Annotated in this window: 44 protein-coding genes and 1 riboswitch; of the genes, 20 read left to right on the forward strand and 24 right to left on the reverse strand. The window is 64.9% G+C overall.

Annotated elements, in window-relative coordinates; all coding sequences use genetic code 11:
• Window positions 1–273 precede the first annotated feature (273 nt).
• A complete protein-coding gene (locus ACIPUB_RS15905; protein WP_407608259.1) occupies window positions 274–894 on the forward strand; it encodes a class I SAM-dependent methyltransferase in 621 nt (206 codons plus the stop codon).
• Window positions 895–911: 17 nt separating this feature from the next.
• Here ACIPUB_RS15905 and ACIPUB_RS15910 read toward each other — a convergent pair whose 3' ends face one another.
• From ACIPUB_RS15910 to rraA, 3 genes are all read right to left on the reverse strand, one after another.
• Window positions 912–2,465, reverse strand: a complete 1,554-nt coding sequence (locus ACIPUB_RS15910) for a long-chain-fatty-acid--CoA ligase (protein ID WP_407608260.1) — start codon at window positions 2,463–2,465, stop codon at window positions 912–914.
• A gap of 114 nt (window positions 2,466–2,579) precedes the next feature.
• Complete coding sequence (locus ACIPUB_RS15915) at window positions 2,580–3,236, reverse strand: SDR family oxidoreductase (protein ID WP_407608297.1); 657 nt, start codon at window positions 3,234–3,236, stop codon at window positions 2,580–2,582.
• Window positions 3,237–3,385: 149 nt separating this feature from the next.
• Entirely contained in the window at window positions 3,386–3,850 is a 465-nt protein-coding gene (rraA, locus tag ACIPUB_RS15920; protein WP_407608261.1) for a ribonuclease E activity regulator RraA, read from the reverse strand.
• A gap of 133 nt (window positions 3,851–3,983) precedes the next feature.
• On the opposite strand from rraA, the gene ACIPUB_RS15925 reads away from it, so the two are divergent.
• Window positions 3,984–4,352, forward strand: a complete 369-nt coding sequence (locus ACIPUB_RS15925; RefSeq protein ID WP_407608262.1) for a DUF488 domain-containing protein — start codon at window positions 3,984–3,986, stop codon at window positions 4,350–4,352.
• Between the two features lie 66 nt (window positions 4,353–4,418).
• On the opposite strand, the gene ACIPUB_RS15930 is transcribed toward ACIPUB_RS15925, so the two are convergent.
• The 4 genes from ACIPUB_RS15930 to ACIPUB_RS15945 all read right to left on the reverse strand — a co-directional run bounded on the left by ACIPUB_RS15930 (window position 4,419) and on the right by ACIPUB_RS15945 (window position 8,911).
• Window positions 4,419–5,264 (reverse strand): fumarylacetoacetate hydrolase family protein, encoded by an 846-nt coding sequence (locus ACIPUB_RS15930; protein ID WP_407608263.1) that lies wholly within the window; start codon window positions 5,262–5,264, stop codon window positions 4,419–4,421.
• A 73-nt stretch (window positions 5,265–5,337) separates the two neighbouring features.
• Window positions 5,338–5,973, reverse strand: coding sequence for a bifunctional 4-hydroxy-2-oxoglutarate aldolase/2-dehydro-3-deoxy-phosphogluconate aldolase (locus ACIPUB_RS15935; protein WP_264269492.1), 636 nt, complete (start codon window positions 5,971–5,973; stop codon window positions 5,338–5,340).
• Window positions 5,970–7,550 (reverse strand): amidohydrolase family protein, encoded by a 1,581-nt coding sequence (locus ACIPUB_RS15940; RefSeq protein ID WP_407608264.1) that lies wholly within the window; start codon window positions 7,548–7,550, stop codon window positions 5,970–5,972. The genes ACIPUB_RS15935 and ACIPUB_RS15940 overlap by 4 nt, the downstream gene beginning before the upstream one ends.
• A complete protein-coding gene (locus ACIPUB_RS15945; RefSeq protein ID WP_407608265.1) occupies window positions 7,550–8,911 on the reverse strand; it encodes an amino acid deaminase in 1,362 nt (453 codons plus the stop codon). The genes ACIPUB_RS15940 and ACIPUB_RS15945 overlap by 1 nt, the downstream gene beginning before the upstream one ends.
• Window positions 8,912–10,051: 1,140 nt before the next feature.
• Between ACIPUB_RS15945 and ACIPUB_RS15950 the strand changes: the two genes are divergently transcribed.
• The 5 genes from ACIPUB_RS15950 (at window position 10,052) to ACIPUB_RS15970 (ending at window position 14,475) form a co-directional block, all read left to right on the forward strand.
• Window positions 10,052–10,693, forward strand: coding sequence for an ABC transporter permease (locus ACIPUB_RS15950; protein WP_264269488.1), 642 nt, complete (start codon window positions 10,052–10,054; stop codon window positions 10,691–10,693).
• Entirely contained in the window at window positions 10,686–11,936 is a 1,251-nt protein-coding gene (locus tag ACIPUB_RS15955; protein WP_407608266.1) for an ABC transporter ATP-binding protein, read from the forward strand. Before ACIPUB_RS15950 ends, ACIPUB_RS15955 begins: the two co-directional genes overlap by 8 nt.
• On the forward strand, window positions 11,933–12,715 hold the full coding sequence (locus tag ACIPUB_RS15960) for an ABC transporter permease (protein ID WP_407608267.1): 783 nt from the start codon (window positions 11,933–11,935) through the stop codon (window positions 12,713–12,715). The genes ACIPUB_RS15955 and ACIPUB_RS15960 overlap by 4 nt, the downstream gene beginning before the upstream one ends.
• Before the next feature lie 2 nt (window positions 12,716–12,717).
• Window positions 12,718–13,713: a glycine betaine ABC transporter substrate-binding protein gene (locus tag ACIPUB_RS15965; protein WP_407608268.1), complete on the forward strand. Its 996-nt coding sequence runs from the start codon at window positions 12,718–12,720 to the stop codon at window positions 13,711–13,713.
• Between the two features lie 141 nt (window positions 13,714–13,854).
• On the forward strand, window positions 13,855–14,475 hold the full coding sequence (locus ACIPUB_RS15970; protein WP_407608269.1) for an NTP transferase domain-containing protein: 621 nt from the start codon (window positions 13,855–13,857) through the stop codon (window positions 14,473–14,475).
• Here the strand turns inward: ACIPUB_RS15970 and ACIPUB_RS15975 are convergent.
• From ACIPUB_RS15975 to ACIPUB_RS15995, 5 genes are all read right to left on the reverse strand, one after another.
• On the reverse strand, window positions 14,389–14,883 hold the full coding sequence (locus ACIPUB_RS15975) for a hypothetical protein (protein WP_407608270.1): 495 nt from the start codon (window positions 14,881–14,883) through the stop codon (window positions 14,389–14,391). The genes ACIPUB_RS15970 and ACIPUB_RS15975 overlap by 87 nt on opposite strands.
• Complete coding sequence (locus ACIPUB_RS15980) at window positions 14,874–16,085, reverse strand: XdhC family protein (protein ID WP_407608271.1); 1,212 nt, start codon at window positions 16,083–16,085, stop codon at window positions 14,874–14,876. Before ACIPUB_RS15980 ends, ACIPUB_RS15975 begins: the two co-directional genes overlap by 10 nt.
• Before the next feature lie 223 nt (window positions 16,086–16,308).
• Entirely contained in the window at window positions 16,309–16,800 is a 492-nt protein-coding gene (locus tag ACIPUB_RS15985) for a nucleoside deaminase (RefSeq protein WP_264269482.1), read from the reverse strand.
• A gap of 203 nt (window positions 16,801–17,003) precedes the next feature.
• Complete coding sequence (locus ACIPUB_RS15990; protein ID WP_407608272.1) at window positions 17,004–17,819, reverse strand: DUF4184 family protein; 816 nt, start codon at window positions 17,817–17,819, stop codon at window positions 17,004–17,006.
• A 170-nt stretch (window positions 17,820–17,989) separates the two neighbouring features.
• A complete protein-coding gene (locus ACIPUB_RS15995; protein ID WP_407608273.1) occupies window positions 17,990–18,937 on the reverse strand; it encodes a LysR family transcriptional regulator in 948 nt (315 codons plus the stop codon).
• Between the two features lie 123 nt (window positions 18,938–19,060).
• On the opposite strand from ACIPUB_RS15995, the gene ACIPUB_RS16000 reads away from it, so the two are divergent.
• On the forward strand, window positions 19,061–20,755 hold the full coding sequence (locus ACIPUB_RS16000; RefSeq protein ID WP_407608298.1) for an L-aspartate oxidase: 1,695 nt from the start codon (window positions 19,061–19,063) through the stop codon (window positions 20,753–20,755).
• A gap of 82 nt (window positions 20,756–20,837) precedes the next feature.
• Here ACIPUB_RS16000 and ACIPUB_RS16005 read toward each other — a convergent pair whose 3' ends face one another.
• A complete protein-coding gene (locus tag ACIPUB_RS16005; RefSeq protein WP_264269473.1) occupies window positions 20,838–22,136 on the reverse strand; it encodes an aromatic acid/H+ symport family MFS transporter in 1,299 nt (432 codons plus the stop codon).
• A 48-nt stretch (window positions 22,137–22,184) separates the two neighbouring features.
• Here ACIPUB_RS16005 and ACIPUB_RS16010 point away from each other — a divergent pair, with 48 nt between their 5' ends.
• The 3 genes from ACIPUB_RS16010 to ACIPUB_RS16020 all read left to right on the forward strand — a co-directional run bounded on the left by ACIPUB_RS16010 (window position 22,185) and on the right by ACIPUB_RS16020 (window position 24,882).
• The gene (locus ACIPUB_RS16010; RefSeq protein ID WP_407608274.1) at window positions 22,185–23,009 is read left to right on the forward strand and encodes an IclR family transcriptional regulator; all 825 of its coding nucleotides are present in this window, start codon (window positions 22,185–22,187) and stop codon (window positions 23,007–23,009) included.
• A 113-nt stretch (window positions 23,010–23,122) separates the two neighbouring features.
• Window positions 23,123–24,070 carry an ABC transporter ATP-binding protein gene (locus tag ACIPUB_RS16015; protein ID WP_407608275.1) on the forward strand — a complete coding sequence of 316 codons (948 nt, stop codon included), beginning with the start codon at window positions 23,123–23,125 and terminating at the stop codon, window positions 24,068–24,070.
• Window positions 24,067–24,882: an ABC transporter permease subunit gene (locus tag ACIPUB_RS16020; protein WP_407608276.1), complete on the forward strand. Its 816-nt coding sequence runs from the start codon at window positions 24,067–24,069 to the stop codon at window positions 24,880–24,882. The genes ACIPUB_RS16015 and ACIPUB_RS16020 overlap by 4 nt, the downstream gene beginning before the upstream one ends.
• Before the next feature lie 187 nt (window positions 24,883–25,069).
• Here the strand turns inward: ACIPUB_RS16020 and ACIPUB_RS16025 are convergent, their stop codons facing one another.
• The 3 genes from ACIPUB_RS16025 to ACIPUB_RS16035 are packed head-to-tail and all read right to left on the reverse strand — an operon-like array spanning window position 25,070 to window position 28,016.
• Window positions 25,070–25,708 (reverse strand): lactate utilization protein C, encoded by a 639-nt coding sequence (locus tag ACIPUB_RS16025; protein WP_407608277.1) that lies wholly within the window; start codon window positions 25,706–25,708, stop codon window positions 25,070–25,072.
• The gene (locus ACIPUB_RS16030; RefSeq protein WP_407608278.1) at window positions 25,705–27,219 is read right to left on the reverse strand and encodes a LutB/LldF family L-lactate oxidation iron-sulfur protein; all 1,515 of its coding nucleotides are present in this window, start codon (window positions 27,217–27,219) and stop codon (window positions 25,705–25,707) included. Before ACIPUB_RS16030 ends, ACIPUB_RS16025 begins: the two co-directional genes overlap by 4 nt.
• A complete protein-coding gene (locus ACIPUB_RS16035) occupies window positions 27,216–28,016 on the reverse strand; it encodes a (Fe-S)-binding protein (protein WP_407608279.1) in 801 nt (266 codons plus the stop codon). Before ACIPUB_RS16035 ends, ACIPUB_RS16030 begins: the two co-directional genes overlap by 4 nt.
• 242 nt (window positions 28,017–28,258) lie before the next feature.
• Here ACIPUB_RS16035 and ACIPUB_RS16040 point away from each other — a divergent pair, with 242 nt between their 5' ends.
• Window positions 28,259–29,998 (forward strand): L-lactate permease, encoded by a 1,740-nt coding sequence (locus tag ACIPUB_RS16040; protein WP_407608280.1) that lies wholly within the window; start codon window positions 28,259–28,261, stop codon window positions 29,996–29,998.
• Window positions 29,999–30,167: 169 nt separating this feature from the next.
• Complete coding sequence (locus ACIPUB_RS16045) at window positions 30,168–30,902, forward strand: FadR/GntR family transcriptional regulator (protein WP_407608281.1); 735 nt, start codon at window positions 30,168–30,170, stop codon at window positions 30,900–30,902.
• A 16-nt stretch (window positions 30,903–30,918) separates the two neighbouring features.
• Here ACIPUB_RS16045 and ACIPUB_RS16050 read toward each other — a convergent pair whose 3' ends face one another.
• Window positions 30,919–31,929: an NADP-dependent oxidoreductase gene (locus ACIPUB_RS16050; protein WP_407608282.1), complete on the reverse strand. Its 1,011-nt coding sequence runs from the start codon at window positions 31,927–31,929 to the stop codon at window positions 30,919–30,921.
• A gap of 41 nt (window positions 31,930–31,970) precedes the next feature.
• The gene (locus ACIPUB_RS16055; protein WP_407608283.1) at window positions 31,971–32,360 is read right to left on the reverse strand and encodes a DUF1304 domain-containing protein; all 390 of its coding nucleotides are present in this window, start codon (window positions 32,358–32,360) and stop codon (window positions 31,971–31,973) included.
• A 93-nt stretch (window positions 32,361–32,453) separates the two neighbouring features.
• Here ACIPUB_RS16055 and ACIPUB_RS16060 point away from each other — a divergent pair, with 93 nt between their 5' ends.
• Window positions 32,454–33,059 carry a TetR/AcrR family transcriptional regulator gene (locus tag ACIPUB_RS16060; protein ID WP_407608284.1) on the forward strand — a complete coding sequence of 202 codons (606 nt, stop codon included), beginning with the start codon at window positions 32,454–32,456 and terminating at the stop codon, window positions 33,057–33,059.
• A gap of 225 nt (window positions 33,060–33,284) precedes the next feature.
• On the forward strand, window positions 33,285–34,481 hold the full coding sequence (locus ACIPUB_RS16065; RefSeq protein WP_407608285.1) for an MFS transporter: 1,197 nt from the start codon (window positions 33,285–33,287) through the stop codon (window positions 34,479–34,481).
• Between the two features lie 25 nt (window positions 34,482–34,506).
• Here the strand turns inward: ACIPUB_RS16065 and ACIPUB_RS16070 are convergent, their stop codons facing one another.
• Window positions 34,507–36,057, reverse strand: coding sequence for an amino acid permease (locus tag ACIPUB_RS16070; protein ID WP_407608286.1), 1,551 nt, complete (start codon window positions 36,055–36,057; stop codon window positions 34,507–34,509).
• Between the two features lie 643 nt (window positions 36,058–36,700).
• The gene (locus tag ACIPUB_RS16075; RefSeq protein ID WP_407608287.1) at window positions 36,701–38,446 is read right to left on the reverse strand and encodes a bifunctional metallophosphatase/5'-nucleotidase; all 1,746 of its coding nucleotides are present in this window, start codon (window positions 38,444–38,446) and stop codon (window positions 36,701–36,703) included.
• A gap of 179 nt (window positions 38,447–38,625) precedes the next feature.
• Here ACIPUB_RS16075 and ACIPUB_RS16080 point away from each other — a divergent pair, with 179 nt between their 5' ends.
• Entirely contained in the window at window positions 38,626–38,868 is a 243-nt protein-coding gene (locus ACIPUB_RS16080; RefSeq protein ID WP_407608288.1) for a hypothetical protein, read from the forward strand.
• Between the two features lie 96 nt (window positions 38,869–38,964).
• On the opposite strand, the gene ACIPUB_RS16085 is transcribed toward ACIPUB_RS16080, so the two are convergent.
• A complete protein-coding gene (locus ACIPUB_RS16085; RefSeq protein ID WP_407608289.1) occupies window positions 38,965–39,510 on the reverse strand; it encodes an OsmC family protein in 546 nt (181 codons plus the stop codon).
• Window positions 39,511–39,549: 39 nt separating this feature from the next.
• Window positions 39,550–39,668, reverse strand: a riboswitch (SAM riboswitch).
• A 361-nt stretch (window positions 39,669–40,029) separates the two neighbouring features.
• Window positions 40,030–40,533 (reverse strand): MarR family winged helix-turn-helix transcriptional regulator, encoded by a 504-nt coding sequence (locus ACIPUB_RS16090; protein ID WP_407608290.1) that lies wholly within the window; start codon window positions 40,531–40,533, stop codon window positions 40,030–40,032.
• 279 nt (window positions 40,534–40,812) lie between these two features.
• On the opposite strand from ACIPUB_RS16090, the gene ACIPUB_RS16095 reads away from it, so the two are divergent.
• From ACIPUB_RS16095 to ACIPUB_RS16105, 3 genes are all read left to right on the forward strand, one after another.
• The gene (locus tag ACIPUB_RS16095) at window positions 40,813–41,244 is read left to right on the forward strand and encodes a VOC family protein (protein WP_407608291.1); all 432 of its coding nucleotides are present in this window, start codon (window positions 40,813–40,815) and stop codon (window positions 41,242–41,244) included.
• A gap of 185 nt (window positions 41,245–41,429) precedes the next feature.
• Window positions 41,430–42,800, forward strand: coding sequence for an FAD-dependent oxidoreductase (locus ACIPUB_RS16100; RefSeq protein WP_407608292.1), 1,371 nt, complete (start codon window positions 41,430–41,432; stop codon window positions 42,798–42,800).
• 65 nt (window positions 42,801–42,865) lie between these two features.
• The gene (locus tag ACIPUB_RS16105) at window positions 42,866–43,258 is read left to right on the forward strand and encodes a hypothetical protein (protein ID WP_407608293.1); all 393 of its coding nucleotides are present in this window, start codon (window positions 42,866–42,868) and stop codon (window positions 43,256–43,258) included.
• On the opposite strand, the gene ACIPUB_RS16110 is transcribed toward ACIPUB_RS16105, so the two are convergent.
• Both ACIPUB_RS16110 and ACIPUB_RS16115 read right to left on the reverse strand, forming a co-directional pair.
• Window positions 43,255–44,385, reverse strand: coding sequence for a PQQ-dependent sugar dehydrogenase (locus tag ACIPUB_RS16110; protein WP_407608294.1), 1,131 nt, complete (start codon window positions 44,383–44,385; stop codon window positions 43,255–43,257). The genes ACIPUB_RS16105 and ACIPUB_RS16110 overlap by 4 nt on opposite strands.
• A gap of 138 nt (window positions 44,386–44,523) precedes the next feature.
• On the reverse strand, window positions 44,524–44,862 hold the full coding sequence (locus tag ACIPUB_RS16115) for a glycine betaine ABC transporter substrate-binding protein (protein WP_407608295.1): 339 nt from the start codon (window positions 44,860–44,862) through the stop codon (window positions 44,524–44,526).
• A 68-nt stretch (window positions 44,863–44,930) separates the two neighbouring features.
• Here ACIPUB_RS16115 and ACIPUB_RS16120 point away from each other — a divergent pair, with 68 nt between their 5' ends.
• The gene (locus ACIPUB_RS16120; protein WP_407608296.1) at window positions 44,931–45,269 is read left to right on the forward strand and encodes a bifunctional 3-phenylpropionate/cinnamic acid dioxygenase ferredoxin subunit; all 339 of its coding nucleotides are present in this window, start codon (window positions 44,931–44,933) and stop codon (window positions 45,267–45,269) included.
• The last annotated feature ends 29 nt before the right edge of the window (window positions 45,270–45,298 follow it).

Here is a 45,298-nt window from a genome sequence, read left to right on the forward strand (position 1 = left end):
ATGTGCTTCCCCGCACCCGTCCGGACCTGTCCGGGTGCCGAGACCCGGCCGCGGTTATCCCCAGCAGGTGCCCCGCCCCGCCCCCGGGCGCCCGCCCAGGGACAGCCGCGAATCGGGGGCCCCCCCCCCCCCCCCCGCCCGGGCCTTTCCATTTGTGCCATGCCTTGTGCCGATCGCCATTGCCCCCTTGCCCCCCCTTGCAAGCAGGGCCGTCCGCACAGAGACTGTTGGCATAGGCGATGAAGGATCCGGCCGGTCGGAGGTTTTGGCCTGATGACCAATCTCTATAAGAAACACGTGCTGCCTCGCCTCGTCGCGCTCTCCTGCGGCACCAGGTCCCTGGACCCGATGCGAACGCGGGCATGCTCCGGGCTTGCCGGTAGGGTGCTGGAACTGGGTTTCGGCTCGGGAAGCAACGTGGGTCACTACCCGGAGGGAATGACCGAGGTGGTGGCCATTGAGCCCTCCGACACCGCTTGGCGGCTATCGGCCGGCGCGCGGGCGGCATCGGCAATCCGGATCCTGCGCGGATCGGTTGACGGCCAACAGCTGGGGGAGCCCGACGGGTACTTCGATGCCGCACTGAGCACCTTCACGCTGTGCACCATTCCGGATGCCGCCGCTGCCCTGGCTGAGGTCCACCGCGTGCTCAAGCCCGGCGGGACGCTGCATTTCCTGGAACATGGGCTGGCCCCCGATGAAAAGGTCCAACGCTTCCAGCGCCGGGTCGAACCCCTTCAGAAGGCCCTGGCCGGGGGCTGCCACCTCACCCGTTCCGTCGTTGAGATGCTTCACGATGCAGGGTTTCAGACCACCGAGTTGGATACTTTCTACCTGCCCGGAGCGCCGCGCTTCGAGGGTGCGATCAGCCTGGGTGTGGCGACCCGATCCTGAACTCCCGCCCCTGCCGCCTACTCGTGCGAGTACCGGGCGACCAGCTCGCGCTTGAGCACCTTCCCGCTGGGGCCCAGCGGGAAATCCGCCACGATTTCGACAAGCCGCGGATACTTGTAGGCCGCCAGCTGTTCCCTGGCGTAGTCGCCAATGGCGTCTGCACCCAAGAGGCTCCCTGCCGCAAGGGTCACCGCGGCCACGATTTCCTGGCCGTGCTTTTCATCCGGCACCCCGAAGACCGCGGCATTGGTGATCTCCGGGTGGGCGACCAGCACTTCCTCGACTTCGCGCGGGTACACGTTGTAGCCGTTGCGCAGGATCATGTCCTTCTTCCGGTCCACGATGCTGATGTAGCCGTCCTTGTCCTTGGTGCCCAGATCCCCGGTGCGGAACCAGCCATCCACCATGGCTTCGGCGGTTGCCTCGGGGCGGTTCAGGTATCCGGAAAAGAGATTGTGCCCGCGGATCACCAGCTCGCCCAACTCACCGGTTTCCAGCAACTCGATGGCATCGGAGACCTCTGGGCGGGCAACCTCGATCTCGACTCCCCAGACGGGCTGGCCCACGGTTCCTGGCCGCGGCTCGACGCCCACGTGGTTGAAGGAGGCCACCGGCGAGGTCTCGGTCAGCCCGTAACCCTCGTGGATTGTCGCGCCGAAGTGCCCGCTGAACCCCTGGAGGATGGCCAGCGGCAGGGCAGCGCCGCCGGAAACCGCGTAGCGCAGGGCCGGGGCAGGCTCCGGGCGCGCCTTGGCCGCGGCCAGCAACCCCACGTACATGGTGGGCACGCCGATGAAGATGTTCACGCCCTCGTCCAACACCATGTCCAAGGCGGCCTCGCCGGTGAACTTGGGCAGCAGCAGTATCTCGGCGCCGGCGCGCAACCCCGCGTTCAAGGCCACGGTCTGCCCGAAGGTGTGGAAGAGCGGCAGGCCGCCAAAGAGCTTGTCTCCCCGGCGCATGTCGAAGGTGTTCAGCAACAGCACGTTGACCTGCTCGACCAGGGCGAAGTGGGTGCCAAGCGCGCCCTTGGGCTTGCCGGTGGTGCCGGAGGTGTACAGGATCGTGGCGATGTCCAGCGGCCCGCGCGGGACGTAGGTGCCAATGGGTGTTGCGGCCCTGGCGAGGTCCTCAAGGCGGGGAAGATCCCCGGCCTCGGGAGACATCACGGTGAAGACCCGCGCCCCGGCCGCGAGCGCACCCGGTGCCCCCTCGCCCAGCAGCGGCGCGGCGCAAATGAGCGTCTGCGCCCCGGCGTCGCCCAACACGTATTCGATCTCGTGGCGCTTGAAGAGCGCATGCACGGGGACCGCCACGGCTCCCAGGGCCAGCACCGCATAGTAGACGCGGGCGAAGTCGGTGACGTTGGGGATCATGATGGCGACCTTGTCCCCGTCCGCCACCCCGGCCTCGCGTAGGGCCCCGGCGTAGGCGCGTGCCTGGTCCCACAGGTCCTTGTAGCTGGTGCTTGCCCCGCCCAGGGTGATGGCCGGCAGGTCGCCGTGGCGCTTGGCGCCCTCTGCCAGGATGGCTGCAACGGACAGGGTGGCGTTTGGAACTGGTGCGTTCACGGAGGTTTCTCCCAAGACGAAGGTGCGGGTGGGCTCTCGCCCATCGTGCTCGCCTCGCCCCCGCCTGTCAACGAACAGCGCCGCGAGGGGCCCGCCGTTCACCGAAGAACCGGGTCAGCTGCCAGCGGCCACGACCTGGGCGACCGGGACGTCCCCGTCGCTGAAGTTGATGGTCCGGCCGACGCTTGCCGGATCATCGAGCGCCGCCACGATGGCCAATGCCGTGTTGGCCCGGGAAGTCGAGGTGTCCGACGCGGGGTCGGGCGTCGGGTTCAGCAGACCGGTGGGTTCGGCAAGGGTCAGTGCCCCGGGGCCCAGGATGGTGTAGTCCAGGGTGCTGGCACGCAGGTGTTCGTCGGCGGCGATCTTGGCGGCCATGTAGGGGTAGAACGGGTCATCCAGTGCCACCAGGTGCTCGGTGTCGGCGGTGAGGAACGAGACCATGACATAGCGCTTTGCCCCGGTGATCTCCGCGGCGTTCATGGAACGGATGGCGGCATCGCGGTCGACGGCATAGGTGCGGTCCGGGTTTCCGCCGCCGGCCCCGGCTGACCAGACAATCGCTTCGGCACCCTGGAAGGCCTCGGCCATTTCTGCGGTCGTCGCGTTCTCCATATCCAGCACCAGTGGCGTGGCACCCGTGGCGGAGACATCCGCAGCGTGGTCGGGGTTGCGGATGACCGAGGTGACGGTGTCGCCTCGCTTGGCCAACTGGGCAGCTGCCAACAGCGCGACCTTGCCGTGGCCGCCAATGATCGTGACCTTCATGATGCTCCTTGAGTCGTGTTCAACGTGTGCCTGGATGTGCGGCGTCCGCGTCGAGCGGTCTCTCTTCCAACGAGGTGCCCGGTGTGCTGCATGCCGTCCCCTAGTCTTTCAGTTTTCGGGCGGGTGCGGGGCGAACCACCGGGCCGGGTCCCTTAGGCGGCGACGAGGATGCCGTCCTCGTCCGAGTACAGCATGGCGCCGGGGACGAAGGTGACACCGCCAAAGGACACGACCAGGTCCACCGCGCCGACCGAGTCCTTGGCGCTCTTGCGCGGGTTCGATCCCAGGGCCTTGATGCCCAGCGGGGTATCGGCCAGGGCCATGCGGTCACGGATCGCGCCGTTGATCACGACGCCGGCCCAGCCGTTCTCCACGGCAGCGGCGGCGATCATGTCGCCCATCAGTGCGGATTCCAGCGACCCGGCCCCGTCGACCACCAGCACCGCGCCATCGCCCGGGGAGTTGAGCAGGGACTTGACCAGGCCGTTGTCCCGGTAGCAGCGCACCGTGCGCACCGGCCCGCTGAAGCGGGGGTGGGCACCGAAATTCTCAAATTGCAGGGAAACCGATTGCAGGGTTTCATCGTTGTCGAAGAGATCGCAGGTGGTAAACGTCATGTTCCCCAGCCTACGATTCACGGCGCCGGAATCCGGCCGGTGTTACGCCGGATGCGGGGTGTCCGTTCGAGACGCCCGGCGGTGCCCAAGTTGTTGGCTGGGCCTCTGGGCGGTTTCGGCGTAGCATGCGGCCATGGGCAACGTTGTGATCAAGCGAGTCTACGAGGAGGCCGAAAGCGACGACGGCTACCGGGTCCTGGTGGACCGGATCTGGCCCCGGGGCATCAAGAAGGATGATGCGGAGCTGGACCTCTGGCTCAAGGAAGCGGGGCCGTCCGATGAACTTCGAAAGCAATTTGGCCACGTCGCCAAGAAATTTACGGCCTTCGCCAAGGCCTATCGCAAGGAACTGGACGGCTCGGAGGCCTTGGAGAAATTATTGTCCCTAGCTAGGGACAAGGATCGCCTGTGTCTCTTGTATGGGGCCAAGGACGAGGAACACAACCAGGCCGTGGTGCTGCGTTCGGTCATCGGGGAGCAGCTGGGCACGGGCGGGGCGTAACCGGTATCGCGGATCCGGGGCGTAGCGACGGATCCATCCGCCACTGCACCCCGGATCGGCAGGCGCCTAGATAAAGGTGTTGCTGCTGGTGCCCAGGGATTCGATGGAGGTTTCCAGCACGTCCCCTGCCTTCAGCCACGGGTGGCGTCCGGCCTCGTTGCGCCTGCCCAGGGCGACGCCGGCGGGGGTCCCGGTGAGGATCACGTCGCCGGGGCGCAACTCGTTGAACACCGACAGGTAGGCCACCAGCGCCGCGGGGGAGAAGACCAGGTCGGCGGTGGAATCTTCCTGGACGATCTCCCCGTTCACGCGCGTGGTGATTTTCGCACCCGTGGCGAAGTCCTCGGGGCTGACCAGCCATGGGCCCAATGGCGAAGCCGCGTCCCAGCACTTGCCCTGGGTCCATTCGGTGGTGCGGCCTTGGTAGCCGCGCATGGACACGTCGTTGGAGACCGCGTAACCGGCAATGTGCTTGGGGGCATCGACCTCGGAGATGCGGCGCCCGGGTTCGCCGATAATGACGGCGAGCTCGCCCTCCCAGTCGATGCGGTGGTCCTCGGCCGGGATCTCGATCTCGTCGTTGGCGCCGGCGAGCGAGGAGGCGAACTTTGTGAAGACAGTGGGGAATTCCGGTTCCTGCTTGCCGACCTCGGCAATGTGGTTGCGATAGTTCAGCCCGATGCAATACACCTTGGCCGGGTTGGTGATCAGCGGGGCGTAGTCGGCGTCGGCCAGCTCGGCGACGGCGCCGGTGGCGGCTACACCCAATGCCGCGGTGCGGGCCTCGGGGTCGGCGGCCAGGAAGGCACCCACATCGGCGAAGCCCTCGAGCTCGCTGAAGTTCTTCTCGGTGATCAGGGCGGCAAAGGTGCTTTCGGGCGCACCGGCCCGGCGCAATGTGGCAAGTTTCATGCCCTTATCCCATCACATGGGCACCGAAGCGCCGTAACCGGTGACGCATTTTTTCTTTTTCCCGCGGGTGCCGCTAGCGCAGGGCGGCAGTGAATTCGGCTGCAAGCATGGCAATGGCCTCGTGTTCGCCAGCGGCCACCAGGGCTCCGGGAACCACCGAGGAATCGACACAGACCGCCAGCGCCCCTGCCTCCAGGAACTCCTTGGCATTGGCCAGGGTGACCCCGCCGGTGGGCAGCAGGCGCACGCCGGGGTAGGGACCTTGCAACTCGGTGAGGTAGCGCGAACCCATGATTGCGGCGGGGAAGATCTTGACCATGGCACTGCCAAGGTCAAGGGCCATGGCCACCTCGGTCGGGCTCATGGCCCCCAGGCAAAATGGCACCCCGGCCTGTGCGGCGACCTCGGCCACCTCCGGGCGGATCCCCGGGGCAACGATGAACTGGGCCCCTGCATCGATGGCGGCGCGAGCCTGGTCGGCGTGCAGCACGGTGCCGGCGCCGACCACTGCTCCGTGGGTCTGCACGGTGTCGGCTGCGCGGGCCAGGTGGGTGAGCATCCCGGGGGTCGTGAAGGTCAGCTCCACCGCGTAGATGCCCCCGGAGACCAGGGCGCCGCACAATTCTGCGGCGTCGGTGATCGCCTCGGTGCGGACCACCGCCAGGGCCTTGTCGCGTTGGAGCATCTGGATCATTTCCGGCGTGTTCATGTGGATTGCGTTCTTCCTTTCGCGCTGCGTCGCAGCGCCCGGCCGGCGAGGGCCGAAGTGGGTAGGTGCTCGGAAACGGCGGCCACGCCGTTGACGAACACGTGCTTTATTCCTGCCGCCGGTTGCCGTGGATCGGCAAAGGTGGCCCTGTCAATAATGACATCCGGAGCGAAGACCAGCACATCGGCGGCGTTTCCCTCGGCCAGCACCCCGCGACCGGCCAGTCCCAGGCGGGCCGCTGGACGGCCGGTGAGCTGGTGGATCATCCCCGGCATGTCCATCGGTCCCGCGTCCCCGGCATACCGCGCCAAGAAGCGCGGAAAGGCACCCCAGGTACCTGGGTGGGCCGCGGCCACAGGGACTCCGGGACCGGACCCGCAGTGGCTGCGGTGCCCCACGATGGCCCGCAGGTTTTCCTCGTTCCCGGTGCGGTGCAGGATGCCGGTGGCCAGCTCATCGGCGCCCAGGATGCGCAGGAAGGTGGTGACCACGTCGGTTGACTGGATCGCGGCAATCCGGGTGATGTCCTGGCCCACCAACATGGACAGCTGCGCGGAACCCACCGAGGCGATGCTCACCGCTTTCCAGTCGATGTTCGGGTCGGCCTGGACCTCGGCACGGATTCGTGCCACGGCATCGGCATCGTCGAGGCGGGCCAGGATATCGGCGGCGTGCCCTTCCCGTGCCCAGGAAGGCAGCAGCGAGGAGAGGAGCCCGTGGCCCTCGAGGTAGGGGTGGGAACCGCAACCCAGATCGACTCCGGCATCCAGGGCCGCGTCAAGCATGGCCAGAAGCTCCGCAACCGTACCCATGGATGCCCCGGCATCCAAGCGCAGATGGGCCAGGTGCAGGGACGCCCCGGTCTTGGCGGCAACGGCGATGCTGCCGGCCACGGCTTCCAGCACAGTGCCGTGGTTCGGGTCGTGTTCCGTGGACCAATAACCGCCGCAGGCGGCAATGGCCGTGCCCAGGGCCTCGAGCTCCGCTGCCGTTGCGCGGGGCTCCGGGTCGTGTTCCGGGCCGGAGGACATTCCCACCGCGCCCTGCTCCAAGGCATCGGCGATGGCCCTGGCCTGGGCGGCAATCATCTCGGCCACGGACGCGTCCTCCACGCCTCGCATGGCAACCTCCCGCACGGTCCCCAGCGGCACCAGGCAGGCCACATTGGCGCCTGTTCCCTCGTCGATCCCGTCAAGGAATTGGCCCACGGACGGCCAGGAAAGTGGTGCAAGCGATTCCGGGGCTTCTCCGTGCGGGGCGAGGGAGAACCCGTCCTGCCCCAGGACCTGGGTGGTCACGCCCTGCGTGAGGGCTGCATGGTGGGCAGGATCGGTCGGCAGGGTCGGCTCGGAGCGCCCGTGCATGTCGATGAATCCCGGGCAGGTGACCAGACCAGACCCGTCGATGACCAGCGTGCCGCCGTCCTCGATGAAAGCCCCGGCCGGGAGAATGCGGGAAATGCGGCCGTCCTCGAGCACGACGTCGCCCGCGTATTCGGCGCCGCCGGAGCCGTCGATGATGCGGGTGCGGGTGATGGCTGTGCGCACCGGGAGCGGGCGCACAGCATCGATCCGCATTAGAAGAAGGTGTGAACTAGGGAGACGACTCGTTGGTCCTCCACTGCGTCCTCAAGGACCGGGATCAACGACCACTTGTCAAAGGCCGTGCAGGGGTGGGAGAGGCCCAGCCGGATCACGTCGCCGACCTTTACCGTGGTGGTGGCCGGATCGAAGCGCAGGAAAGAGTGCTGGTCGTATTGCGTCACGATGCTCGCACCGACCAATTCGGTCATTTCGCTGCCCAGGTCGGGGCCGATCATTTCTGGTTCGGGCAGACCCTCGTCGAAGGGGAAGTCGCGCTTGCCGCCGTCGAGCAGGGCCAGTCCCGCCTCGGGCTGGGAAACCACGCGGGCCCAGCCGTGCATGGCGGCGCGAAACGGGGCAATGCGCTGGCGGGCGAAGTGTGAAATGCCGCGGTGGAAACGGTCGTCGTGCACCAGGTAGTCCCCGGACCGGATCAAGACATCGATCCGACGGCCCCCGGCGCCGGTGCCGGCGTCAATGGCGGGTGACAGCATCGATGCAACGTCTTCGAAGCTGGCCCTGCCACCGGTGCTCAGGATCAAATTTTCCCCGGCGGTGTAGTGGCCGGACGCCAAAATGAGTTTGTGCGCCTTGAACATCTGCACCAGGTAATCGCGCACCGTTTGCAGGGCGGCCTCGTCGGCGCCGTGCTCCGGTGTACCCTCATAGCCGCCGATGCCCACAAGGATGAGGTGGGTGGACGCGGCAACGGCGCGGGAAATGTCCAGTACTTCATTGATGGAACGGGCGCCGGTGCGGCCGACGGAGCCGCCGAGCTCCACCATCACCCGCAGGGGAGTGGGCATGCTTTCCGTGCTTGCGGCCAGTTGCGCGAGCGTGGTTTCAAGCAGCTCCACGCTCTGCAACGAGTCGACCCATGAGACCACTTCGAAATCGTCTCCGGTCACCGAGGACACCCAGGCGATGGCCCTCGGATCGGAAAGCGTATTGGGGAGTAGCACCCTGGCTATGCCATGGGCGTGTGCCACACGCATTTGGGCGTAGTTGGCCAAAGTGATGCCCCACGCGCCGCGTTCCAACTGCTCGGCCCACAGCTGCGGGGCCATGGTGGTGGTGCCATGCGGGGACAACAATACCCCGCGCGCGCTGCCCCAGGCAGAGATCTGCTTGAGGTTGTGGGTCATGGCCGTGAGGTCCAGGGTCAACAGCGGCGTTTGTAGCTGGGAAAGCTCCACGTCCCTTGAGGTGAATTCGGCGGCGCTTTGCCCGTGGAAGGTGGCTGGTATGGCTTTGTGTCGCCAGTCAAGGGTGACGCGACCCAGGTTGGCGATCATGTCGACAGCATAGGCGGGGGAAGCCAGGGTCGTTCGTTCCGATTGTGCAAGATCATCCACGGCTAATTCCTTATTAATTCGGCCAGAGGCACTGTGTTGGATGGTCATGGGGAGTTACGGACACACAGGCTTAATGTCTAACACGGCCAGGAAAAATCCGCCAACACATCCCGAATCGCGAACAGGCCCCACCGGCGGTGGTGAAGCCGGGCTGCGGCACCATGACATTGTCCGGCCCGTCGGCGAAAACCGCGAGTCGCATCAATCAATGGAGTTAAGAAAATGCGGGAACCATCATCGAACGCAAGGAGCGTGTTGCCGCCTCGAAGGCACTACAACGGCCCGAATGAATGAAATGTGAATCGACGTTCAGCGCCCGGCCCCCGATGGCAGCAATGACATTCCCTGCATTCCACCGTTCGGTCTGGCAGGCTGCACAGACCGGAATGAATGGAATTGTTCGACGATTCACACGTTGGGATCGGCACCTTCTGAATGTGAAAAACGAATGGCGGCGAGATGCACCGAATGGGCCTCGAGTGTTGATTTCGACGTCGTTGATAAGAGCGACGAGGCGCGAATTCTGTCGTGGCACAAGGAGGGTCTTCACGGGTCCGTGGTGTGCCTTGTTCCGGAGCGGCCAAGGCTGGCGCCAACGGCCATGTGCACTCTGCCTGTCCCGCCGCCGGACAGGCCTTCTCCTGCGCTCAGCGGTGTCCAGCGCCTACGTGGTTGACGAACCATGCGGCAATTGCGGATCGGGACTGCCCGGGGTCGTTCGAGGGTTGGAAAATACATGCAATGAGTGGTGCTTCCCTGGATTGGAATCGGGCGTCCTGATGTGAGGGCCACTACTTTTTTGACTCAGTGTTTTGCTCTGCGGGACGCTCGGCGGGCTGTTGGGCCGGGGACACGCGGAGTAGGATCGGGAGACACTCACGTGAGGAGGCCAGATCCATTGTCAGCCCTATGTTTTCAAGGATTTTCCGACAGTTCGTGTTGATATCCCTCGACTCTTCAAATACTGCGTTGAACGGATAATTCCCGGATAAAGCCATCAATTCCCATTCAATCTCGATGGATTGCCCGGAGCACTCCCAAGTAGATATGAAGCCCCCTTTCACGTATGTTTGCACGGTATCTGAGGCCTTTCGGGCCGACGAGAGCAGGCTACGTAACCAAAGTGAAGCAGGTTTTGATGTGTTTGAATTCATTGGCGAAAGATTCCGCCAAATATTGTTCGCCTCGTGGCAACATTTCTCGCTAGTTGCGCAGTGTCTGATCCTCGCGACGATTATCGCCGTGGTGATCGCGGCGCTGGTTTACCGCAATAAGTCCTTGTCTTCCCTGGCCAACGGGGTCTCGGCCATTGGCCTGACCATCCCCTCGTTCGCTGCGATCGGCTTGTTGATCGCCCCATTCGGGTTCGGCGTCACCCCCGCCGTCATCGTGGTCACGTTCTTTGCCGCGCTGCCAATTGTCCGCAATGCCATCGTCGGCCTGGCCGGCATCTCCCCGTCAGTGGTTGAGTCTGCCCGCGGCATCGGCATGAGCCGCATGCGCACCCTGGCAACGGTTGAACTTCCCATGGCATGGCCCGTCATCCTGTCCGGCATCCGGGTATCGGCCCAGATGGTGATGGGCGTTGCCGCGATTGCCGCCTATGCCCTGGGCCCCGGCCTCGGCGGATTCATCTTCTCCGGCCTTTCCCGCCTGGGTGGAGCAAAGGCCTTTGACTCAGTGCTTGTCGGAGTCATTGGCGTGGTCATCCTGGCCTTCATTCTCGATCTCATTTTGCTCGGCATCGGCCGACTTACCACTCCGCGAGGTATCCGTGTCTGAATCCTCTGACGCCATCACTGGCGCATCAATCTTGCTTGACGAAGTCACCAAGCAGTACCCCGGCCAGGTCAAGCCTGCCGTCGGCGGACTCACCCTCGAGATCCCGGCGGGAAGCATAGTCATGCTCGTAGGCCCATCGGGCTGCGGCAAGACGACCACCCTGAAAATGATCAACCGCCTCATCGAGCCCACCGGTGGAAAGATCGTCATCAACGGCGAAGACGTCACCAAGATGGACGGCGACACGCTGCGCCGCCGCATTGGCTATGTCATCCAGGCCGGGGGACTCTTTCCGCACATGACCGTGGCAGCGAACATCGCCATCGTTCCCAAGATGCTGGGCTGGAAAAAGGACAAGATCGCTGCCCGCATCGATGAGTTGCTGGAGCTGGTCTCGCTGGATCCGGCCATCTACCGCGATCGCTATCCCAAGGAGCTCTCCGGCGGGCAGCAGCAGCGCGTTGGCGTTGCGCGGGCGTTGGCCGCCGATCCGCCCGTGCTGCTCATGGACGAGCCCTTTGGCGCAGTTGACCCGATCACCCGCCAGCGCCTGCAGGACGAACTGCTGAACATCCAGTCCGAGGTGCAGAAGACCATCGTGATGGTGACGCACGACTTCGATGAGGCGGTAAAGCTGGGCGACTGGATCGCCGTCTTCAACGAGGGTGCCCAGCTGGTCCAGTACGACTCCCCGGAGCGCGTCTTGGCCAACCCCGCCAACGAGTTCGTGGAGAACTTCATTGGCTCCGGTGCCGGCCTCAAGCAACTCACCCTGACCCGGGTGAACGAGGTAGCGCTCATGGATGCGATCACCGCGCTGCCAGGCGAGTTGGCCAGCGACGTGCTCTCCCGGCTCCAGGGCGAGGGAGCCTCGTATGCGGTGGTCCTGGACCAGCGCCGCCGGCCCATTCGACGCCTCACCCGTCGCCAGCTCTCCCGCCTGCAGCTGGTCGACGACACCATCGACGAGTCGATGCCGTCGGTCAGTGACCAGTCGACCCTGAACGACGCGTTGGACACCATGCTGGTTTCGAGTTCCGAGACCGCCGTCGTCACGGGCAGGCGCGACGTCTTCCGGGGCCTGATCAACGTGCAGACCATCATGGAGGCCATCTCCCAAGCCAACGCCGCGGCCGCGGACGCTTCCGAGGCACCCGTTGGATTGAACTCCGGCGCCATTCCGGCCCTCGCCGTGGAGAATGCCGTGGCGGCGGAGCCGCAAAGTACGGAGGAGCCGCGATGAGTACCCTTGCCGCTGGCTCCAATCTCGCCCAGATCACCGAGCCGAGCCGCCCCGTACAGCGTCCGTGGCTGGTGCTGGGGCTTCAGCTGCTGGGAATCCTCGCAGCACTGGCCGCCGTGGCGATCTGGCTGGCCAACTCGGACCTGAGCGAGACCGAGCGCACCACGCTGGCCCCGGCAACCCTCTGGGGCTACACCGTCGAGCACCTGAGCCTCACGGTGGTGGCCGCGCTCATCGTGTTGGTCATCGCCATCCCGCTGGGGATCGTGCTGACCCGACCCTCGATGCGCAGGCTCACCAACCCGGTGATGGCAGTGGCCAACATCGGTCAGGCGGCCCCGGCCATTGGCTTGGTCGTCATCCTGGCGTTCCTGGTGGGCTTCGGATATTGGGCTGCCGTTATCTCACTGGTGCTGTATGCGATCCTGCCGGTGTTGTCCAACACCATGGTCGGACTCAAGCAGGTTGACGAGCGCCTCGTTGAGGCGGGACGCGGCATGGGCATGAGCTCCATGGCCGTGCTGTTCAAGGTCGAGTTGCCGCTGGCTGTACCGGTCATGCTTTCGGGCATCCGCACCGCGCTGGTCTTGCTGGTCGGCACCGCCACCCTCGCCGCCTTCATCAACGGCGGCGGTCTGGGAATCCTGATCACCACCGGCGTGAACCTGAACCTCACGGTCGTGCTGATTGCAGGATCCCTGCTGGTGGCATTGCTGGCGCTGCTCATCGACTGGCTTGGCCGTGTCGTGGAGCAGCTCGCCCGGCCGAAAGGACTTTAGAGATGAATGCAGGAAAATGGATCAAGTCAACCGCACTCATGGCGGCGGCCGGCGTGCTGCTGACCGGATGCGGACTGTCCTCGGCGGGCTCGTATGTGCCGCCCGCCGGGCCGGGAAGCATTAGCCCGCTTCCCAACCTCCCGGGGAATCCCACCATGACGGTGACAAGCAAGTCGTTCACCGAACAGCTGATCCTGGGCAAGATTGCCGTGCTGGCCGGCCAGGCCGCCGGATTCAAGGTCAACGACCTGACGGGTGTTCCCGGCAGCCAACCGGCCCGTGAGCTGCTGTTGTCCGGCCAGGCCTCCGTGCTGTGGGAATACACGGGAACCGCCTGGCTGACCTACCTGGGACACGAAACAGGCATCGCCGACCAGTCCGAGCAGTGGCAGGTGGTGCACGACCAAGACCTCGAGGAGAACGGGATCCTCTGGGGCAAGCCCGCACCCATGAACAACACCTACGCCATGGCCGTGCGCAGTGAAGCGGTCCAGGACCTCGGCGGGATCAGCAAGCTTTCCGAGCTCAAGGACCTTGATCCCGAGGACCTGACGTTTTGCGTTGACGCGGAATTCAATTCCCGGGCGGACGGCCTGAATCCGATGCTTGAGCTCTATGGGCTGGAACGCGGCAACCCCAAGTCGGTGCCCGACACCAACGTGGGGCTCTACGACACCGGGGCGATCTACAGTGCCACCGATAGCGGTGCCTGCAACTTCGGTGAGGTCTTCACCACCGATGGACGCATCAAGGCCCTGGACCTGACGGTTCTGGAGGACGACCTGGGGTATTTCCCCGCCTACAACGTTTCTCCGGTCTTCTTCGGGGAATTTTCCGACAAATACCCGGGCATCGAGGACGTCTTTGCCAAGATCGCCCCGTTGCTCACCGACGAAGCACTCCAAGACATGAACCTGGAGGTCGACGTCAACGGCCGCGAGCCCGCGGACGTGGCCTTCGAATGGATGGTCGCGGAGGGCTTCATCACCGAGCCGTAACAGGTCCGAAGATCCCGTTGTCCAACGTTGAAGGGGGCGCTTCCAAAAAGGAAGCGCCCCCTTCACATGTCCGGTCGTATGCGCCCGCAGAGGCCCCGGCCTTGCGGGGCACTGGTCCGCGTTAGGACCTAGGATGGGCAGATGACCAGCCCGAATGAGAACCCTCCCGTGGTGGGCGTGCTGCTGGCCGCCGGCGCGGGATCGCGCCTGGGCCGCGGCCCCAAGGCGTTGTTGCGCAAGCCAAACGGCCAGAGCCTGCTGGGCTCCGCACTTGCCGCGCTCCGGGGCGGAGGTTGCACCCAGGTCGTGGTGGTTCTGGGGGCCGACGCCACACGGGTCACGGAGCAGGTCAACGAACCCGGTGCCACGGTGCTGGTGAACGAGCACTGGGCAACCGGCATGGGGTCGTCTTTTGCCATGGGCATGGGCGCGGTCCCCGACGGGGCGGCTGCGCTGGTGGCGCTGGTGGACCAACCCGGCATGAGTGCAGCTCTTGTCCGCCGGATAGCCTCTGAACACCGTGCAGGACGGATCACCGCTGCCGGCTACCGCCGGGACGACGCGTCGTTGCGGCGCGGACACCCGGTGATCTTCGCCCCCGAGAAAATTCCGGCGGCGGCAGCGGCAGCCTCCGGCGATGCCGGGGCGCGGGACTACCTGGCAGCGCATCGGGAACTAGTCGATCTCGTCGACTGCTCGGACCTGGACGCCGGAATGGACATCGACACTGTCGCCGACCTCGAGGCACTCGGCTGGAAGTAGCGGCGGCACCTTGCCCGCGGCCTCGAGGGCAAGATAGACATCGTCGCGGCGAAAGGGGGTCCGGGTTAAACCGATCCCGGTGGCATCCCGCAGGGCGTTGGCGAGGGCGGGAGCGACGGGATTGTCGGGGATCTCACTCATGGGCTTGGCCCCGAGCGGTCCCAGGGAGTCGGTGGTTTTCGCGAAGTAGATTTCACTGCGCGGTACATCGGCAAAGGCGGGGACGTGGTACTGCCGCAACACGTCGGTCGTGACCTTCACCGTGCCATCGATGAGCATCTCCTCAAAGAGCGTTGCGCCCAGCGCGCCAGCCGGGGCGTCCGTGGTTGCGGCCAGCCAGGCATCGCCGGCGCGGAATGCATCCGGATCGGCGGTCGGAACCACTGCCTCGACGGTGTTCAGGTCCATGCCGGGGCCCCCCGGTTGGCGGGCTGGCGGGATGCGGCGTTGGCCGAAGGGTTGCCGGGGACTCCGCCGTGGATGGGCCCGGACAGCGTGTTCAGTGCAGCACCCGTGGCCAGGGGCGACCTGCTGGCGATGATCTCCGCGGCAATCCCGATGGCAACTTCGCCGGGGGTGGCGGCTTGCAGGTCAAGACCGATGGGGGAGTGCAGAGTGGCCAGCGCTTTTTCGGGGACAGCGGCTGCCCGCAACTCGCGCATGCGGGATTCGTGGCTGGTCCGCGAGCCCATGGCACCGACATAGGCGAGAGGCTGGCCCAGCGCCAGGGACAGCAACGGGATGTCGAATTTCGGGTCGTGGGTCAGCACGCACAACACCGTGCGTTCATCGACGCGTCGGGCGGCAATTTCGCCGGCCAGGTAGTCATGCGGCCAGAGCGTGGAGATCTCGTCGGCAACCCCGAAGCGCGGCTGCAGGGTGAAGGCGGCGCGGGCGTCGCACAGCGTGGAGGAATAGCCGAGCGCAGGGGCCAGCTTCAGCAATTCCTCGGCATAGCTGTTGGCCCCGAAAACGATCATGCGTGGCGGGGCGAGCCGCGACTCGACAAACAGCTCAACGGCCCCGGCACTGCAGGAACCGGATTCCTGGTCTAGCTTAATGACTCCGGTGCGGCCGGCGGCAATGAGCGGAAAGCAGAGCCTGGCGGCCTGCGAACTGCCGTCTTCTCCCGCCAACGGGGCCACTAGCCCGGCCAGGCCGGAAACGGACAGGGTGGAGGGATCCGAAATCAATGTCGAATCGGAAGACCCTGCATCGATCCGGCGAACCAGGGCCACTGGATCCGCTGGCGGGAGCGAAGCATAGGTTTCCAGCAGCCGGTGCATGGATGAACCGGCGTCAAAGGGTGCGATGTGCACGTCCACTTCACCTCCGCACATCAGTCCGGTGGCGAAAGGATCGGTGGGTGAATAGCCGTAATGTTCCCGGCGCGAGGTCCCTTGCGCCATGGCCTCGAGCGCCGCGGTGTGCACCGCCGCATCGATGCAGCCGCCGGAAAGCGACCCGGTGATTCGGCCATTCCCATGAATCAGCATCGAGGTTCCACGGGGATGCGGGGTTGAACCCCGGGTGTCCACGATGGTGGCCACAGCGAAGGATTCGCCGACAGCTGTCATCGAGGTGTTCAACGCGGAATGGAGATTCAGCATGGCTCGAATCCTTGGGGACACCCAAGAGTAGCGAGATCGCATCGAGGGGAACGCAAAGGGGAGGACCTGCCGGTACAAGCCACATGAGTGACCGGAACCCGGAGCCGCGCTCGCCGACTTTGCAGTGGGGGTTCCGGCATCGAGATGCAGGTGCTCGGTGGTGGCATGCTGTCCCTGGCCCGCTGGTGGCTGCGGTCGGTGAATTTCAACTGACTCGCCGTGCCTAGTACTCGATGCGGGTGTCGAGGGCAGCCCACAACGCGAAAGGCTCGTGGCGATCGACCCGGGCGTCGTTGATGCGTTCGACGGGCATCAGGGTGGCTCGTTCCGCCTCGCTGCCCTCGAAGTATTCGTAGAATGCCGCGTCGTCGAATCCCGCCTCGGCCGCCTCGTGCCTGTCGGAGGCAAAGACTACACGAGACACGCGTGCCCAGAGGGCTGAAGCAAGACACATAGGGCAGGGCTCGCAACTCGAGTACAGCACGGCGCCGGTGAGGTCGAAGGTTCCGAGTTCTTGGCAGGCGGCGCGGATGGCCGTGACCTCGGCGTGGGCGGTGGGGTCGTTGTTCGCGGTGACCCTGTTGACGCCCTCGAAACGCGATCCGTCGGCGGCCACGATCAGGGCCCCGAAGGGACCGCCCGCATTGCGGACGTTGTCCGCGGCAATGGCGATGGCTGCCGCGAGGTTTTCTGCTGAATCGGTGGTGCCCGTCATGGTGGCGACTTCCTTACCCTTCAGGCGAAGCGCCGGAGGAAGCCTGCCTTGGCTTTGTTCTGTCCGAGGCAACACTCCGCAGCTTCGAAACGGCCGGTGGGTTGGCAGTCCACGGTGGATGCCTTCCCCTCCGCAGGGAAACCGGCGTCGGTAATCTTCAACATAGCAAGTGAAGATGGACAACGCCACCATTGGTGCAGGGGCTAGGCGCGGGCCCTGGACATGGCGCGGAGCTTCCGGATCAAGGCCACGATTTGCCACACGGCACCGTAGGCAGCCAAGGCAACAACGAACGCGGCCCCGCCGCGGGTGATGATGATCCAGAGGAACGACCCGGCGCTTGCCGAATCTTCCAGGATGGGTGTCGAACCCAGGCCAAGGACAGCTGCAGTCACGGCCGGAACCACCAGGAACAGGGCCAACAGGATGGTGCGGACCTTTTGGCCAGCGGGTTCGCTCGTTTTCACGTGGTGGCCCGATGCCCTTTGCCGTTTGAGGTACCAAAGGGCCAAGACCACCAAGCCGGCCAAGGTGCTGCCATGCTGCAGGAGACGGTAAACGGCAATTCCGGCAACGGGTTTGCTGGCCAGCAACGGCACCTGTTCAACGACCCAGCCGTAGGAGTGCGTGAACGAGTCCCAGGCCAGGTGCGTGAGAAGGCCAAGCATCAGCGAATAGAACGTCCACAGTGCAACCCGGGCGCTCGTGGGCGGGCGGCCCTTGAGCGCCGGCTTGTCCGGGATCCACGAGTCGGGAAGCGCCCACCGCAGCGGTTTGGCCACGAGCCACAGGAACCCGGCCAAGACCAGCGCCAGCGGCAAGCCAACGGTCAGGATCTGGGAAAGGTCATGCGAGTTGGCGCCATTGAGCATGGGTGCGTACCAGGCGTCACTCGTGGAAGACACCATGGCGAAGTACGGGATGTCCGGTGCCATGGCCCCGGCAACCGAGGCGATTGGAACGAAGGGTTGACGCAGGAATGGCAGGACGGCAGCCGGGTGGGCCAGTGTGAACGGCAAGGGAATCCTCGAAAAGTTGTTTCAGGGCCCACGGGGCACCTTGTATCCGGTGCGAATGGGCCTGCCTCAAGCCTAATCGTCCGTAGCCGCGTTCAGGGCTGAATCGAGTGTTGGCACCGCCACGTTGGCGGCGGCATGGATTCCTGCCCCTATTGCCCGCGGGGTGCGGCTCATTGCTGCGGCGCCCGGGTGATCAATCCGGTCGTGGCGCGGTTGGCCGAGGAGAGGATGTCCGCGGTGTCGATGATCATTTCTTGCATGGCCTGGGCTGCGCGTGTCAGGGTCACGTCGTTGCGGTGTGCGAGGCTGATGGAGCGAGAAAGGCTCGGTGCGGTGAGCCTGGCCGAGCGCAGCCCGGGCCGGTCCACCATGACCATTGCGGGAACGACCGCGACACCCAGCCCGCGTTCCACGCACCGCAGCACGGCGTCCATTTCGGCGCCCTCGAGCACGACCTTGGGGGTGAGGCCCGCGGCATGGAAAGCCTGCATGGTTGTTGCACGCAGGTCGTAGCTTTCATGAAAGGTGATTTGTTCGATGGCCGCCAGTTCTTCCAGGGTGAGGGACTGGCGGCCCTCCAGGATCGGACTCCGCATCGAGGAGATGACCACGAGTTCCTCCGTGAGGAGCGGGGTCCGCTGGAGACTGGTGGCAGGGGGTACGCCGTCCTCCGAGGTGGTGATGAGCGCGATGTCGAGGGCTCCTCCGGCCAACTCATCAAGCAGGCCGCGAGAGCCCTGCTCGGTCAGGTGGAGATCGATGCCGGGGTAAGCGACATGGAACGAGGTCAGCACGTCGGCAACCAGGCTGATGCACAGAGTCGGGGTGGCACCGAGACGGACCCTACCCTTCTTGAGGCCCGCCAGTTCCTGCATCTCGTAGCGGACCGTATCCGCATCGGCGAGCATGCGCCTGGCCAACGGAAGGAGCGATTCCCCGGCATCCGTCAGTGTGATGTTGCCCCGTGCCCGATGAAAAAGTTCGGAGCCGAGGTCCGACTCGAGGGTGGAAATCTGCCGGCTTAGCGAGGGCTGGGCTAGATGCAATTGGGCGGCGGCGCGCGTGAAATGACCGATGCGTGCGACTTCCACGAAGCTTTGGAGCTGTTCCAAGTTCATGTTCGATAGCTTATCCGCATTGAAACGAGTCAAACAATTCATTGGACGGATCAAGATCCCGTTCTTAGCGTTGAACACATGAGAACAACAAACGCGAATGAGCAACAGATTTCCACCACGGTCCTGGTCATCGGCACCGGAGGATCGGGCCTGCGGGCGGCCATCGAACTGGCGGAAATGGGGGTGGACGTACTCGCCCTGGGCAAGCGCCCGCGCAACGACGCCCACACATCGCTTGCCGCCGGCGGCATCAACGCGGCCCTGGGCACCATGGACAAGGACGACAGCTGGCAGCAGCATGCCGCTGACACCATCAAGGAAAGCTACTTCCTGGCCAACCCGCACACCGTGGAAATCGTGGCCCGCGGAGCCGCGCAAGGAATCCAGGACCTGGAACGCTACGGCATGGGATTCGCGCGGGAAGAGGACGGCCGCATCTCGCAGCGCTTCTTCGGCGCACACACCTTCCGCCGCACCGCCTTCGCCGGCGACTACACGGGCCTGGAAATCCAGCGCAGCCTGGTGAACCGGGCCGAGCAACTGCGGATCCCGATCCTGGACTCGGTGTACGTCACCCGGCTGCTGGTGAAAGACAACCAGGTCTTTGGCGCCTACGGCTTCGACGTCAACACCGGCAAGCGCTACCTCATCCATGCCGACTCGGTCATCCTTGCCGCCGGAGGCCACACCCGCATCTGGCGTCGCACCTCCTCCCGCCGCGACGAAAACACCGGGGACGCCTTCCGCCTGGCCGTCGACGCCGGCGCCCGGCTGCGCGATCCTGAGCTGGTGCAATTCCACCCCTCGGGCATCATCGAACCAGAGAATGCCGCCGGCACCCTGATCTCCGAGGCAGCCCGCGGGGAGGGCGGCATCCTTCGTAACGCGCTGGGGGAGCGGTTCATGGAACGGTACGACCCGGTGCGAAAGGAACTCTCCACCCGGGACCGCGTTGCGTTGGCTGCCTACACCGAGATCAAGGAAGGTCGCGGCACCAAGAACGGCGGGGTTTGGCTGGATATCTCGCACCTGCCCCGCGAAACCATCATGGAGCGCCTGCCGCGCGTCTACCAGACCATGATGGAGGTGCAGATGCTCGACATCACCGCCGAGCCCATCGAAATTGCCCCCACCGCGCACTACTCCATGGGCGGGGTCTGGGTGCGCCCGGAAGACCACAGCACCGACGTCGACGGACTCTATGCCATCGGAGAGGCCTCCAGCGGGCTGCACGGCGCCAACCGGCTGGGCGGCAATTCGCTGATCGAGCTGCTGGTCTTTGGCCGCATCGTGGCACGGGCCGCGGCGAAGTACTCGGCGTCGCTGGATTCCCAGCCCCGCTCACACGAGGCGCTGGCGACCGCGCGGGCCGAGATCGACGACCTGCTGGCGGCCGAGGGCCAGGAGAACGTGCGCGAGTTGCAGCGCGCCATCCGGAACATGATGACCGACCATGCGGGTGTGGTGCGGGACGAGGACGGCCTGTTGGCCGGCCTGGCGAAGCTGGACTCGATCGAAGAGCGCATGGAGGCCGTGGGGATCCACCCCGACATTGCCGGCTACCAGGATCTGGCCCACGCATTCGACCTGAAGGGATCCGCGCTGGCCGCCCGGGCCACCCTCGAGGCAGCACTTGAACGCCGGGAGACCCGTGGCTGCCACAACCGCAGTGACTATCCCCAGATGGACGATTCTCTTCGGGTCAACTTGGTGTGGTCGCCTTCCGCCGGAATCGTTCGCGAGGAAATCCCCGAGATCGCGGATGAAATCGCCCGGCTTGTCAAGGACGTTTCCCGCGTCGGAAAGCTCGTGGAGTAGCGGGCCGGCGGCGCTGCCTGCGGCCCGGGCGGCCATTCCCGACGGAGGGGAAGGCCGCCCGGGCCACGGCATTTTGCGGCGGCTAGTGCTGTTCGGCCGGGTCGGCCACGGGCTTGACGCGGAAGGTGATCACGGCGAACAGGACTGCGGCCAGGCCCGCTCCCAAGGCGAAGACGAGGAAGTTCGAGTTGACGCCGAGCCCCGAGGCCAACAACAGTCCGCCAACCTGCGGGGCTGCGACGGCGCCGATTCGGCCCATGCCCATTGCCCAGCCCAGCGCGGTGCCGCGCAGGCGCTCCGGGTAGTGGTTGGCGACGGCGGCGATCAGCAGCGCCGCGGTGCCGTGGGTGCCCACGCCGGCGAGGATCAACATCGCGTAGACGACCCCGACCGGGGGAGTGGTCATGATGACGGCCAGGCCGATCCCGGCCACCAGGGCTGCGGCGGCCGCGGCGGGGGCGGCGCCAAAGCGGTCCCCGGCCCAGGCCGTGACGACGGAGCCTGCCACTGCGCCCAGGTTCAGGGCCAGCGCGAAGGTCAGGGCCGAGCCCAGGTCGTACCCGGCCTGCTCCATCAGGCTGGGCAGCCAGGTGCCCAGGCCGTACCAGGCGAAGAGGATGGCCAGCGAGGCCACCGCGAAGAGCACCGAGGCACGGGCATAGGGGGCGCGGAGCAGCTGGCCGAAGCCGGAGCCGCGGCGCGCGCCAGGTCCGCTGCGGTGCTTGAAGGACAGGGTTTCGGGCAGGTAGCGGAAGCCCATCGGCACCACCACGACCAGCGCGATGACGGCAATCAGGAACATCGCTTCCCAGCCGAAGGCGGGGATGACCCAGATGCCGGTGACGGCTGCGATCGAACCGCCGATGGGCACACCCGACATCATCAACGTGGCCATGGTCGAGCGCCAGCGGTCCGGCACCAGCTCGGCCACCATGGCGTTGGCTGAGGGAACGAGGCCACCCAGGCCGATTCCGGCCAGCAGGCGGAGGGCACCGAAGACCAGGGGGTTCGGGGCGAAGGCGCACAAGATGGTGAGGGTGGAGAAGAGGATCGAGCAGGCCAGGATGGTCCGTCGCCGACCCAGCACGTCGGCCAGCCGTCCGGCCCCGAGCGCACCGATCATCATGCCCACGAAGGCCAGTGAGCCGATGGTGCCCATGGTCGTCGGGGTCAGGCCCCAGTCGTCGATCGCCAGCAGTGATGACTGCACGGTGCCGTACACAATGAGGTCGTACCCGTCGAAAACCACCAGCAGCCAACAGGTCACAATGGCCAGCACGGCCTTGCGGTTTGAAATGTTCCTGGGCTGTGACGGCTGTGCCGAATCGCCGGTGTTCTGTCCGGTGGGACCCGCAACGGCGCTCGTTGTGGAAAAAGTCATAGGTACAAGTGTTGCCGGTCTCAGTGTGACGGCGCATATAATTCTGATGTGCAGAAATTACGCGTAAGCCGCGAGATCCCCCGCTACCCCATCGACGCGGTCGACAACGCCCTGAAGCTCATCGAGCTGTTGCGCGACCATGGTTCCGTCCGGCTCAAGGACGCGGCCGTCGAGCTCGGCGTCGCGCCCTCCACCGTCCACCGCCTGCTGGCCATGCTCATTTATCGCGGCTTTGCCGAACGCGCGAGGGGCCGCGGTTACGTTCCCGGTCCCGCGCTCGGGGCCGGACCGGCCGGCCACGGCAGGATCAGCGAGCTGCGTGCCCTGGCCCAGCCGCTGCTGGAGGACCTGGCGGCCACGGTGCGGGAAACAGTGAACCTGATGGTGCGCGTGGGCGGGGAAGTCCGCTTCCTGTCCACCGTCGAGGGTTCCCGGCCGGTGCGCGTCGGCGACCGCCAGGGGACGGTGCTGCCGGCACACCGGGCCTCGGCCGGAAAGGCCATGCTGGCCCGGCTCGACCCGCACGAGCTCGAGCAGCTCTACCGGGGGGAAACGGCCACCGCGCGCAAACTCAATGAGGCTGACTATGCCGCCTTGGTGCGCGAACTCGGATTTGTCCGGGATCGCGGGTTCGCCGCCAACTTCGAAGGAACCGAGGAAGGCGTCAGCGCGCTGGGAATGGCCATAACAAACGCAGAGGGCGAGGTGGTCTGCGGCATCAGCGTGGCCATCCCGCAATCCCGTTTCCGGGAGGTGTTCGACGCGGGCCTGCTGGGGGAGACCGCGCGCACCGCCAAGTTGCTGGAAGAGCGGCTGAGCGAGGTCTCTGGTGGCTCAGGCCTGGACCGGGGCCAGCCGCCTTCGCCCCGGTAGCCGCGGGCAACCTCGGCCCTTGGCGTGCGGGCCTCTGGTCTTGATCGGGCGCAGGGACGAGAATGAGCCTGGGGGGGGAGCCCCGAATCGGGAACCCCGGGAAGGGAAGCTGCATGGAGAACGTCATCGAGGTGCAGGGCCTTGCCAAGCGCTTCGCCCACCGCGAGGCGGTGCGCGGCATTGACTTCGAGATCCCCCGCGGCAGCGTCTTCGGGGTGATCGGACCCAACGGTGCCGGCAAGACGACCGCCATGCGCTGCCTGCTGGACATCATCAGGCCCACGGCCGGGAAGGTGCGGGTGCTCGGCACCGATCCGCGCCGGGCGGGTCCCGAGATCCGCCGCCGCATCGGGTACCTGCCGGGCGAACTCGCCCTGGAGCGGAGGATCACCGGACGGAGGATGATGGACCACTTTGCCGCCATCAGCGGACCGGTGGCCCCCGGCCGGGTCGAGGAACTCGCCTCACGGCTGGGACTCGAGCTGGACCGGCAGTCGCGCAAGCTCTCCAAGGGCAACAAGCAGAAGCTCGGACTGGTCCAGGCGTTCATGCACGATCCGGAGCTGCTCATCCTCGACGAACCCACGTCCGGCCTGGACCCGCTGATGCAGCGGGAGTTCCTCGGGATGGTGGAGGACGCCCGCGGGCGCGGGCAGACGCTATTCCTCTCCTCCCACCTGATCGGGGAGATCGAACAGGCGGCGGACCGCGTGGCGATCCTGCGCGACGGATTGATCGTGCGCACCGCCACCGTCGAGGAGCTGCGGGCAGGTGCCCGTCGCCGGCTGCGCATCGTGGCCGCCACGGACCCGGAGGCGCTGGCCGCGGCACTGGAACCGCTCCCCGGCCTTCAGCTGCTGGACACCGAACGGCTCGGCGAAGGGGTCGGCGCACTCGAGGCGCGTTTCTCCGGCGAGGTCGGCGCGCTCTTGCACACCCTGGCCGGGATCGAGGTGCTCGACCTGGTACTTGAGGAACCGGACCTGGAGGAAGCGGTGCTCGAGCTCTACGGCTCACCTCCCGGCAACGGACGCCATCGCGCGGGGGAGCCGCGGCCATGACGCCCGCCGCCCGCCGCCCCTTCCTGCCGCTGATGAGCAAGGCGCTGCTGGACACCTGGCGTTCCACGCTCGTCTGGGCCCTGGTGCTCCTGTCCGTGCTGGCGCTCTACCTTCCGCTGTACCCGTCCATGGCCGGCCCGGACATGGCGAAACTGCTCGCCTCCCTGCCCGAGGAGCTGATCCGGGCGCTGAACTACGACCAGATCGCGACGGGCGCGGGCTACGCCCAGGCGACCTTCTTCGGCCTGCTGGGATTCATGCTCTCCTCGGCCGTGGCCATCGGCACCGGTGCGGCGGCCATCGGCGAGGACGAGGATGCTGGCCTGCTCGAACTCACGCTCGCCCACGGGGTGACGCGCACCCAGGTGGTCCTGGAACGGTCCCTGGCGCTGCTGCTGCGCATGGCCTTCCTGATGGTGGTGATCTACGCGGGGGTGCTGGCGCTGAACGGGCCCTCGGAGCTGGGACTTGATCCCGGGACGCTCTTCCAGGCAGTGGCGCAGTTCCTGCTGCTGGTCCTGCTCGGCGGCACCGCGGCGCTGCTGGGCGGGGCCGCGGGCGGGCACCGGACGCACGGAACCGCGGCCGGCGCCCTGGTGGCCGTCGGGGGCTACGTGCTCAACGCGCTGGGCAACCAGGGCGAGGACCTGCAATGGATGCACGCCTTCTCCCCGTACCACTGGGCACTCGGCGGGCAGCCCGTGGCCAACGGCGTGGACTGGAGCGCGTTTTGGGGACTGGCGGGCCTGAACGTGCTTTTCGTTGCGCTCGCCGTCTTCGCGCTGCGCCGCCGCGATGTCGGGGGAGCCTAACTGCGAGATCCGAACTCGCGATTGACACAACGTGCGCCCGGGTTGAAGTCGACGCGGCCACCAAGGCCATCGGGAAGGAAATGATCGGCGGGCCCCAGCTGCGCGAGACCGCCCCGAAACGGCCACGAGGTGGCTCCCGGTACAACCCGGGGGCCACCTCGTGGGATATGGGTAGAGAGGCCGGGGCCTAGAGCCCCTTGACGATGATGACGTCAAGCTGGCGCGGTCCGTGCACGCCCTCGACGCGCTCGAGCTCGATGTCGCTGGTCGCGCTGGGTCCGGAGATCCAGGTCAGCGGGCGGGTGATGTCCATGCGCGGCAGCGCCTCGGGCAACAGGCGCACGATGCTGGAGACCGGGACCACGCACACGTGGTGGTCTGGCACCAGGCTGATCGCCCGGCGACCTTGGTCCGGCGTGCCGTCAAGCACGATGGTGCCGGACTCGGCAATGGATACCGCCGAGGAGGTCAGCACCGCACTGGTGCCATCCAGCTCGGTCACGCTCAGCACGGCGCCGGGGGCATCGATGCGGCGGCGCGTATCGCCGGCCGGCGCGGCATCGGCCAACCAGGTCTCGTCGATGCCGTGCGGCACCACAAAGCTGGAGGCGTCCTTGAGACGCTCGGCAACCGTTGCCGAAAGTTCCCCGGAATCCACGACATTTACGTGTGCCTTGTAGTCCTCGAGCCGATCGACCAGCAGCTCGATGAGCTCGGCCTCGGGCATGTCCGAGGACATCCGGTATTCGCGGGGGATCGGTCCCGGTTCCGGGGCATCGCGCAGGGCCGAGGTGATGCGGGAGAGGATTTCTTTCTTGGCGCTCATTTGGTCAGCTTCTCCTGCTCGTTGATGGGTGCGATCGGCTTGTGTTCCTTCTTCCACCAGTCACGGAAGGATTGGGCCGGGGGAGCGGGGATGTCGCGGGACTGGGTCCAGCCGGCGGCGATGCCCGGAAGACGCTTGATCTTCTTGTCGCGCCCGGCCGCGAGCTTGCCCAGCGTCAGACCCTTTTCCAACAACCCCAGGTGCTTGCCGGAGGAGAACGCCCACTGGGCGCCCTTCATCATCAAATCCATCTGGCTGGGCAACTTCTTTTCGGCACGCCTGGAGTCGACGTCTTCCCCGCGCAGGTGCACCAGGATCTCGGGGATGTTGATCTTCACCGGGCAGGCGTCGTAGCAGGCGCCGCACAGGGACGAAGCGTAGGGCAGCGAACTGTTTTCCTCGGACTTGATGCCGGTGAGCAACGGGGTCAGGATTGCGCCGATCGGGCCCGGGTAGGTCGACCCGTAGGCGTGGCCGCCGGTGCGCTCGTAGACAGGACACACGTTCATGCAGGCCGAGCAGCGGATGCAGTTCAATGCGGTGCGGCCGTACTTGTCCGCCAGGGCCGCGGTGCGCCCGTTGTCCAGCATCACCAGGTGCACGTTCTGCGGCCCGTCACCCTCGCTGACGCCCGTCCACAGCGAGGTGTAGGGGTTCATGCGCTCGCCGGTGGAGGAACGCGGCAGCAGCTGCATGAAGACCTCGAGGTCCTCCTTGGACGGCAGCAGCTTCTCGATGCCCATGACGGTGATCAGGGTTTCGGGCAGCGTCAGGCACATGCGTCCGTTGCCCTCGGATTCGACCACCGCGAGGGTGCCGGAGTCAGCCAGCGCGAAGTTGGCGCCGGAGATGGCGACCTTGGCGGAGAGGAATTTGCGGCGCAGGTGTTCGCGCGCTGCCATGGCCAGCAGGCGCGGTTCGTCGGTGAGGTTTGGGTCCACGTTCGGCATCTCTTTCAGGAAGATGTCGCGCACCTCGGTGCGGTTCTTGTGAATGGCCGGGACCAGGATGTGGCTGGGCTTGTCGTGGCCCAGCTGGACAATCAGTTCGGCGAGGTCGGTCTCGAAGGCGGAGATGCCCTGCTCCTCGAGGTACTCGTTGAGCCCGATTTCCTGGGTGGCCATGGATTTGACCTTGACGACCTCGGTGGTGTCCTGCTCGCGGATCAGGTCCGCGACGATTTGGTTGGCCTCGTGGGCGTCGCGGGCCCAGTGAATGATGCCGCCGCGGGCGGTGAAGTTCGTTTCGAACTCCTCCAGCAGCGCCGGCAGATTCGCCATGACCTGGTTCTTGGTGGCCGAGCCCGCATCACGCAGTTCCTCCCAGTCGGGTAGCTCGGCGACGACCTTCAGGCGCTTGTCGCGGATGGTGTGGGTGGCATGGCGCAGGTTGGCGCGCATCTGGGTGTTGCCCAGTTCGCGGTGAGCGGCTGCCGGGAAGGGTTCCTCGAGGTGGAGGTTACCGTCGCCGAAGACCGGAAGGGTCGGCATGCCCATGAAGACGTTGCTCATCGCACGCCCGCCTTTCCTACGAGGATCTCACCGGTCACCGAGACCGGCTCGTCAATGGTGCTGGCCAGGATCTCGGCAAAGTGCAGCGTGGTGGTATCCGAATTGGTGCGCGAGAGCCCGCCGCCGATGTGCATGAGACAGGACGCGTCTCCGCCGGAGCACAGCGAGGCGCCGGTGGACTTGATGTTCTTGGCCTTGTCCTCGAGCATCGCCGAGGAGACGTCGGCATTTTTCATGGAGAAGGTACCGCCGAAGCCGCAGCATTGGTCCGCCTCGGGCAGGTCCGCGAACTCGATGCCGGCCACGGACTGGAGCAGGTCACGCTGGCGGTCGCCCAGTTTCAACGACCGCATGCCGTGGCAGGAAGGGTGGTAGGTGATCTTGTGGGGGAAATGCGAACCGAGCTGTTCAGCTGCATCGGTGATGCCCAGGACATCGACCAGCAGCTGCGAAAGTTCGTAGGTCGTCGCGCCCACTGCCTCGGCCCGCGCCTTGAGCGCGGAGTCCCCGCAGCGTTCGGCCAGGACCGGGTGCTGGTGCTTGACGGAGGCGACGCAGGATCCCGAGGGCGCAACGGCGACGTCGTAGCTCTCGGCTTCGAATGCCCTGACATGGTTGGCGACCACGGGAAGTGCTTCGTCCATGTAGCCGGAGTTGATGTGCATCTGGCCGCAGCAGGCCTGGCCGGAGGGGAAGACGACCTCGTGGCCCAGGCGTTCGAGAATCTTGACCGTGGCCCGCGCGGTTTGCGGATACATGGCGTCAACGATGCAGGTGGCGAAAAGTGCGATTTTCATTCAGTGATCCTTCCGGCGCATTCAGCCGAGGAATTGATGTGGTCTGACCATACTAGGACGTGATCGGGCCCACGTCCACCCGGCGGTCCCGAAGGAAAAAATTTGTGACCCCACTCACCAAGGTGCCCGATTTTGGGTTATGCTCATGTGGTCGGACCATAGTGGTCCGACCACGGATGTCTACCGGCGTCCGCCAAGACCCCCCCTTATCCGCGATCCACTCCCAACGCGAAGGACGCCCAGTGGACACCTTTACTCCCACCACAGATCCGCTGGCCGGAAGCATTGCGCTTTCCGCCATCATTTCCCTCCTGCCGCTACTGACCTTCTTTGTCATGCTGGCCGTCGTCAAGGCCAAGGCCTACGTCTCCGGGCTTACCTCATTGCTGGTTGCCATTTTGGTCGCAATCTTTGTCTTCAAGATGCCTCTGGGCATGGCTTTGATGTCCGGCGTACTGGGCGCGGTCTTCGGGGCCTTCCCAGTGGTCTGGATCGTCATCATGGCGATCTGGCTTTATCAGGTCACCGTTGTTTCGGGCCGGTTTGAGGATTTGCGCCGCGTCTTTGACGTGATCGGCGGCGGCGACATCCGCATCCAGTCCATCCTGATTGCCTTCTGCTTCGGCGGCTTGCTTGAAGCGCTTGCCGGCTTCGGCGCACCGGTGGCAATCACCGCGACGATGCTGCTGGCCCTTGGCATGCCTCCGCTGCGTGCAGCCGCCGCGGTGCTGGTAGCCAACACCGCCCCGGTGGCCTTCGGGGCCGTGGCCATCCCCATCACCACCGCGGCCGGTCTGACCGGGCTCGACGCCAACCACATTGGCGCAGTCGTCGGGCACCAGGCACCGCTGCTGGCCATCTTCGTGCCGACGCTGCTGCTGTTCATCATTGACGGCCGGCGCGGCGTCAAGGAAGTCTGGCCCGCGGCCCTGGTCATCGGCTGCTCCTTCGCCGTGGCCCAATTCCTCTGCGCCACGTACTTCTCTTACGAACTCACCGACATCGTGGCCTCGCTCGCCGGCCTGGGTGCCGCCGTGATCTTCCTGCGCTTCTGGACCCCGAAGGGCCGCGACGAGGCTCGTGCCCGCGTCCTTGTGGGCGAAGCCGCCGAGGGAGTGCAGCACGCAGGCAAGGTCGGCAACGCCCACACCGGATCCGGCACCGTCTACCGCGGTCACGAGCGGAAGCTGGAATTCGGGCCAACCTTCCTTGCGCTCTTCCCCTACTTGTTGGTCATCGTGATTTTCGGCATTGCCAAGCTCTGGAAGTTGGGCGTGAATGTACCCGGCGCCTTGGCCGCCACCGACGTGAAAATCAAGTGGCCGCTGCTTTACGGCAACGTACTTGACGGCGAGGGCAACCCCGTTTCATCGACGATCTACAACTTCCAGTGGCTCTCGAACCCCGGGACCCTGTTGCTTTTCACCGGCCTGATTGTCGCCATTGTCTACTCGCTCAACGATGCCGGGGGCAAATACAAGATCAAGGTCTCGGATGCGGTCCTGGAAATCGGGCGCACCATCTACAACATGCGCTGGGCCGCCACCACCATCCTTTCCGTGCTGGCCCTGGCCTACGTGATGAACCTGTCGGGGCAGACCATTACCATCGGCACCTGGCTCGCGGGAACCGGCGCCTTCTTCGCGTTCCTGTCCCCGATCCTGGGTTGGATCGGCACGGCTGTCACCGGTTCCGACACCTCGGCCAACGCCCTGTTCGCGAAGCTGCAGCAGACCGCCGGCATCAACGCCGGAATCGACCCGAACCTGCTGGTCGCCGCCAACACCTCCGGCGGTGTGGTCGGCAAGCTGATTTCCCCGCAGAACCTGGCCATCGCCGCCACCGCGGTGGGCATGGAAGGCAAGGAATCGGTCATCCTGAAGAAGGTTGCCGGCTGGTCCGTGGGCATGCTTCTGGTGCTGTGCGTGCTGGTGTACCTGCAGTCCACGCCGATCCTGGGCTGGATGTTGCCGACCCCGTAACGCGGGCCCTGCAACATCGACCGCGACGGTCGGCAAGCGGCCCTGTGCGTTGGCGAAGAATATCGCCGAAACACGGGGCCGTGGCCGGCTCCGCGACCCATTAGGCTTGAGTGATTCGTTGATTGGTCAAGGGGCCAAACATAAGCAATGACCATGGGGACAAGAAGCAGTGAAAAGCACAGCCAGGAATTCGCCGCAGCCGGCCCGGGCCTACGAGACGGTCCTGACCACCATCGAGGCCGACCTTCGCTCGGGAAAGCTCAAGATCGGCGACCAGTTGCCCGGCGAGCGATCCTTGGCCGAGACCCACGGGATCTCCCGGGCATCGGTCAGGGACGCCATCCGCATCCTCGATGCCATGGGCATGGTGCGCACCTCCACCGGCTCCGGGCCCAACTCTGGCGCCGTCGTCATTTCCGATCCCGCGGTGGGACTGTCGGCGACGCTGCGGCTCCATGTTGCCTCGCGCCAGCTTTCCGTTGCCGACATCGTCGAATCCCGTATCCTGCTGGAAACCTGGGCGGCCGAGTCCGCCGACCTGGACAGCGACCCTGAGCGCAGCGCCGAGGTGTTGCGGCGAACCGCCGAGCTGCTTGAGGCCATGGACGTGCCGGGCCTTGACCGCGAGGAATTCCACGACCTCGACTCCCAATTCCATGTGCTGCTCTCATCGCTTGCCGGCAACGCCGTCATCGAGGCGATGATGGAATCGCTGCGCCTGTCGATCAGCGACTACGTCAGTGAATCTGTGGCCAGTGACGCTGCCTGGCAGAAGATCGCCAAGGTCCTTCGGGCCCAACACCACGGCATCCACCAGGCAGTTGCGGACGGTGACGGCCCGCTGGCCGCCAGACTCCTGCGCGAGCACATCGAGTGGTTCTACACGGAATCCAGGCAGCTCTGAGCGGCGCCGGGGCCGTTTAGAGTTTGATGACCATCTTGCCGGTGTTGGCGCCGCGCATGAGGTCCAGGAACCCCTCCACCGCGTTGTCCAGGCCCTCGACGACGGTCTCGTCGAAGACGATCTTCCCCTGCGCAATCCATTCGGACATGTCGGCCATGAACGCCGGGTAGTGTTCGGCATAGTTCCCCACGGTGAACCCCTTGAGGGTTAGTCCCCGGGTAACCATGTTGCTCATGTTTCGCGGACCCACGGGGGCCTCTGTCGAGTTGTAGACGGAGATGGCTCCGCACAAGGCGCCCCGGCCGCCCGGGTTGAATGCATCCAGTGCAGCCTCCAGGTGTTCACCACCCACGTTGTCGAAATACACGTCTATGCCTTCGGGCGCCGCTTCGTGCAACTGCCCACGCACGGGTCCGTCCTTGTAGTTGAAGGCGGCGTCGTAGCCGTACTTCTCGGTCAGCAGGTCGACCTTGGCCGCGCTGCCGGCGGAGCCGATGACACGATTGGCGCCCTTGAGGCGAGCGATCTGGCCTGCCGCGCTGCCGACGGCCCCGGCCGCACCGGAAATGAAGACGGTGTCGCCGTCCTTGAGGCCGGCAATTTCGGTCAACCCGACATAGGCGGTAAAGGCCGTCATGCCCAGAATGCCGAGGTAGGCCGACAATGGCAGGCCGGGAAGGTCCTGGATTACGCGGAAGTTACCTGCCGCGGCCTGGGAGAGGTCCCTCCATCCCAGTTGGTGAAGCACCGGATCGCCGACATTGAATCCCTCGGCGCGCGATTCGACCACGCGGCCGACCGCTCCACCCGTCATGACCTCGTTGAGGGCGTACGGCGCCGCGTAGGACTTGGCGTCGTTCATGCGCCCGCGCATGTAGGGGTCGACGGAAAGGAATTCATTGGCCACCCGAATCTCACCCTCGGCGAGTTCAGGTAGTTCAACGGTGACCGTGGAGAAGTTCGCGTCAGTCGGCCATCCGGCGGGGCGGTTGGCCAGGTGAATCTGGGTGCTGATGGAAGAGGACATGAAGTCGATGCTCCGTTTCAGGTAGTGGAGTGGGAGGGGAATCAGTGGGTAAAAGCAAACAAGCCAAAGATGATGGCCAGGGCGGGCGCGGTGAGCTGGAACATCGCCGCGCGGGCAAGCTTGGGCGAGGAAAAGAGCAGGACCAGGCCGGCTGCGGCCATCGAGCCGGTTCCGGCAAAGATCAGTGTCGCCCCAACGGTGGAGGACGAAGCCAGCGCAAAGGCCATGCCGAGGACCGTTATGACGGCAAGGATCAGGTTGTAGAACCCTTGGTTGAACGCCAGCGGCTTCGTCGCGCTTGCCTCGGCATCTGTTTGGATGCCGAAGGCCTTGCGGGTGGATGGGCGGTCCCAACGCAGGGACTCGAGTACAAAGATGTACACATGGATAGCCGCGGCAATGCCGGCGAAAAGCAAGGTGAACAGCAGCATCTGGTGCCCCTCTAGGTCAGTGAGCGATTGTGTAACGATCGTTCCAATATATACTGGAATGAACGTTACACAAAGCAAGGGGATTCAGGTCTCATGGCCAGAACGCAGGAATTCGACACCAGCAAGGCGCTCAGCGATGCCCGCCGCCTCTTTTGGGACAAGGGATTCGAAGCCACATCGATCGCGGACCTTGAATCCGCCACGGGCCTGGGCCGTTCGAGCATCTACCACGGCTTCGGCTCAAAGCGGGGACTGTTTGATGCGGTGATCCAGGACTACATGGATACGATCCTGCGACCTCGCCTGAATCTGTTGCGCAGCCCCACGGACCCTGCCGAGGGTATTTCGACCTACTTGAAGTCGTTGTCCGACGCCTTGGTGAAGACCGCGGGCGAGACCACGAATCGTGGTTGTCTGCTGTTGAACACCGCGGCGGGCATCGCGGGAAACGACGAGGCGCTAAGGATACTGATCGATGGATATCAGATCGAGTTGCGAGATGGCGTTGCCGGCGCCCTGCGCGCAGCGGACCCTACGCAAACCGAATCGCTGGTTCTTGCCCGTGCCCGAATTGTCGCCGGGCTGACCATGAGCGCGCTGCTCATGGCGCGGCTGAACCTGGCCGAGGCGCTGGCCACCCTTGACGCGGCCGGAGAGCAGGCGCGACTGTGGCTCTCTGCCGACCCGCATACTCGTTAGGCCCGGTTCGCGGATTCGGGTCCGCAGGGACTGCCCCTGAATATGGAACCGCAGACGTTCGGGTGCCTTGCCAGGGACTCGGCCATGCCCGCATTTTCTGGAATCGGCACCCCGGTGTGAGCAACCTTGCCACCGACCCGCAGTCACCTGAAAGGTCATGCCCAGTACTCTGTGAGCATGCCCAAGAAGGATAATCCAGCAGCTGACGACCACGGATCGCGATCGATGCCACGGTCGACGTCCCGTGGATTCATGGTGCTGTCGTTGCTTGCCGTGATCCTGGTGGGGCTTAACCTCCGGGCGGGAATCACCAGCGCCTCCCCGCTCTTTCTCGACCTGCAGGAATTCCTGGGTTACGGTCCGTTTGTGGCGGCACTGTTGCCGTCAATCCCCACCCTGGTATTTGCCGTGGCCGGTATGGCAACGGTGAGGCTGACCCGGAAACTCGGTCTGTCCGGAACGATCCTGCTGGCCCTCTGCGTTCTTGGCGCGGGGCTGGGGTTCAGGGCATTGCCGACCACCTGGGCCCTGCTGGCCGGAACGGTGGCAGCCATGTGTGGCATCGCGCTGTGCAATGTGGCAATGCCGTCCTTTATCCGCGAGAACTTTGCGGACAGGACCTCGATGATGACCGGGATGTACACGATCACCATGTCGGTAGGTGCCACGGCGGCCTCGGCATTGAGCGTCCCCCTGGCGTTGGCGTCCGGATCGCCCACCCTCGGCCTGGCCACCTGGGGCTTCCTTGCGCTTGCAGCGGTGCTTGCGTTCCTGCCCTTCATGGCCATGGCCCGCTCCGAGCGTGCGGCAACTCCGTCGCCGTCGGACGTCAGCCCGCTCTCGCTTATCCGCACCCGGCGTGGTGTGGTCATCACCGGGCTCTTCACTGTCCAGGCGCTGATGGCCTACGCCATGATGAGCTGGCTGCCCAGCATCCTGATCTCCCGGTCCATGTCACCGGCGGACGCCGGCATCATCCTCGGAATGCTGCAGGCGGTCACGATCCCTGCAACCATGCTTTCCCTCTGGCTCGTCAACAAGTACGGCATGCTTCGCGGGGCCTTCATCATGTGTTCGGTCATGGTTGCCGCCGGTCTGGCAGGCATGGTGTGGCTGCCGCTGTCTTTGGCCTGGCTGTGCGCCGTGGCCATGGGCGTCGGGTTCTCGGTGTTCCCGCTGGTGCTGCTGGTGATCTCGTACAGCGGGGACAGCTCCGAGGAAACCACCGCCATGAGCACCCTGGCCCAGTCCGTCGGGTACTTGGTGGCCACCAGCGGGCCGTTTGGCATGGGGCTGTTGTACTCGCTCAGCGGAGACTGGAACCTGCCATTGCTGCTGCTGATCCTTGTTGCCGGCATCCAGCTGTGGCTCGGTGTCGTGGCCAGCGGCTACCGCCGGGGAACCCCGCAGCGCGTGCAGTAGGTTCCCCCGGCGGTAGCTGGTCGGACTAGGACTTGGAGGCGAGCTCGACTTCGACGTCCTGGGGCGCAGCCAGGTCCATCTCAAGCAACGGCACGACCTTTGACTTGGTGACGAACCGGTGGACAAGCCACAAGCCGAGGAAGATCGGCAGCCCGATGTAGGAGGAGAGCACCTCCATCCCGCGCCCGGCAACGACCGCCTCGTAGTTCTGCCCGGCTATCACCAGGATCAGCACGGCGAACGCCAGCAGCGGACCGATCGGGAAGAACGACGCCCGGTAGGGCAAGTCGCTGACCTTGTTGCCCTGGGCCAGGAACCCGCGACGGAAGCGGTAGTGCGAGATCGCGATGCCCGCCCAGACGATGAACCCACACAGGCCCGAGACGTTGAGCAACCAGGCATAGGCGGCACCCTGGCCGACGATCGCGGAGAGGAATCCGAAGAGTCCGACCGCGGCGGTGGCCAGGAGTGCCGGGATGGGAACGCCGCGCGAGTTGGTCCGCCCAAAGATCTTGGGGGCCTTGCCGTCGTGGGCCATGGAGTACAGCATGCGGGTCGAGGCATAGAGCCCCGAGTTGCCCGCGGAAAGAATGGCGGTGAGGATGACCGCGTTCATGAGCGACGCGGCGAAGGCAATGCCCGCACGCTCAAAGACCAGGGTGAACGGGGAGGATGCCACGTCGGCTTCGCCGGATGCCAACAGGCTCGGATCGGCAAAGGGGATCAGGCAGCCGATGATGAAAATGGCGCCAATGTAGAAAATCATGATCCGCCAAAAAACGTTGCGAATTGCACGGGGCACTTCGCGCCGGGGGTTCTTTGCCTCGCCGGCAGCCACGCCAACCAGCTCGGTGCCCTGGAAGGAGAATCCGGCGATCATGAAGACGGAAATGATGGAAACCCAGCCGCCGTGGAAGACGTCCTCACGGTTTTGCCAGTTGCTGAGCCCGGGAGAGGAATCCCCGAGGATGCCGACGATCATGAGGACTCCGGCGATCAGGAATAGCACGACGGCGGAAACCTTGATCAGGGAAAGCCAGAATTCGCTTTCGCCGAAGGACTTGGCTGAGAGTGCATTGAGTCCCGTCAAGACGACGAGGAATATGCCGGCCCAGATCCAGCCGGGAACGCCGGGCAGCCAGAAGTCCATGATGATCCCGGCGGCGACCAGCTCCGCGGCCACGGTGATGGCCCAGTTGAACCAGTAGTTCCAGCCGATCGCGAACCCGAAGGAGGGGGAGACGAAGCGAGTGGCGAAGGTCTGGAAGGAACCGGCCACGGGGATCTTGGCAGCCATCTCGCCCAGGGACTGCATCAGCAGGAACACCATCAGGCCGACCAAGGCGTAGGCGGCCAATGCGCCGCCCGGGCCGGCCTGGGATATGGTGCCGCCAGAAGCCACGAAGAGCCCGGTGCCGATCGCACCGCCGATGGCGATCATCTGCAGGTGACGGCTGCTTAGCCCGCGCTTGAGTTCGTTGTCCGGCTTGTGGGGGGCGATGCCGGTCCCGACCGTTCTGGCGGTTCCGGGCTGTGCCACGGATTCGGGTTCAAGTTCTACGGAAGTTGTGCTCATGGGTGTCATGCAACACGACCCAGGGGTGTCAATGCGAGCTGGCTCACAATTGTGGTGCTGCGGTCCGTCTGGCCCCGATGCCGCGTTGGCGCTTCGCCGCCCTTGCCATCCGAGGTAAAGGTAGCCGGACATGGTGCTTCCGAGGGCGGCCGACCATAACGCAGGACATTATGTCGCGCGAATCCGGTGTCGTGAGCCGTAGACACTTGAATGAAAAACCTTATTCTTGCATGTCCCAAGACACAGCGTTTCTGATGCACGGATGCTTCCGGGTTGATGGGCTAACAGGATCAAGACCCTGCCGCAGTCTTTGATTAGGGGGCCGTCTGGACCTCTGGATGCAGGATCGAGCCGCAGTTTGATGCCTCCAGATGCCAAAACGGCACTGCCCATTATGACGTGAAATTGTCACAAAGACTGAATCCGGGCCATGGGGGATGCATCTTCAACGAGCTTGGGAAGCGACGGCCCGCGATCGGTGCGATGCGTCCCATAGGTAGCGGGTAGCGGATAGCGGGTTTGGTCTGCTACCGCGGCCCCGCGTTCCTGGGACTCGAATGAAGTCCGGATGTCAGAGCGGTAATCGCAACATGCAACAGCGACCTTCCACCTTTGAGGCGGAAGGTCGCTTGGGTGGCCCGGTCTACCGGGCGATTTGTGCCCGACCCAACGGCGCCGGATCCACCAACGGGTGGGACTGAAAATATTCGATGCCAGCCACCAAATCGATCTGGCCCGAATCGGCCACGTTGGTTCCCTCGGCGAAAGTGAAGAAGTTGTCTCCACCCGAAGCCAGGAACGAGTTGGTGACAATGCGGAAGACCGCGTCGTCGGCGACCGGTTCTCCCTGGTAACTCATCGAGGAGATGTGCGCGCCGCGCCCCGCATTCGGGTCATAGGTGTAGCTGAAGCCCTCGGAGATGCCCAGGTGCAGTTTTGGACGGCTGGAGCCCTCGGGTTGCCACTGTTCCTCGAGCACCGACTTGATTTGTACGCCGGTCAGGTCCATGGTGAACAACGTGTTGCCAAAGGGCTGGACCGAAGCCGCGTCCTTGTAGGTGACGGTGCCGTCGGTCCCAAAGAGCATATCGGCGCGCAATCCGCCGGGGTTCATGAACGCGATCTGTGCGGGGATGCCTCCGAAGTCCTTGTTGGAGGTCGCCCAGAGGTGCACGTCCGCCACCAGGTTGCCCAGCGTGGATTCGACGCCGCGGTCCGAGCCGTTGGAGCCGCCGCGGAGGATGCTGGCGCTGATGTTTCCGATCTTCTGGGCACCCACGACCTCGGCCTCTGCGCTGGCCACCTCAACGATCCTGGTGGCCTCGGGAACCGCCTCGAAGCGCGGTACGGTAGTGCCGTCCGAGGCAATGGTGGTCAGCGAGATCAGCCCGCCCTCGCTTCCGGTGACCTCTTTGTGCTCCTTGGACACGGTGAGTTTCAGGGTGTCCAGCGTGGTCCCGTATTGGTGCGCCTGCAGCACCGGGCGTTGGAAGCCAGGCGCCCAACCATCCACCGGGTAGGCGCAGGAGTACCCGACATGGGTGTGGCCGGACAAGATGGCATCGATCTCGGGGGATGCGCCGCGGAGCAGGTCGCCGTAGGAGGTGTCCTCGGTACCGATTGAGGCGCAGTTGCTGCTGGAGGAGCCCTCGTGGGTCAGCAGTACCAGTACATCGGCCTCGCCATTGGAGTCCTCGCCGTCGGTCAACTGCCCGGCGACCCGGTTGGCGGCCTCGAGCTGGTCACCGAAGTCGAGACCGAAAATGCCTGCAGGGGTCACCAGTGACGCGGTTTGGTCGGTCACGGTGCCGATCAGGCCGACGGTCACGCCGTTGAGTTTCTTCAGGGAATACTCTTTCAGCGCCGGGGTCTTGGTTCCCTTCAGGTACACGTTGGCACCCAGCGCGTAGTCTGCGCCGACCTTCGCGTCGCCGTTCCCGTAGCGCGGGATGACCCGGTCGACCAGGTCGGTGAAACCCCGGTCGAATTCATGGTTTCCGACCGCTGAGGCATCCAGTCCGGCTGCGACCAGTGCGTCGATGGTGGGGTTGTCCTGCTGCGAGAACGAGGTGAACGTGGAGGCGCCGATGTTGTCGCCGGCCGAGACAAAGAGCGTGTTGCGGTTTCTTTCCTTGTAATCCTTCACGGCACCGGCGAGCACGGCGGCCCCGGCCTCGGCGTCGTTGGCCTCGATGCGGCCGTGGAAGTCGTTGATGCCCACCAATTCGATGGTGGTTGTTGGCTTGTTGTCCTGCTTGTTGCCCTGGCCGTGTGAATTCGGGTCGGCGGGCTGGGCCGGCGCCGGGCCGGCGATGGCAGCCGAGGCCAGCAGTGTTAATGCTGCGGCAGCGGCCAATGCATTGCGCCGCAAGGGACGTTTCTCGGACACGTTGGTTCTCCCTCAAGAAGAGTGACGGGTTGAGGTGTCCACGTCCACGTGAACCGGCGGGGACACATGCGGCTGATCCTACCCACCGGTAGGGCGCAGTCCAAGGGTTGTCAACGTGGCTTGCCATGCCGCAGCGACATGTCCTCGCCGCCCCGGGCCACCTATGGCAGCATGAATCCATGACCGGTAGCGACGCGGAGAAGGCCCTTGAACTAAAACCCTTTGAGAAGCTGCACAAGGACGGCAGCCTATGGGCGCGCGGGTTCACCCTGGCGGGGGAAATCCATGGGGATTGGGAATGGTTCAGGATTGACGGCACGCTGATGCGTTCCGGGAGCCTGGATCGCGGACGCCAGGTGGGGATCTGGACCACCTACGACAAGGCCGGCATCCCCTACAAGGACACCGACTACGGCGAGTAGTTTTTGCCGAAGCGCGTAGGTCCCGGGAAACAAAAAACCGTGGGCCGGTGCCTGTCCCCTCGAACGGCACCAACCCACGGTCGGTTCATGGCGGAGCTAGCCGGCAGTGACCAGTTCCACGCTGACTGGCGTGGGGTTGCTGAAGATATCCAGCACCGGGCACCGGGCATCGACGGTTGCCTGAAGCTCCTCGTAGCGTTCGCGCGTCTCCGGGCCGTCGATCTTGACCGTCAGGCGCACCTCGCCGAAGCCCGGGCGGACGGTTTCCTCGATGCCGAAGAGACCTCGCACATCCAGGTCTGCCTCTGCATTGATTTCCAGAGAGTCGATCTTGATGCCCAGCTGGTGTGCGTAGAGGCGGTAGACCACGACTTGGCAGGAAATCAACGCGCCGAGCGCGAACTCGACCGGGCTGGCGGCCGCGTCGTCACCGGCCAGCCCCTCGGGCTCGTCGACAATGAAGCGGTGCTTGCCGACCGTGATTTCGCTGGCCACCGAACCGGTGGACACGCCGCTGGCCTTGAAGGTCAGTTCCGCGTTGGCCGGGTTGGCGGCAATGCGCTCGCCCCATGCGGTGCCGGCCGCGGTGAGCTTTTCGGCGCGAATGGAATCCAGGGTGCTGTCGATCAGGGTTTCGGACATGGGAAACGATCCTTTCGTAGCTGGCGCATGCCTTGCGCAACGCCATACTTACGCCGATCCGATTGGTCGGCGTCGAATCTTCACCTGGCGCACCCCGCTATGACGAAGGGGGTTGCGATCCAATCGGCCAGGGCCGTGAATGATTGGAACTCGTGATTCTGTTGACGAGTCTTGCCGATTCCGCGGTGGCTGCGCAAAGAGAGACCTTAACAAATCTTCACGGTGAATCGGTCGTTTCGTCGAACAAGTGCCTGTCCGGCCCAGCTAATTTCCCACTGCGGCGAATCGTTGGTCCCGTTTGAGGCTGTGCGGCGAAGAACCCGTTGTGGCCGCTTGGGACGATTCTGAAGCTTGGACGATCGGTGCGTCGCCGCACGCCAACTCGGGAAGCGGCATTGGCGAAGGACCCCGGAGCCCACAGAGCGGGGCATGCCGGCGGAGCACATGTGCCTGCCGACGCCATCGGCTCCGGCCCTGGCAAGTGAGGGACCGGAGCCGATGGTTTGTTGGTGCGGGGGATCAGCTTTCGCGTTGCGAGGCGTCGTTGGCGTTCAGCTTCGATAGCAGGTCGGCGAAGCGCTTGATTTCCTCGGGGTCCCAGGAGATGAGCCGGTTCCGGAGCAATTGGCGGGACGCTGCACTGGAAGCCAGGTATCCGACACGTGCGGTGTCGGTGATGCTGACCAGCATGGCCCGGCCATCGTTCGGATCCGGGACGCGGGTGACCAGTTCCTTGGCTTCGAGCCACTTGATCATCCGGCTCATGGTGGCCTTGTCCACCTGCAGTTCCTCGGCCAAGATGATCTGCTGCTGTGCGTGCTCGCGCGCCAGGATGGAGAGTACCTTGTAGCCCAGCGGCTGGAGTTCCGGATGGATGGCGGCGGCGCGCTTGCGAATGGCCTGGCGCGCCTTGACGACCATGATCGAGAATTCTTTTTCCACGTCCTCGATCAGTGGATCAAAGGTTCCGGAGTCGGCTGCCGGTCCCGGGTCGGGCCGGGAATCGGGGAACGGTGAAGTCATGGGATTCATTTTAGTGGCGATCCGTCGTTTCGACATCTTCGCGACGGTACGTTCGACCTTCGTACGCTGGCACCGCATCCATGGCCAGTGGCGGCAGAAACGCAGGTGTGGAAAACCACTGTTCGCCGCTGCCGCATTCCTGACTAAGGGAGGGCCGTCCCCGTCAGGAGAAGCGCTCCGCACGACCACTAAAAGAACTCGGTCCGAGGGGGTTCCCGGAACCCATCGTGACGGGCAGAATTGCTAGTTGTTGAACCCCGCCAAACGATGGAGAACACCATGGGCACGATCCTCAACCCGTACATCAGCTTCCGTGACACCGCGCGTCCCGCGCTGGAGTTCTACCAGTCGGTATTTGGCGGTGAATTGGATCTGCGTCCTTTCGCGGACTTCGATTTCGCGAAGACCGGCGATCCCGAAGACGACAACAAGGTCATGCATGGACACCTGCGGGCACCCAATGGAATGAACCTGATGGCCGCGGATACGCCCGCCTCCATGGAGTGGAAGGGCGGAACCGCCATATCCGTCACACTTAGCGGTGACGACAAGGAAGAAATGACCGGCTACTGGGAAAAGCTCAGCGACGGGGCCAAGATCGGCGAACAGCTTGCCGAGGCGCCATGGGGCGACTGGTTCGGCATGCTCACCGACAAATTCGGCGTCGATTGGATGGTCAACATCGCGGGACCGGACACCGCAGGGCAGTAACCGCAGGACCGGCCCGTGAGCGAAGACCGAAGGCGTCAAACGGCATGAAGGTGCGTGGGGATCGACCCGCTCCGGGCGGGCTCCACGCACCTTTGCACCGTTCTCCTTCTTGACCTCTTGCACCGCGGCAGAGAAGACTCGAGCGTAGTCAACACTGCATTTCCGCATATAAAGAGGATGGCCCCATGGAACACGATCTCGATCTCATTGTCATTGGTTGGGGCAAGGGCGGAAAGACGCTCGCCGGCACCGTGGCCCGTGCGGGGCACCGCGTGGCAATCATCGAGGCCTCGGCGGACATGTATGGGGGAACTTGCATCAATATCGGCTGTGTTCCCACGAAGGCCTTGATCCACGACGCGGACATCCGCACCGGGACCGGGTTGGATCCGGAATATTTCGACGCCGCGGTGCTACGCCGGGACAAGCTCACCGCCGCGATGCGGGCCAAGAATTTTTCCATGCTGGACAGCCTGGATTCGGTCGTGACCATTACGGGCAAGGCAAGCTTCATCGGCCCGCATCGGATCAGGGTCGAGGCAGGGAAAGAAACGCTCGAGCTTGGCGCCACGCGGATCATCATCAACACCGGTGCCGTGCCGGCGATCCCGGACCTCGACGGGGTGCGCATTGGCGGGCGCATCCACGACTCCACCACACTTCAGCACGCGCAGCTTCCCAAGTCGCTTGTGGTGGTCGGCGGCGGATACGTCGGGACCGAATTCGCCTCCATGTTCGCGCACTTTGGTTCAAAAGTCACCGTGCTGGACCGCGGGCCACGGGCACTGAAAAAGGAAGACGAAGACGTGGCCGCCGAGGTCTTCGGTTCCCTGTCCGACGTGGGAGTCGATATCCGGGTGGGCGCCAGCGTGCAGCACATCAGCCAGGACGCCGACTCCGCTCTGGTGCACTACGAAAAAGACGGCACCATGCATGAAATCCAGGCCGAGGCCGTGCTCATCGCCCTCGGGCGCACCCCGGCCACCGATGGGCTGAACCTGGAAGCCGCGGGCATCGAGCTCACCGAATCCGGGGCCATCAAGGTGGACGAACGCCTTTCCACCACTGCCGAGGGCGTGTACGCGCTGGGGGACGTAAACGGCGGGCCGCAATTCACCTATGTCTCCCTGGACGACAACCGCGTCGTTGCCGATGCCATCCTGGGATCCGGCAAGCGTTCGACCGCGGACCGCGTCGCGGTTCCCTACACCATCTTCACCACCCCGCCGCTGGCTCGCGTCGGGCTCAGCGAGGAACAGGCACGCTCCCGGGGGCTGGCCATCAAGATCGCAGTCAAAAACGTCGCCGAGATTGCCGCGATGCCGCGACCCAAGATCGTGGGGGACCCCCGCGGCATCATCAAGTTCGTGGTTGATGCCGACTCCGACCGCATCCTCGGCGCCGCCCTGATGCACGTGGATTCCCAGGAAGTCATCAACCTGGTCGCCTTGGCCATGCGCCAGGGCGTCACCTCGGCCACGCTGCGCGACTCGATCTTCACCCACCCTTCCTCCACCGAGGCGTTGAATGAGGTGCTCGGGTCTTTCAACCGTTGATTACCCTGCGGTAACGCGGGGACCCGGATGGTGTGGGCGGCGGTTGCAGACCATAAGATGAGAGTGTGCAAGACCTGCTGAGGAGCCTGGGACCCGCACTCGACCTCATAGGGTGGGTGGCGCTCATTGCCGCGGCCGGATTCTATGCCTTTGCCCTGGCCGAACGCCGCCGGGATGCGGGATGGAAAACCGCCGACTACAGGATCGCCGTGCTCGAGGGGCAGGAATGCCTGGTCTTCCACACCGCCGACGGAACCATCCGCAGCGAACTCCTGGTGCTCGAACGTCCACACCCTCCCGAGGGTGAGGCACTGGTCTACTACCGGGAAGACAAGACCGGATCCTGGCAACTGGAAAAGCCCCGTTCACAGGTGCGCTTCCTCTATTGGACGGCCGCGGCCTTGGCGGCCGGGTTTGTCCTCAGCAAGGTCCTGAGCATCATTGCCCACTGGAACTAGCCCAAGGATCCCATCGGCAGGGCGATGATCCGGGATTCGGCCCCCTCGTTGGTGGCCACCCACAATTCATTGCCCACCACCAGCACGTCCCGCAGGCGTCCCTCCTGCCCGGCCAGCATTTCGCGGGCGCCGGTGAGTGTGCCACCGGTCGGAGGTCCATCGCCCGGCAACGGCAATACCCAGAGCCGTTCGCCGCGCAGACACGCCACATAGGCAACGTCCTCCGCAATGGCCAGGGCGCTGGGTGAGGCGTCGGAGGTCTTCGCCCATACATGGACCGGGTCGATGAATCTCGGATCTCTTGCCACCCCGGTGACCTCTGGCCAGCCGTAGTTGCCACCGGCCCGGACCAGGTTCACTTCGTCGTCCTTCTCCGGTCCCAGTTCGCTGATCCACAGTCGATCGGCCGAGTCCCATCCGAGGCCCTGCACGTTCCGGTGCCCGATGGAATACACGGGGGAACCTGCAAAGGGGTTGTCTTCCGGGATGCCGCCGTCGGGCATGATCCGCAGGATCTTGCCATTGAGGCGTGCCGGGTCCTGCGCCGCCTGACGGTCGGTGGCGTCTCCCGTGCAGATGTAGAGCAAGCCGTCGGGGCCCAGCTTGATGCGACCGCCATTGTGGATGCTCGCCCGGGGAATGCCCGTCAGGATGTCTTGGGCAGGACCCACCCTGGCATCCTGCAGCTCGAAGCGCACCACCCGGTTGTCGTTCCCGGTGCCCATGTAGGCGTAAAGCCATTCGATCCCGCCGGTTTCGGTGAAGATCTCCAATCCCAGCAGGCCGGCCTCGCCGCTGGGAACCACCTGGGGCAGGTGGACCAATTCCGTCAGCTTGCCGTCTGGGCCAAGCGCCATGATCCTGGCGGTGTCGCGCTCGGAGACCAGGATGCTGCCGTCCTGGCGGGCAACCATCGACCAGGGTGTATCAAGGCCGGAGGCCTTGAGTTTCAGTCCCGCATCGGCCTCTGCCTCGGCGTCGGTGGAACCGGGGGTGGGAGTCGCCGTGCCGGTGGCGTTCTCCGCCAGGGAACATCCTGCCAGGGCCGAAATGCCCAGCGCGCAACCCAAGGCAAGGACGGTGCGGCGATCCACGGCGGGGACGACCGCCGGTCCGTGAGCCTTCATGGCCCGAGTCTAGTGGGAGGTGACCTGTGCACGGAAGCATTCGAGCGCGGCAACGAAAACGGCCTGTGTTCCCCGGGGACACCGCAGGACCTGCCGGTGTCCCCGGAAAATCCGGGCCGGTGGTTGGGTGGTGCGCGACTATTTCGCGGCGGTCTGCGAATCGACCCATTCCTGGTTTTCGGAGATCCACTGGTCCACGATCGGGGCGTAGTCCTGGGTGTCGGAGTCGTTGAACATGGCGTTTTCCAGCGAGAAGAGCTTCTCGTCATCGATCTTGAAATCCTTCCTCCAACCCGCCAGGGTGGGGAAGTCCTCCTTGAAAGTGAGGCTGCCGTAGGTGCTGATGTGCTCGGCGGTGCCCAACGTGCCCTTCGGGTCGTCAAGACTGTCGAAGAGGAAGAATAGCGGACCGAATCGGACCCAGGGGCTTCGGCCAGTTGGGAGCGGGGTAAATGCTAAGAGATGATGGAAGGACACGATTTTCGTATTCCCACCCTCCCTCGCGGTTCTTGCGGCGGTGGCGGGAGATCCAAGGAGGCACCTTCATGAGCGAAGCCATCAACATCGGTTCCATCGACAGCATCGACGAAGGCGAAGCGATCGTCATTCCGTCCGAGGACAACGGGACCAAGGAAGACATTGCCGTGTTCCATGCCGAGGACGGCAACTTCTACGCCATCAATGACGAATGCACGCACGAGACCGCCTCGCTGGCCGATGGCTGGATCGAAGGCACCGAGGTGGAGTGCCCGGTTCACGCGGCCAAGTTCTGCCTCAAGTCCGGAGAGGCACTCTGCCTGCCGGCCACCGTGGGGGCCCGCACCCACAAGATCGAGGTCAAGGACGGCGAGCTGTTGCTCTACCCTGAAACCCCGGCAGTCTGACCCACGCCCCGGATGAGAAAAGGCGGCGG

Origin of the sequence: Paeniglutamicibacter sp. ORCA_105 (genome assembly GCF_045798545.1) — a bacterium.
Taxonomy (GTDB): domain Bacteria; phylum Actinomycetota; class Actinomycetes; order Actinomycetales; family Micrococcaceae; genus Paeniglutamicibacter; species Paeniglutamicibacter sulfureus.

Excerpts from the sequence above, each read along its gene's own strand:
- ACIPUB_RS15905 (WP_407608259.1), top strand. The coding sequence starts at position 274 with ATGACCAATCTCTATAAGAAACACGTGCTGCCTCGCCTCGTCGCGCTC.
- rraA (WP_407608261.1), bottom strand. The coding sequence starts at position 3,850 with ATGACGTTTACCACCTGCGATCTCTTCGACAACGATGAAACCCTGCAA.
- ACIPUB_RS15925 (WP_407608262.1), top strand. The coding sequence starts at position 3,984 with ATGGGCAACGTTGTGATCAAGCGAGTCTACGAGGAGGCCGAAAGCGAC.
- ACIPUB_RS15930 (WP_407608263.1), bottom strand. The coding sequence starts at position 5,264 with ATGAAACTTGCCACATTGCGCCGGGCCGGTGCGCCCGAAAGCACCTTT.
- ACIPUB_RS15935 (WP_264269492.1), bottom strand. The coding sequence starts at position 5,973 with ATGAACACGCCGGAAATGATCCAGATGCTCCAACGCGACAAGGCCCTG.
- ACIPUB_RS15940 (WP_407608264.1), bottom strand. The coding sequence starts at position 7,550 with ATGCGGATCGATGCTGTGCGCCCGCTCCCGGTGCGCACAGCCATCACC.
- ACIPUB_RS15960 (WP_407608267.1), top strand. The coding sequence starts at position 11,933 with ATGAGTACCCTTGCCGCTGGCTCCAATCTCGCCCAGATCACCGAGCCG.
- ACIPUB_RS15965 (WP_407608268.1), top strand. The coding sequence starts at position 12,718 with ATGAATGCAGGAAAATGGATCAAGTCAACCGCACTCATGGCGGCGGCC.
- ACIPUB_RS15970 (WP_407608269.1), top strand. The coding sequence starts at position 13,855 with ATGACCAGCCCGAATGAGAACCCTCCCGTGGTGGGCGTGCTGCTGGCC.
- ACIPUB_RS15975 (WP_407608270.1), bottom strand. The coding sequence starts at position 14,883 with ATGGACCTGAACACCGTCGAGGCAGTGGTTCCGACCGCCGATCCGGAT.
- ACIPUB_RS15980 (WP_407608271.1), bottom strand. The coding sequence starts at position 16,085 with ATGCTGAATCTCCATTCCGCGTTGAACACCTCGATGACAGCTGTCGGC.
- ACIPUB_RS15985 (WP_264269482.1), bottom strand. The coding sequence starts at position 16,800 with ATGACGGGCACCACCGATTCAGCAGAAAACCTCGCGGCAGCCATCGCC.
- ACIPUB_RS15995 (WP_407608273.1), bottom strand. The coding sequence starts at position 18,937 with ATGAACTTGGAACAGCTCCAAAGCTTCGTGGAAGTCGCACGCATCGGT.
- ACIPUB_RS16005 (WP_264269473.1), bottom strand. The coding sequence starts at position 22,136 with ATGACTTTTTCCACAACGAGCGCCGTTGCGGGTCCCACCGGACAGAAC.
- ACIPUB_RS16015 (WP_407608275.1), top strand. The coding sequence starts at position 23,123 with ATGGAGAACGTCATCGAGGTGCAGGGCCTTGCCAAGCGCTTCGCCCAC.
- ACIPUB_RS16020 (WP_407608276.1), top strand. The coding sequence starts at position 24,067 with ATGACGCCCGCCGCCCGCCGCCCCTTCCTGCCGCTGATGAGCAAGGCG.
- ACIPUB_RS16025 (WP_407608277.1), bottom strand. The coding sequence starts at position 25,708 with ATGAGCGCCAAGAAAGAAATCCTCTCCCGCATCACCTCGGCCCTGCGC.
- ACIPUB_RS16030 (WP_407608278.1), bottom strand. The coding sequence starts at position 27,219 with ATGAGCAACGTCTTCATGGGCATGCCGACCCTTCCGGTCTTCGGCGAC.
- ACIPUB_RS16035 (WP_407608279.1), bottom strand. The coding sequence starts at position 28,016 with ATGAAAATCGCACTTTTCGCCACCTGCATCGTTGACGCCATGTATCCG.
- ACIPUB_RS16050 (WP_407608282.1), bottom strand. The coding sequence starts at position 31,929 with ATGTCCTCTTCCATCAGCACCCAGATTCACCTGGCCAACCGCCCCGCC.
- ACIPUB_RS16055 (WP_407608283.1), bottom strand. The coding sequence starts at position 32,360 with ATGCTGCTGTTCACCTTGCTTTTCGCCGGCATTGCCGCGGCTATCCAT.
- ACIPUB_RS16060 (WP_407608284.1), top strand. The coding sequence starts at position 32,454 with ATGGCCAGAACGCAGGAATTCGACACCAGCAAGGCGCTCAGCGATGCC.
- ACIPUB_RS16065 (WP_407608285.1), top strand. The coding sequence starts at position 33,285 with ATGCCACGGTCGACGTCCCGTGGATTCATGGTGCTGTCGTTGCTTGCC.
- ACIPUB_RS16070 (WP_407608286.1), bottom strand. The coding sequence starts at position 36,057 with ATGAGCACAACTTCCGTAGAACTTGAACCCGAATCCGTGGCACAGCCC.
- ACIPUB_RS16080 (WP_407608288.1), top strand. The coding sequence starts at position 38,626 with ATGACCGGTAGCGACGCGGAGAAGGCCCTTGAACTAAAACCCTTTGAG.
- ACIPUB_RS16085 (WP_407608289.1), bottom strand. The coding sequence starts at position 39,510 with ATGTCCGAAACCCTGATCGACAGCACCCTGGATTCCATTCGCGCCGAA.
- ACIPUB_RS16090 (WP_407608290.1), bottom strand. The coding sequence starts at position 40,533 with ATGACTTCACCGTTCCCCGATTCCCGGCCCGACCCGGGACCGGCAGCC.
- ACIPUB_RS16095 (WP_407608291.1), top strand. The coding sequence starts at position 40,813 with ATGGGCACGATCCTCAACCCGTACATCAGCTTCCGTGACACCGCGCGT.
- ACIPUB_RS16100 (WP_407608292.1), top strand. The coding sequence starts at position 41,430 with ATGGAACACGATCTCGATCTCATTGTCATTGGTTGGGGCAAGGGCGGA.
- ACIPUB_RS16110 (WP_407608294.1), bottom strand. The coding sequence starts at position 44,385 with ATGAAGGCTCACGGACCGGCGGTCGTCCCCGCCGTGGATCGCCGCACC.
- ACIPUB_RS16120 (WP_407608296.1), top strand. The coding sequence starts at position 44,931 with ATGAGCGAAGCCATCAACATCGGTTCCATCGACAGCATCGACGAAGGC.